Source organism: Streptomyces sp. NPDC050806 (genome assembly GCF_055586425.1).
This window is the reverse complement of the sequence record NZ_JBVJIF010000008.1, coordinates 1-56,209: the sequence shown is the minus strand read 5'-3', so window position 1 is coordinate 56,209 and position 56,209 is coordinate 1. Positions and strand designations below refer to the sequence as shown.

51 protein-coding genes and 2 pseudogenes (1 of these 53 cut by a window edge) are annotated in these 56,209 nt (G+C 68.8%); 18 read left to right on the top strand and 35 right to left on the bottom strand.

The window, feature by feature from the left end:
* On the bottom strand, positions 1 to 472 hold the 5' portion of the coding sequence (locus ACZ6WH_RS24965) for an ANTAR domain-containing protein (protein ID WP_469730789.1). It extends 257 nt beyond the left edge of the window; the window shows 472 of its 729 coding nt (coding positions 1–472); its start codon is at positions 470 to 472; its stop codon lies beyond the left edge, outside the window.
* A gap of 124 nt (positions 473 to 596) precedes the next feature.
* Positions 597 to 1,376 (bottom strand): GAF and ANTAR domain-containing protein, encoded by a 780-nt coding sequence (locus ACZ6WH_RS24960; RefSeq protein WP_469730787.1) that lies wholly within the window; start codon positions 1,374 to 1,376, stop codon positions 597 to 599.
* Positions 1,377 to 1,654: 278 nt separating this feature from the next.
* Here ACZ6WH_RS24960 and ACZ6WH_RS24955 point away from each other — a divergent pair, with 278 nt between their 5' ends.
* Both ACZ6WH_RS24955 and ACZ6WH_RS24950 read left to right on the top strand, forming a co-directional pair.
* Entirely contained in the window at positions 1,655 to 2,095 is a 441-nt protein-coding gene (locus ACZ6WH_RS24955; protein ID WP_469730785.1) for a helix-turn-helix transcriptional regulator, read from the top strand.
* A 14-nt stretch (positions 2,096 to 2,109) separates the two neighbouring features.
* Positions 2,110 to 2,520 carry a VOC family protein gene (locus tag ACZ6WH_RS24950; RefSeq protein ID WP_469730783.1) on the top strand — a complete coding sequence of 137 codons (411 nt, stop codon included), beginning with the start codon at positions 2,110 to 2,112 and terminating at the stop codon, positions 2,518 to 2,520.
* 283 nt (positions 2,521 to 2,803) lie between these two features.
* On the opposite strand, the gene ACZ6WH_RS24945 is transcribed toward ACZ6WH_RS24950, so the two are convergent.
* The 4 genes and pseudogenes from ACZ6WH_RS24945 to ACZ6WH_RS24930 all read right to left on the bottom strand — a co-directional run.
* Positions 2,804 to 3,613 carry a hypothetical protein gene (locus ACZ6WH_RS24945; RefSeq protein ID WP_469730781.1) on the bottom strand — a complete coding sequence of 270 codons (810 nt, stop codon included), beginning with the start codon at positions 3,611 to 3,613 and terminating at the stop codon, positions 2,804 to 2,806.
* Between the two features lie 208 nt (positions 3,614 to 3,821).
* Positions 3,822 to 4,715, bottom strand: a complete 894-nt coding sequence (locus ACZ6WH_RS24940) for a GAF and ANTAR domain-containing protein (RefSeq protein WP_469730779.1) — start codon at positions 4,713 to 4,715, stop codon at positions 3,822 to 3,824.
* Between the two features lie 91 nt (positions 4,716 to 4,806).
* Entirely contained in the window at positions 4,807 to 5,613 is an 807-nt protein-coding gene (locus tag ACZ6WH_RS24935; protein WP_469730777.1) for an ANTAR domain-containing protein, read from the bottom strand.
* 393 nt (positions 5,614 to 6,006) lie between these two features.
* Positions 6,007 to 6,411 (bottom strand): annotated as a pseudogene (locus ACZ6WH_RS24930) (RtcB family protein); the annotation flags it as partial.
* A 55-nt stretch (positions 6,412 to 6,466) separates the two neighbouring features.
* Between ACZ6WH_RS24930 and ACZ6WH_RS24925 the strand changes: the two are divergent.
* Positions 6,467 to 8,047: a recombinase family protein gene (locus ACZ6WH_RS24925; RefSeq protein WP_469730776.1), complete on the top strand. Its 1,581-nt coding sequence runs from the start codon at positions 6,467 to 6,469 to the stop codon at positions 8,045 to 8,047.
* Positions 8,048 to 8,203: 156 nt separating this feature from the next.
* Here the strand turns inward: ACZ6WH_RS24925 and ACZ6WH_RS24920 are convergent, their stop codons facing one another.
* From ACZ6WH_RS24920 to ACZ6WH_RS24895, 6 genes are all read right to left on the bottom strand, one after another.
* Positions 8,204 to 9,592, bottom strand: a complete 1,389-nt coding sequence (locus ACZ6WH_RS24920) for a hypothetical protein (protein WP_469730774.1) — start codon at positions 9,590 to 9,592, stop codon at positions 8,204 to 8,206.
* An 8-nt stretch (positions 9,593 to 9,600) separates the two neighbouring features.
* The gene (locus ACZ6WH_RS24915; RefSeq protein WP_469730772.1) at positions 9,601 to 11,619 is read right to left on the bottom strand and encodes an HNH endonuclease; all 2,019 of its coding nucleotides are present in this window, start codon (positions 11,617 to 11,619) and stop codon (positions 9,601 to 9,603) included.
* A 346-nt stretch (positions 11,620 to 11,965) separates the two neighbouring features.
* Positions 11,966 to 13,444, bottom strand: coding sequence for a replication initiator (locus ACZ6WH_RS24910; protein ID WP_469730770.1), 1,479 nt, complete (start codon positions 13,442 to 13,444; stop codon positions 11,966 to 11,968).
* Positions 13,445 to 13,572: 128 nt separating this feature from the next.
* Positions 13,573 to 14,367, bottom strand: a complete 795-nt coding sequence (locus tag ACZ6WH_RS24905) for a DUF2637 domain-containing protein (RefSeq protein ID WP_469730768.1) — start codon at positions 14,365 to 14,367, stop codon at positions 13,573 to 13,575.
* A gap of 51 nt (positions 14,368 to 14,418) precedes the next feature.
* Positions 14,419 to 15,828, bottom strand: a complete 1,410-nt coding sequence (locus ACZ6WH_RS24900) for an FtsK/SpoIIIE domain-containing protein (RefSeq protein ID WP_469730766.1) — start codon at positions 15,826 to 15,828, stop codon at positions 14,419 to 14,421.
* 63 nt (positions 15,829 to 15,891) lie between these two features.
* Positions 15,892 to 16,269, bottom strand: coding sequence for an SCO3933 family regulatory protein (locus ACZ6WH_RS24895; RefSeq protein ID WP_469730764.1), 378 nt, complete (start codon positions 16,267 to 16,269; stop codon positions 15,892 to 15,894).
* Between the two features lie 247 nt (positions 16,270 to 16,516).
* Between ACZ6WH_RS24895 and ACZ6WH_RS24890 the strand changes: the two genes are divergently transcribed.
* Complete coding sequence (locus tag ACZ6WH_RS24890; RefSeq protein WP_469730762.1) at positions 16,517 to 17,005, top strand: SCO5717 family growth-regulating ATPase; 489 nt, start codon at positions 16,517 to 16,519, stop codon at positions 17,003 to 17,005.
* Between the two features lie 1,574 nt (positions 17,006 to 18,579).
* Here the strand turns inward: ACZ6WH_RS24890 and ACZ6WH_RS24885 are convergent.
* Both ACZ6WH_RS24885 and ACZ6WH_RS24880 read right to left on the bottom strand, forming a co-directional pair.
* Positions 18,580 to 18,822 (bottom strand): hypothetical protein, encoded by a 243-nt coding sequence (locus ACZ6WH_RS24885; RefSeq protein ID WP_469730760.1) that lies wholly within the window; start codon positions 18,820 to 18,822, stop codon positions 18,580 to 18,582.
* Positions 18,823 to 19,280: 458 nt separating this feature from the next.
* On the bottom strand, positions 19,281 to 19,532 hold the full coding sequence (locus ACZ6WH_RS24880) for a hypothetical protein (protein WP_469730758.1): 252 nt from the start codon (positions 19,530 to 19,532) through the stop codon (positions 19,281 to 19,283).
* 182 nt (positions 19,533 to 19,714) lie between these two features.
* On the opposite strand from ACZ6WH_RS24880, the gene ACZ6WH_RS24875 reads away from it, so the two are divergent.
* Together ACZ6WH_RS24875 and ACZ6WH_RS24870 are read left to right on the top strand one after the other, a co-directional pair.
* Positions 19,715 to 20,971, top strand: a complete 1,257-nt coding sequence (locus ACZ6WH_RS24875) for a helix-turn-helix transcriptional regulator (RefSeq protein WP_469731371.1) — start codon at positions 19,715 to 19,717, stop codon at positions 20,969 to 20,971.
* A gap of 14 nt (positions 20,972 to 20,985) precedes the next feature.
* Positions 20,986 to 21,351, top strand: coding sequence for a hypothetical protein (locus tag ACZ6WH_RS24870; protein WP_469730756.1), 366 nt, complete (start codon positions 20,986 to 20,988; stop codon positions 21,349 to 21,351).
* A gap of 247 nt (positions 21,352 to 21,598) precedes the next feature.
* On the opposite strand, the gene ACZ6WH_RS24865 is transcribed toward ACZ6WH_RS24870, so the two are convergent.
* From ACZ6WH_RS24865 to ACZ6WH_RS24855, 3 genes and pseudogenes are all read right to left on the bottom strand, one after another.
* A complete protein-coding gene (locus ACZ6WH_RS24865) occupies positions 21,599 to 22,771 on the bottom strand; it encodes a hypothetical protein (protein ID WP_469730754.1) in 1,173 nt (390 codons plus the stop codon).
* A gap of 44 nt (positions 22,772 to 22,815) precedes the next feature.
* A pseudogene (locus ACZ6WH_RS24860) lies at positions 22,816 to 23,216 on the bottom strand (RtcB family protein); the annotation flags it as partial.
* A gap of 115 nt (positions 23,217 to 23,331) precedes the next feature.
* Positions 23,332 to 23,982, bottom strand: coding sequence for a hypothetical protein (locus ACZ6WH_RS24855; RefSeq protein WP_469730752.1), 651 nt, complete (start codon positions 23,980 to 23,982; stop codon positions 23,332 to 23,334).
* Between the two features lie 531 nt (positions 23,983 to 24,513).
* Here ACZ6WH_RS24855 and ACZ6WH_RS24850 point away from each other — a divergent pair.
* Entirely contained in the window at positions 24,514 to 25,539 is a 1,026-nt protein-coding gene (locus ACZ6WH_RS24850; protein WP_469730750.1) for a Shedu anti-phage system protein SduA domain-containing protein, read from the top strand.
* A 142-nt stretch (positions 25,540 to 25,681) separates the two neighbouring features.
* Here ACZ6WH_RS24850 and ACZ6WH_RS24845 read toward each other — a convergent pair whose 3' ends face one another.
* Positions 25,682 to 26,938: an RtcB family protein gene (locus ACZ6WH_RS24845; protein WP_469730748.1), complete on the bottom strand. Its 1,257-nt coding sequence runs from the start codon at positions 26,936 to 26,938 to the stop codon at positions 25,682 to 25,684.
* Positions 26,939 to 27,117: 179 nt separating this feature from the next.
* Here ACZ6WH_RS24845 and ACZ6WH_RS24840 point away from each other — a divergent pair, with 179 nt between their 5' ends.
* The 3 genes from ACZ6WH_RS24840 to ACZ6WH_RS24830 all read left to right on the top strand — a co-directional run bounded on the left by ACZ6WH_RS24840 (position 27,118) and on the right by ACZ6WH_RS24830 (position 30,561).
* Positions 27,118 to 28,185 carry a hypothetical protein gene (locus ACZ6WH_RS24840; RefSeq protein ID WP_469730746.1) on the top strand — a complete coding sequence of 356 codons (1,068 nt, stop codon included), beginning with the start codon at positions 27,118 to 27,120 and terminating at the stop codon, positions 28,183 to 28,185.
* Between the two features lie 149 nt (positions 28,186 to 28,334).
* Positions 28,335 to 29,042, top strand: coding sequence for a DUF3558 family protein (locus tag ACZ6WH_RS24835; protein WP_432856335.1), 708 nt, complete (start codon positions 28,335 to 28,337; stop codon positions 29,040 to 29,042).
* A 145-nt stretch (positions 29,043 to 29,187) separates the two neighbouring features.
* On the top strand, positions 29,188 to 30,561 hold the full coding sequence (locus tag ACZ6WH_RS24830; RefSeq protein WP_469731370.1) for a DUF2637 domain-containing protein: 1,374 nt from the start codon (positions 29,188 to 29,190) through the stop codon (positions 30,559 to 30,561).
* Positions 30,562 to 30,570: 9 nt separating this feature from the next.
* On the opposite strand, the gene ACZ6WH_RS24825 is transcribed toward ACZ6WH_RS24830, so the two are convergent.
* Positions 30,571 to 30,798: a hypothetical protein gene (locus tag ACZ6WH_RS24825; protein ID WP_469730744.1), complete on the bottom strand. Its 228-nt coding sequence runs from the start codon at positions 30,796 to 30,798 to the stop codon at positions 30,571 to 30,573.
* Positions 30,799 to 30,939: 141 nt separating this feature from the next.
* Positions 30,940 to 32,667 (bottom strand): lysine--tRNA ligase, encoded by a 1,728-nt coding sequence (gene lysS, locus ACZ6WH_RS24820; protein ID WP_469730742.1) that lies wholly within the window; start codon positions 32,665 to 32,667, stop codon positions 30,940 to 30,942.
* A 314-nt stretch (positions 32,668 to 32,981) separates the two neighbouring features.
* On the opposite strand from lysS, the gene argS reads away from it, so the two are divergent.
* Positions 32,982 to 34,736, top strand: coding sequence for an arginine--tRNA ligase (gene argS, locus ACZ6WH_RS24815; protein WP_469730740.1), 1,755 nt, complete (start codon positions 32,982 to 32,984; stop codon positions 34,734 to 34,736).
* Positions 34,737 to 34,758: 22 nt separating this feature from the next.
* Here the strand turns inward: argS and ACZ6WH_RS24810 are convergent, their stop codons facing one another.
* Positions 34,759 to 35,181 (bottom strand): ATP-binding protein, encoded by a 423-nt coding sequence (locus tag ACZ6WH_RS24810; RefSeq protein WP_469730738.1) that lies wholly within the window; start codon positions 35,179 to 35,181, stop codon positions 34,759 to 34,761.
* Positions 35,182 to 35,283: 102 nt separating this feature from the next.
* Here ACZ6WH_RS24810 and ACZ6WH_RS24805 point away from each other — a divergent pair, with 102 nt between their 5' ends.
* The 3 genes from ACZ6WH_RS24805 (at position 35,284) to ACZ6WH_RS24795 (ending at position 37,060) form a co-directional block, all read left to right on the top strand.
* Positions 35,284 to 36,096 (top strand): helix-turn-helix domain-containing protein, encoded by an 813-nt coding sequence (locus ACZ6WH_RS24805; protein ID WP_469730736.1) that lies wholly within the window; start codon positions 35,284 to 35,286, stop codon positions 36,094 to 36,096.
* The gene (locus ACZ6WH_RS24800; RefSeq protein WP_469730734.1) at positions 36,093 to 36,287 is read left to right on the top strand and encodes a DUF397 domain-containing protein; all 195 of its coding nucleotides are present in this window, start codon (positions 36,093 to 36,095) and stop codon (positions 36,285 to 36,287) included. The genes ACZ6WH_RS24805 and ACZ6WH_RS24800 overlap by 4 nt, the downstream gene beginning before the upstream one ends.
* A 68-nt stretch (positions 36,288 to 36,355) precedes the next feature.
* Positions 36,356 to 37,060: a DUF6882 domain-containing protein gene (locus tag ACZ6WH_RS24795; RefSeq protein ID WP_432856359.1), complete on the top strand. Its 705-nt coding sequence runs from the start codon at positions 36,356 to 36,358 to the stop codon at positions 37,058 to 37,060.
* A 95-nt stretch (positions 37,061 to 37,155) separates the two neighbouring features.
* Here the strand turns inward: ACZ6WH_RS24795 and hemB are convergent, their stop codons facing one another.
* From hemB to ACZ6WH_RS24770, 5 genes are read right to left on the bottom strand one after another with little or no spacing between them, the layout of a single operon-like run.
* Positions 37,156 to 38,148, bottom strand: coding sequence for a porphobilinogen synthase (hemB, locus tag ACZ6WH_RS24790; protein WP_361557830.1), 993 nt, complete (start codon positions 38,146 to 38,148; stop codon positions 37,156 to 37,158).
* Positions 38,145 to 39,794, bottom strand: a complete 1,650-nt coding sequence (locus ACZ6WH_RS24785; protein WP_469730732.1) for a bifunctional uroporphyrinogen-III C-methyltransferase/uroporphyrinogen-III synthase — start codon at positions 39,792 to 39,794, stop codon at positions 38,145 to 38,147. The genes hemB and ACZ6WH_RS24785 overlap by 4 nt, the downstream gene beginning before the upstream one ends.
* Positions 39,791 to 40,759: a hydroxymethylbilane synthase gene (hemC, locus tag ACZ6WH_RS24780; protein WP_469730730.1), complete on the bottom strand. Its 969-nt coding sequence runs from the start codon at positions 40,757 to 40,759 to the stop codon at positions 39,791 to 39,793. Before hemC ends, ACZ6WH_RS24785 begins: the two co-directional genes overlap by 4 nt.
* Positions 40,756 to 42,204 carry a glutamyl-tRNA reductase gene (locus ACZ6WH_RS24775; RefSeq protein ID WP_432856367.1) on the bottom strand — a complete coding sequence of 483 codons (1,449 nt, stop codon included), beginning with the start codon at positions 42,202 to 42,204 and terminating at the stop codon, positions 40,756 to 40,758. Before ACZ6WH_RS24775 ends, hemC begins: the two co-directional genes overlap by 4 nt.
* Positions 42,201 to 42,998, bottom strand: a complete 798-nt coding sequence (locus tag ACZ6WH_RS24770; RefSeq protein ID WP_432856370.1) for a redox-sensing transcriptional repressor Rex — start codon at positions 42,996 to 42,998, stop codon at positions 42,201 to 42,203. Before ACZ6WH_RS24770 ends, ACZ6WH_RS24775 begins: the two co-directional genes overlap by 4 nt.
* A gap of 376 nt (positions 42,999 to 43,374) precedes the next feature.
* Between ACZ6WH_RS24770 and ACZ6WH_RS24765 the strand changes: the two genes are divergently transcribed.
* From ACZ6WH_RS24765 to ACZ6WH_RS24750, 4 genes are all read left to right on the top strand, one after another.
* Positions 43,375 to 43,653, top strand: a complete 279-nt coding sequence (locus ACZ6WH_RS24765; protein ID WP_432856373.1) for a glutaredoxin family protein — start codon at positions 43,375 to 43,377, stop codon at positions 43,651 to 43,653.
* 251 nt (positions 43,654 to 43,904) lie between these two features.
* The gene (locus tag ACZ6WH_RS24760) at positions 43,905 to 44,939 is read left to right on the top strand and encodes an HAD family hydrolase (protein WP_469730727.1); all 1,035 of its coding nucleotides are present in this window, start codon (positions 43,905 to 43,907) and stop codon (positions 44,937 to 44,939) included.
* A gap of 529 nt (positions 44,940 to 45,468) precedes the next feature.
* A complete protein-coding gene (locus tag ACZ6WH_RS24755) occupies positions 45,469 to 46,263 on the top strand; it encodes an ECF subfamily RNA polymerase sigma factor, BldN family (protein ID WP_399710098.1) in 795 nt (264 codons plus the stop codon).
* Between the two features lie 343 nt (positions 46,264 to 46,606).
* A complete protein-coding gene (locus ACZ6WH_RS24750) occupies positions 46,607 to 47,809 on the top strand; it encodes a DUF5667 domain-containing protein (RefSeq protein ID WP_469730724.1) in 1,203 nt (400 codons plus the stop codon).
* Positions 47,810 to 47,995: 186 nt separating this feature from the next.
* On the opposite strand, the gene ACZ6WH_RS24745 is transcribed toward ACZ6WH_RS24750, so the two are convergent.
* The 9 genes from ACZ6WH_RS24745 to ACZ6WH_RS24705 all read right to left on the bottom strand — a co-directional run bounded on the left by ACZ6WH_RS24745 (position 47,996) and on the right by ACZ6WH_RS24705 (position 56,071).
* Positions 47,996 to 48,973 (bottom strand): aldo/keto reductase, encoded by a 978-nt coding sequence (locus tag ACZ6WH_RS24745; RefSeq protein WP_469730722.1) that lies wholly within the window; start codon positions 48,971 to 48,973, stop codon positions 47,996 to 47,998.
* Positions 48,974 to 49,069: 96 nt separating this feature from the next.
* Positions 49,070 to 50,074, bottom strand: a complete 1,005-nt coding sequence (locus tag ACZ6WH_RS24740) for a lysophospholipid acyltransferase family protein (protein ID WP_469730720.1) — start codon at positions 50,072 to 50,074, stop codon at positions 49,070 to 49,072.
* A gap of 14 nt (positions 50,075 to 50,088) precedes the next feature.
* Positions 50,089 to 51,138 carry an NAD-dependent epimerase/dehydratase family protein gene (locus ACZ6WH_RS24735; RefSeq protein ID WP_432856388.1) on the bottom strand — a complete coding sequence of 350 codons (1,050 nt, stop codon included), beginning with the start codon at positions 51,136 to 51,138 and terminating at the stop codon, positions 50,089 to 50,091.
* A gap of 327 nt (positions 51,139 to 51,465) precedes the next feature.
* Positions 51,466 to 51,564: a 30S ribosomal protein bS22 gene (locus tag ACZ6WH_RS24730; protein WP_003948845.1), complete on the bottom strand. Its 99-nt coding sequence runs from the start codon at positions 51,562 to 51,564 to the stop codon at positions 51,466 to 51,468.
* A gap of 162 nt (positions 51,565 to 51,726) precedes the next feature.
* Positions 51,727 to 51,936, bottom strand: coding sequence for a helix-turn-helix domain-containing protein (locus ACZ6WH_RS24725; RefSeq protein WP_014144137.1), 210 nt, complete (start codon positions 51,934 to 51,936; stop codon positions 51,727 to 51,729).
* A gap of 128 nt (positions 51,937 to 52,064) precedes the next feature.
* Positions 52,065 to 52,880 (bottom strand): phosphatase, encoded by an 816-nt coding sequence (locus ACZ6WH_RS24720; protein ID WP_432856392.1) that lies wholly within the window; start codon positions 52,878 to 52,880, stop codon positions 52,065 to 52,067.
* 114 nt (positions 52,881 to 52,994) lie between these two features.
* The gene (locus ACZ6WH_RS24715) at positions 52,995 to 54,170 is read right to left on the bottom strand and encodes an acetoin utilization protein AcuC (protein ID WP_469730717.1); all 1,176 of its coding nucleotides are present in this window, start codon (positions 54,168 to 54,170) and stop codon (positions 52,995 to 52,997) included.
* Positions 54,121 to 55,383, bottom strand: coding sequence for an MFS transporter (locus ACZ6WH_RS24710; protein WP_469730715.1), 1,263 nt, complete (start codon positions 55,381 to 55,383; stop codon positions 54,121 to 54,123). The genes ACZ6WH_RS24715 and ACZ6WH_RS24710 overlap by 50 nt, the downstream gene beginning before the upstream one ends.
* Before the next feature lie 43 nt (positions 55,384 to 55,426).
* A complete protein-coding gene (locus ACZ6WH_RS24705) occupies positions 55,427 to 56,071 on the bottom strand; it encodes an HAD family hydrolase (RefSeq protein WP_469730713.1) in 645 nt (214 codons plus the stop codon).
* Positions 56,072 to 56,209 lie beyond the last annotated feature (138 nt).

Genomic DNA, 56,209 nt, shown 5'->3' with positions numbered 1-56,209 from the left:
CGGTGAAGGCCAGCGCGTCGCGGTACTGCTGCGGGCCGAGCGCCCCCGGACGGGTCCGGTAGCCGGCGAAGACGCCCAGCTGGATGGCGCCGATCCGAAGCGAGAACGCGAAGAAGGCACCGGCACCCACATGCAGGGCGTCGGGCAGGAAGACCGGCCAGCGGCTCTCGGGCGTGCGGGCGAGGTCCGGTTCCAGGACGGCCCGGTTGTGGTGGGCGCACTCCAGCGAGGGCCCCTCGCCCAGGGTGTACTGGAGGTCCTCCAGCGCGGCTCCGAGGGTGTCGGCCGGCGAGTACCAGATCAGCTCCAGGCTCCGGTCCCCGGTCAGCGCCGAGACGGTGACTCCGGTGAGGCCGAGCACCTCGGCGCACCGGTCCGCCGGCACATGGCCCAGGCCCGGCGCTACGGGCGCTGCCATGGCGAGCACGGCCGCCATCTCGGGGCTGACCGGGGCCTCTGGACTTGTCGGCATCGGATCTCCGCATCACCTGTGCGGAAGCGGACGGGCCCTCGGTGTGCCGGGAGCCCGGCTGTCACTCCTGTCGTTCTCTCCTCGCGTCGCGTCCACGTGGCGGGGCAGCCCCGGAAGCGCGCGCTCACGAACCGGGGGGTGGCGGGTCGGCCGGCTCACCGATTTCCGTGCGACCGTCGAGCACCGCTCGGGCGAGGTCGGTCAGCAGCAGCCGCCGGCCCCGCGCACGCCCGCGGAGGTGCTCGAAGGACTCGTCCAGGCTCAGGTCCAGGCGTTCCGCGACCACGCCCTTCGCCTGTTCGATCACGAGGCGACTGCCCAGGGCGTCCTCCAGTCGTTCGTTGATCAGGCTCTGCTCGCGGAGGGCGCGGTACTGGAGGATGCCGATGGTGGCCACATCGGCCAGGGCCTGCGCCAGCCGCAGTTCCGCACCGCTCGGGGCCTCGCGGCAGCGGCGGAAGACGTTCAGGGCGCCGACGGTCCGCTCCCGCAGCCGCAGGGGCATGCCGGCCACCCCGGCGAACCCCCGCGCCAGCGCCCAGCCGGTGAACCGCGGCCAGCGCTCCTGGGCCTCGGCGGCGTCCAGCCGCGTGTACGGGACCGCTCTGCCGGTACGGGTGCAGTCCCGGCACGGCCCTTCCTCCCACTCGATCTGCGCCAGCTCCAGCTGCCGCGTGCGCTCGTCGGAGGCGGAGGCGTCGACCAGCCGGCCACGGGCGTCGAGCAGCACGACCCCGGCGGCGTCCACCGGCAGCAGGCTCACCGACCGCTCGGTGAGGAGATGCAGGAAATCCATGATGTCGAAGTCCGCGACCAGTGTGTCGGCGAGTTCGACGAACGCGGCGGCGAGCGCTTCCTCGCGCGCGGTGCGTCCCCCGGCGTGTGCGGCGTGTTCGGTGGACATGGCCGGCTCCCTGGCGCGAGTGGTTCTCGACACGAGTGGTTCAAGAAGGGCGGGGTCCCGGCCTGGTCCTGTCGTTTGCATCAAGACAGGAACACGCTCAGGATGCCACCGCTCCGCTTGCGCGCGCCCCTCGCCTTCCGGAAATACGACAGCGGACGGAGCGCCTCGTTCCCTTTGGGGGGCGGGGTGGGCCGTCTCGGCGTACCGCCCGCTCCCCCGCACCGTCCACGCCGGACGGACGCCTGCGAACCCCGGCGGGACGTGGCACGATCGCGCACGTGACCAGCAGACCCGCGGCGGCACGGCACCTGCGCGACCTCGCACGGCTGCGCCGCGTCCGCGACCGGATCGACCGGGAGTACGCGCAGCCGCTGGACGTCGAGGCGCTCGCGCGCGGCGTGAACATGTCGGCGGGGCACCTGAGCCGCCAGTTCCGGCTGGCGTACGGCGAGTCGCCGTACAGCTATCTGATGACGCGGCGGGTCGAGCGCGCGATGGCGCTGCTGCGCCGCGGCGACCTCAGCGTCACCGAGGTCTGCTTCGCGGTCGGCTGCTCGTCGCTGGGCACCTTCAGCACCCGCTTCAGCGAACTGGTCGGCATGCCGCCCAGCGTCTACCGGCGCCGGGCCGCGGACGCGGCGGCGGAGCTCCCGGCGTGCGTGGCGAAACAGGTCACCAGACCGGTCAGGAATCGAGAAGCGCGCCCCACGGACCGGTAGCTAGCGTGACAGACATGGACATCACCATTCACACCAGCGTCCTTCCGCACGACAACCCGGACGCCTCCCTCGCCTTCTACCGCGACGTCCTCGGCTTCGAGGTCCGCAGCGACGTCGGAGCCGGCACGATGCGCTGGATCACGGTCGGCCCCGCGGGACAGCCGGGCACGTGCATCCTGCTGGCGCCGCCGGCCGCCGACCCCGGCATCACCGACGACGAACGCCGCACGATCGCCGAGATGATGGCCAAGGGCACCTACGGCTGGATCATGCTCGCCACCAAGGACCTCGACGCCACCTTCGAGCGGCTCCAGGCCGGCGACGCCGAGGTCGTCCAGGAGCCGACCGAGCAGCCGTACGGGGTCCGCGACTGCGCCTTCCGCGACCCGGCGGGCAACCAGATCCGCATCCAGGAGCTGCGCTGACGGCGCGCGGTCGACGCCCGGGGCCGTGACCGGCGGCCGGGCGCGATCGCCTCTCGTTCTGCAGCGGGCGTGGAAGAGCGTCTCGCGGGTACCTGCGGCTCAAGTCGAGGGCAGGCACCCGGGGCCGGCCCTCGGTCAGGCTTGTCCCGTCCGGAAAGGTGGCGGGACAAGCTGCACCCTCCGTGCGGCCCTGACAGCGGCCTGACAACGGCCCTGACAAGGGCAGGGTCCGAAGAGGACAGCGGCCCGAAGAGGGGCCGCCGTCGGCCGGAGCGCCGGACGGTCAGTCGCCGTCCGCGTCGCCCTCCTGGCCCACCTGGCCTTCCTGGCCCTCCGGCCCCTCCGGCTCGGCGGCGTGCAGTCCGGCCGCCGACCGCCGGGCCTGATCGGCACGGAGCCGGTACTCCGCCGCCTGCTGCGGCTGCGGCTGCTCATGGGCGAGTCGCTCGTATTCCTCGGCCAGCGCGTCCCGGGCGGCGCCCAGCGAGGACGCCGCCTCCGCGAGCCGCTCCACCATGCGGCGCTCCCTGGCCTCCAGGGCGTCCCGCATGGCGCCCCCCTCGTCGGCCTGGCGCGCGCGGGAGTCGGCCGACTCCTTGTCGACGGCGCGCTGCTCCCGGTGGTCGCGCGCATCCGCGCGCCGCAGCGCCGCTTCACTGCGGTCCAGCCGGTCCCTGCTGGCCTCCACCAGCCCGCGGGCCCGGCTGATCGCCTCGTACGAGCGCTGCCGGCGGCTGGGCGGCACCTCTCCCGCCGCGCGGACCCGCTCGTCCACCCTGCTCTCCCGCGCAGCGAGCTCCTCCTGCCACGCCTGGGCCGCGGCATCCCGCTCGTCGGCCACGCGCTCCCGGTCATCGGCCGTGCGCTCCCGCGCGTCGGCCACACGCTCCCGCTCCTCAGCGACAGCATCCCGCTCGTCAGCCATGCGATCCCGCTCGTCAGCCATGCGATCCCGCTCGTCAGCCATGCGATCCCGCTCGTCAGCCATGCGATCCCGCTCGTGAGCGGCGGCCTCCGGCCGCCGCGTGAACTCACCGTCCAGATGCGCGGCGTCGGACGAACCGCTCTCCTCGTCCGGCAGCTCCAGCCTCATGTCGGCATTATGCCCGGAACCGAGCGTACGACTTCTGGCATCGGCCGCTCCCCCCACGGATGACCGGAACGTCATGCACCCGTGGCGCTCCTCGCCGACGTGGCCGTGCCGGCACCGGTCCGCCGCCCGACGGCGGGCACGTTCCTGCGGTGCCCGCGGCCCGGTGTCCTCACGGCCGTGCGCCACGACGGGTACCCCGCGGGACCCGTCAGAACACGCCGGGCGGCCAGAGATCGGGATCGTCGAGATCCAGTTCGCCTCGCAGCACGGCCCGTGCCGTGCCCAGCAGGGTACGGCTGCGGCGAAAGGCATGGGCCCGCAGGCGCAGCAGGGCCAACTCGGGCGAGACCTCCAGCCGTTCGGTGAGCCTGCCGACCGCCTGATGGACATGGCCGAACGGAAGGTCTTCGAGCGCGAAGAGCCAGTCGCTGGACCGCGTGGCGGTCAGCGCGACGGTATCCGCCAGCGTGACGGCGTTGCCCAGCTGGTCGGCATCCATGATCCCCGGAGTTCTGCGATGGCCGACGAGCGCACCGATCGAGAGCTCGCCGAGGAAAAGGGGAAAGGCGAACACGGCACGCACGCCGAGTGCCTCCATGGAGCAGGACATACCGGGCCAGTGGGACGAGGCCGGGCCGCTCACGTCGGGTACCAGCACCACGTGCCCGTTCCGCGCGGCGTCCCGGCTGGGGCCCTGTCCCTGTACCCACTGGAGGTCCTCCAGCGCGCGGGCGAGGACGCTGGAGCAGTGCACCACCTCCGGGGAGCCGGACTTCGGGCCCACCAGGAGCGCCAGTCCGTCCAGGCCGAGACCGTGGGCGCACGCCTTGAGCGGCGGGGAACACAGGTCGAACCCCTCCAGCACGGCAGGGAAGCCGGGGGGACCGCTCGCCGCCCACTCCCGCAGGTCGCGCCGGCGCAGCTGCCGCATCTCCCGTATCTGCGCCCGGGCGTTCCGGGCCTCCTCCCGCATCCGGCGGGACCGCTCGCGCATCTGGCGGGACTTCGTCAGCGCATCGCGCGTGGCGACGGACAACGCGAGATAGCGCTCGGATGCTGCCTTCCCCGGCGTACGGACGTCGGTACTGACTCTCCCGGCCATCGGCTTCCTGACCTCCGATGCGGCTAGTGGTGAGGCGGCAGGTCCGGGCTGTTCCCACCCGGACCCACCGGCTGCGGGACACCGGACACCCTCACTCGCCGGTCGTCCGGCACAGTGGGGAACGGTGGAAAGGAGGCTCGGTCAACGTGCCGTTCATGACGTTCCGGGCCACTTCACCGAGCGGGAGCCGGTGCTCACGGGCGTAGGAACGCAGCAACGAGAAGGCCTCGTCAGGAGTGCAGTTCCTGCGCTCGCTGACCCGCCCCTTGGCCTGTTCGATGGGGACCCGGCTCTGGAGCGCGCCGCCCAGCTGGTCGACGGCACGCAGGGTCTCCTGGTGCTGCAGCCCCTGAGCGCACGCCGCGACCAGGAACTCCAGCCCGGCGACAAGATCTTCGGGCACGGACATGTCATCGAAGTGGTAGAGGATCAGGACGCCTCTGCTCCGGCCGGCCAGGGGCAGCAGAACCGTGGTGACTCCGCGCACGCCGACGGCCGACGCGGCGGTGCAGAACCCCGGCCAGGCGGGTTGTCCCCCGCCGTTCAGCGGCACTCCCGTGGCGGATGTCCCGCGACGCAGGGCCTCCTTCCCCGGAGTGGGCCGGTCGCCGGTCTCCCACTGCGCCAGCCCGGCGGCCACCGGCCCGCTGTGCCCCAGGCTCCGCCTGACCCGCCGTGCGGACACCTCGGTCAGGGCTGCCGCCTCCGCCACGAGGCCACCGGCCAGCAGCCGGTCACGAGCCTGCCGCGCCAGCGCTTCCAGCCGCTGGGGGACGTCCGCCGCCGTGCTCGCGTCGGACAGCCCGAGCAACATTTCGACCAGCTCGCCCGTCAGCGCGCCGCCGACGGCGACAGGTGGACGTGCACTGTCTCCGGCGGTTTCCGGATACCGGTCCATGCCGCGCTCTCCTCACTGTCGCTCGTCCTGAAGCCCGCACGGCCCCACGTACGGGAACGGAGAGCTTCCGCGATGCCGCCACCAGTGCCGAGTCCACCGGCATCCTTCGGTTTTCTGCCCCTTGAGCCGACTCCTTGAGACGACTCTGCAGGCAGTATGGCCGGAATCCCGCCCCCCCCACACGGATTTGCCTTCCACTCACCACCGAAATACGCACAGCGACGTCCAGGGAGCGCAGGCGGCCGCGGCTCGCGACCCCGGAAGCCGGACCCACGGGCAACACCCGGCGCCGGCACCCGTTCCCCGGTCGACCACACGCCAGAGGCCCCGGACGCGTACGCACGTCCGGGGCCCCCGACCGCTCCTCAGCCCTTCACACAGACGACCCGGCGATCAGCCCTTCACGCAGACGACCTGCTTGAGCTTGGCGACGACCTGCACCAGGTCGCGCTGCTGGTCGATGACCCGCTCGATGGGCTTGTACGCACCGGGGATCTCATCCACCACGCCGGAGTCCTTACGGCACTCCACACCCCGCGTCTGCTCCTCCAGATCCCGCGTGGAGAAACGCTTCTTCGCGGCGTTACGGCTCATCTTCCGCCCCGCGCCGTGCGACGCGGAGTTGAAGGACAGCTCGTTGCCGAGCCCCTTCACGATGTACGAACCGGTCCCCATCGACCCCGGAATGATCCCGAAGTCCCCACTCCCGGCCCGGATCGCCCCCTTCCGCGTCACCAGCAGATCCATCCCCTCGTACCGCTCCTCGGCCACGTAGTTGTGGTGGCAGAAGAGTTGCTGATTGCATAGGAGGCTCACGCGCTGGGCCGTACGGCTGGGGGAAGAGGAAGAGACCGTGACGCTGGCAGAAGAACAACCGAAGAAGATGACCTCCGCCGAGGTCGAACGCCTGGTCAGCGGCCTGCGCGGCATACCCGCCGGGGCTCCGAGCCTGGACGAGGCGAAGGCCATGCGGGAGGCCGGCTGGCGCCTGGTCGTGGCGTACTGCCGCATATCCGACGACGGCCACAAGCGTGATGGCCACGGCGTGGAAGACCAGACGCGGCACTGCGGCCGCATCGCAGCGCGCGACCGAATGGTGGTCATTCACCACTACATAGACAACGACAAGTCGGCGTCGAAGGCCAACGTCATCCGCGACGACTTCGACAGCATGGTTGACGCCCTCGAACACGGCACCACAGAGCACGGCTACCCAGTCGATGGCGTGGTGTGCGTAGCGGACGACCGGCTCTACAGGGGCGCGCACGCCTACGAACGGTTCGTGGACTCCTTCACGGCGCTCCCCGACCGCGTGTACGCCGACGACACCGGCCGCCATGACCTGTACGGCGACGGGGCCGAGTACCGCGGACTGCTGGGCGTCGCCGCGTCCCGCTCGGAGACCAAAAAGAAGAAGCGACGCGCCCGGTTGAACCACCTGGCCCGCGCAGAACGAGGTGAGCCGGTCGCCGGCCGCCGCCCCTTCGGCTGGAACGACGACAAGCTCACTCTGCACCCGGGCGAGTCCGCAGTCGTCCGCCAGGGCGTCATGGACCTGCTCTCCGGCAAAAGCATCACGACGGTGACGTGGAACTTCGTGGAGTCGGGCTTCACGACGACGATGGGCAACAGCTGGCAGCTTCAGACGGTGAAGCAGATTCTCCGCAACCCGCGCATCTGCGGCTACCGGAAGCTGAACGGTGAGTTGGTGGCCGACGCCGAGGGCAATCCGGTTGTCGGCAAGTGGGAGCCGATCGTGACGCCCAAGGAGTGGTACGCCGTCACGGCACTGCTGGAGAAGAATCGCAGTGCCGGCGGCTGGGACGGCATGGGAGAGGGCAAGCGCACGCCGCGCAAGTACCTGCTCACCGGCCTTCTTCGGTGCGGCAAAAAGCTGGAGGACGGCCGGACCTGCCACGCGAAGATGCACGGAGCCCCCGCCCGGAACACGCACAAGTACCGCTGCAGGTCAGTGCTGGACGGGGGCTGCGACAAGCTCAGCCGTCAGGGCCCTGCGATCGACAAGCTGATCACTCAGCTCGTACTGGCCAAGCTGGAGAAGCGCAACGCGGAGCGAGAGCCGGTCGAAGAGACGTGGACCGAGGAGCAGCAGTTGGAGGCCGCACAGCGGCGCAAAAGTGCGCTGGAGGAGCAGTGGCACGCGGAGGAGATCAGTGACTCCACGTTCTTCTCCCTGCTGAAGAAGGTTGAAGCGGAGATCAAGCGCCTCTCCAACGAGCGGAAGGCGTGGGCCGCGCGCCAGGAGACCCGGAAGCACGAGGTCACTGACGTACGGGCCCAGTGGAAGGACATGGACCTACAGCAGAGGCGCACGATCATCTTCAGTGCCCTTGAGGCTGTGATCGTCCTCCCCGGCGTGAAGGGCTCTCACAAGTTCGACCCCGACACGATCATTCCGGTGTGGAAGGACTAGCCACTGTGGAAGGCACCGCTGACCTCGACCTAAATGCTCACGCCCCACTTTGAGAAGACAGGAGAGGTCAGCGTACGGTCGGAACGCATACCTGAAGACGGCACGGCGATGCCCCCGCCGGCAGCTCACGGTGGGGGCATCCCTCGGAGGCGAGGATCAAACCGCCTTGGTGTCGATAACCCTCAAGCGACCGCCTTCCCTAGGCGTAAGCAAGGCGACAAGCGCGTTTACCGACTTCTGAAGCTCAGTAACCTCTTGGACCAGCTCCTCGTCAGCGATGGCCGCCAGTGGAGCCTCAGCCACGGCGGCAATGCTCTTGGCTGTGCTTGTAAGCACCTTGTGAACGCGGGCCCGATGCTCAGCGGCCTGGGCCTCCGGGTTCGCCTCGATTGTCTCGACAATGAGCTGCTGGACGGCCTCATACGCCTCGGCGACTGACTCGGCCGGGTCCGAGTCCTCCATGTGCTCGATCGCGGCTAGGTGTCGTTCGGCCTCGGACTTGACCTTCTCCGGAGCTTCGATGAGCTGTCCAGCGGGCGTTTTCAGCTTGCCGTCCTCAGCTACTCGGCGAACGTAGGCGAGTTGATCGGTCCTCCGGGCCTCCGTCGCCACGGCCTTCTTCAGCTCCGGCGCTTCAGCGACCGTCCTAGCCATTGCGGCTTGGAGGTCGGTGTCATCTTCCATGCGGTCCACGAGCGCCTTCCGGGCCGCTTCAGCAGTTTTCGGATCGCCGAGGATTGCTGTCCGCAGGGCAGCAGGGTTCTTGGCGACCTTCATCGCCTCGGTGTAGCTCGTGCCCGCAGCCTCAGCCTGCTCAGCAATGCTTTCACGTCGGTCAGTGCTCTGCTCGTACTTGGTGAAGTATTCACCCCACAGCTCCGCGGGGGGCAGTTCCACGGTCTGACCAGGGACGAGGTCATCGAAACCCGGTACAACGCCAGCGACGGCAGCGCGTTCCCATGCGCGGTAGAACCGCATCACTCGCGGCCCAGTGGTGCCAGCCATAGTTGCGAAGCGCTTCGCAGACACTTTTCGCATCTCGTGACGATCGCTACGAGGCAAGACCTCAGACTCATCGCCATGCCCAGTACCAGGCTGGACGCTACGTGCCACCATGAGGCCGAAGATCCAGCCACCAGACTTCGCGTAAGCACCGAAATCCTCAGCGTCACGGACAATCGGATCTTCATCAGGGGCAGGCCCGAGAAGCTCAGCCATCTTGGCACGCATGAGGTCCATCTCCTCGCGGACGTGTGCCACGCCCTCATGCGGGTGAGGCAACCGGAGGAGCACGCGGACATGCTCCACACTGCTGCCGAGTCCGAACGGCGGGTTCGCCTCGATGAACGACGCGAAGTCGGTGAACGGCTCCTCCTGGTTGACGCCGGAAGGGATCTTGCGCCACGCATCATCCCGAAGGACGGCCGCAAGGAGCCCGAGGAAGCCAACAGGGGTACCACCGTTCCGCTCCAGGGACTCCCGGAGTTGGTATACCTGCTGTTGTTCCTCCGTTAGGTAACTGTTCGAGTCGACGTGAACGCTCATGATCTCTCCTACTTGAGGGCCAAGGCGACACGGAGCCGCTTGTTGGCCTTGTCTACGGTATTGGCCTGCGACGCGTTGTATCCCGCCGACTCGTTCACCCTCGCCGTCGCCTTCGTTACCGCATCCGCGTAGCCCGCAGAGTCGGGCTTCACATTGCACCGATACAGGTAGCTCCTCACGGCATCCATGACCCTGGCGTTGATGTCGGCGATCTGCTGCCTCTCCGTCTTCGGCGTCTCGTGGAGAGGCTCCTCGGCACGCTGCGGCGGAACTGTCGGCGGCTGCTGCACCATGACGCCGGCCATCTCAAGGATCTTCTTGATCTTGGAAGCATCCTCGCCGGAGTCCGCCATGACCTTGTAGCCCTCGATCAGGAGAAGCTCGTCGGCCTCGACATCGACCTCGTTGCTGGCGGCCTTGGTCGTCGTAGCGATGGCCGACTCGACGAACGAAAGTGCTTGCTGGACGGGCTCGGCTGGTTCCGTCGGCTCGGTGGGGTCGCGCTCCTCAATCAGCCGGAGGCCCTGCTCTTCCTCCTCACGCAGCAGGGCCAGAAATCCCTCCATTTTGGGGTCGTTCGGGGCGACGATCACGCAGGACTGCTTCCTGGCAGGCATGTCCTTCCACACCCGAAGACCGCGACCGACGAGCTGCATCAGGTGGCCGCCGTCACGGTAGTGGGTCAAGATGCCCACGACGGTGATCTGCGGGCAGTCGTAACCAATGAAGGCCATTCGGACGGTTACGAGAATGTCCATCGGCTTGACCTTGAAGTCAGCCAACGCCTGCGGCGCATCGGAGTCGGCCGAAACAGCGATCCCGACCCGCAGGTCCGGATACTCCTGCTGGAGGTACTTCTGGACCTTCTTGGCGTCTGCCTGCTGCATACAGGAGATCAGGCCCCGGTAATACTTGCTGAACTTCTGCTTGTCCCGAACCTTCGTCACGACGCGGTCCACGAGCGGCTTCCAGACCTTCTCATCCCGCAGCACAGGGACCAGGTCATCACCATCATCGGACAGGTTGTACTCAAGGAGAGTGTCGCCACTCCCGGAGTCCGGGTCGCCGAGAGTGCGCTTAGAGACGCGAGCGTCGGTCCGGTGAAGCTCGAACGTCCGCAAGTAGCCTTCCGCGACTCCGTCCGAGTACCGCGCCTCGGCATGGCACACCAGGTTCATCTTGCGGGGGTCAGACAGATCCGGCTCATAATCAGCGAGGATCAGCCTCTGGTTGTCGGCCCGGTACGGAGTTCCAGTCAGCAGTAGCGTGTGCAGCGCGTACTCGTTCATCTTTTCGACCAGGGCACCGGCCTTGGTCCCGCCATCTTCCCGGTCGCCCGCAGCGCCGCAGAACTGCGCCTCATCGGCGACGAGCAGAAAGCGTCCCTCGTTGCGTCTGGCCCAGTTCAGGAAAATGCTTTCGTTAGTTACCAGCGCACTGTACGTCGCGACGTAGCCGCTACCTCGTTCGTTCGGGAGGGTCAGGGGTACCTCACTGACCCGGTGCCGGACACGGCCCAGTCTCTTGACGGGATCGAAGAGATGACACAGACCGTGCACGTTCTTATCCGCGTCGAGCACCATCCAGCCCGTCTCGCACTGCTCGGCGAGCGCAGTCCGAGGCACGAACACGGCCACGTAGTCGATCAGGTCAGCTCGGATGAGTTCCGTTGCCAGCGCCTGGTAGGTGAGGGTCTTCCCTGATCCGGGCGCCGCCAGGACCACGGTGTGCTGCTGTCGCTCGCGGATACGCTCCACCACCTGAAACAGCACTTCACGCTGGAAGGGGCGCGGGTCAAACTGGTCCGAGTACTGCATGTCAGTCCCTTTTTTGTTGTTACAGGCGTCACACAGCGCCTGACCATTTTCGATCGCAGTTGGGCCGCCGGCGGCCCAGGGAATCTTGTGGTCCGCGTGCCATCCGCCGGTCAGCTCCACGCTGCACCGCTGGCAACGGCCCTCCGCGAGTTCGTACAGGACGTTTCGCTGGCCACGATCGAAGTACCGATGTGGGTCACGCTCAACCACGCCGCCCGACCTCCCCTGTGAGGCAACGAACTTGACGCTCCGAAGGGTAACGGCGGGGTCTGACAATGGGTCCCTACACGAGGTATGTGACTACTGCGACCGTTCATTCGCCCTTGGGCGCCGCCTGCACCGGGCGACTTGACGTGCCCGGCGGTCGCCCGACAGGACGCGAGGACTCACCAGGTGAATCGAACGCCGAGCACGTGGCCCATGCGGTTCCATCGCTCGGAGTCCCACTCGGGCGACTTCTCGATCCACTTTGCTATCCATGCTCGCTCCTCACGGCTCAACTCGCCGGCGAACGCCTTGCGTCCCTGTGAGGTGTCCGCTGCCTCAGATGCGGCATTCACCGCCAGATCTCTCCTTCCGTCTTGACGCATGCGGCCTGGTTGCGGGCTTCGGTGATCTCGTGACGGACTTGAGCAGCCAGGAGTTCTTCGCCGGGGCGGTAGCCAGATGCGAGGTACTGCCAGTGGGAGAAGACGAGGGTGGTCTCTTCGTCGGTCTCGGTGGTGGGGGCGGCGGTGCCCTCGGGGGCGGAAGCTTCCTGCTGCTTGCGCCAGTTGCGGCGTATGTCGCGGAGAGCGCCGAGGGTGGTGGAGTAGCGTCGGGACTTGCTGGAGAAGTGGCCGCGGAAACCGAGCATGTGGGCCCACTTCCAGAGTTTGAGGTCGGCGAATTCCGGTAGGTGGCCGAGGTTCCACGCGGTACGGATCATCTGCCGGACGTGAGCGGCAACACGCAGGTCCTTGATGGGCTCGGCCTGGCCGGTGCCCTCACAGGAGGTGCACAGTGCAGGGACACGGCCGGTGCCGGCCTGGTGTCCGCGTCCGTCGCAGGCCGGGCATGCCAAGGCGCGGTCGATGGTGCCGGAGTCCTCGGCCCCTTTGGTGGCGTACTTGGCGACGTAGGCGGCCACCTTCTGATCGGTCCATTCGCCCTCGTCGGGGGCGGTGATCTCGCGGGCGTCGAATTCGCTGCCCCACGTGATGACGCGCTCCCCCGTGGCGTCGGAGACCACGGTGAGGGCCACGTTCCTGACGGTCTCGCCGAGGGCGTGGGTGAGTGCGTCGGCGGTCGCCCAGGCGGGCGGCTCCGTGGTGTGACCGTCGGGGCCGTCGAGGCGGACCACGGCGTGGAAGTGCACCAGGCCGCGCTTTTGGTACTCGGCGACCTTGGCGAAGGACAGACGCACGGCCGCGTTCAATGCCTTCTGCGTCATGCCCAGGTGGGCGGCCAGGTTGCGGCGCAGGTAGGTGGTGAAGCGGGCCCACAGAGCTCCGGCGTGCGCGTTCCACAGCACGGCGCCGGTGTAGTCGTAGGTTTCCGGGTCCAGCGGGGTACCGAGTTCGGGGGCGTCCTCGGCGTGGCGGGTGCCGCAGCGGCAGCGCTGCACGGTGCCCGCCTTGGTGGTACGGCGGTTGTGGACGGGGCCGAAGGAGGGGGCGGTGAGGGTGACGAAGAGTCGGGGGTGGGCGCGGATGGTGTCGGGGACGGTCTTGCCGCCGGTCAGCCCGGCCTTGATCAGGTGGTAGGTGTCGCCCGCGTACAGGCGGGAGCAGGAGGGGCAGCGGGAGGCGCGGCGGTTCCCGCAGGCGATCAGCAGGCGGCCGGTGGGTTCGTCAGCAGTGGTGTACGAACGCAGGATTTCGTTCGTGGCACGGTCAACGGTGGCGGTCTGGCCGACGAGGTTGACGGGGCGGGTGCAGCCGCGAACGGCGCGGACCTGCTCGGTCACGCGGTCGAAGTCGGACAGGTGGGCCAGCTCGATCAGGTCACGCAGGGCCGGGCTTTTCACATGGCGCAAGTCCAGGGGCGCCTTCATGGCGGGTGGCTCCTTTCCGTGAGTGAGGAGCCCCGGGCAGCGCTGAGCGCAGGAGGGCAGGCAGCAGCTGCCCGGGGCAGGGTGAAGCCCGGTGAGGGCGGGGAGGATGCCGGGAGGCCGGCGGGGGCTCAGGCCGTGAGCTGGGCGTGGGCAGCGGTGGCCAGCGGCAGCGCGACGCCGAGGCGGGTCTTGAGCTGGGCGGGCGTGATCGGTTCGCCGTGTTGGGCCTGGTGGGAGGCGGCGATGGAGCGGGCCGCGTCCATCAGCGGCTCAGGCACCGGCATGCGGGACGTGGGGCGCACAGGCGCGAGTCTCGCCGGTTCGGGCGCCGAGGCCGGGGCAGGCTCGGCAGTAGCCGGAGGCGCAGCCGGAACCGGGGCCGGGACGGGTTCAGCCTTCGCAGAGACTGGCGCGCCCGGAGCTGGGTCTTCGGGTACAGAGGCCGGGGGTTCCTCGGTGGGCGCCGGAGTGCCCTCGGTTTCGACGGGGGCCGGGTGCGGTTCGTCGGCCACGGCCGGGTGGGCCACGGTGTGGAAGTGGCGCAGGAGCTGTGGGCCAACGGCTCCCCAGCCCAGGAGCAAGAGCGGGGCGACCGCGTCCACGGCGGCGCGGCCGTAGTGTCCGGCGATGAGGGGTTCGGCGATGTTGAGGGCCAGGGTCAGCAGGCCGGAGACGTGCATCAGGCGGGTGGCCGCCTTCATCTGTTCGGCGTGGACGCCGCGCAGGGAGAGATAGCGCAGGGCCACCAGGAGGCCGACCACGGACAGGTCGACCATGGGCGCGATCAGCGGCGCGACGGGCCGGGGCACACCCAGGCGCAGCGCGAGGGACCAGACGTTGCCGAAGGAGAAGACGAAGGCCAGGGCGGCGATGATGGCCATGACCACGGTGACGGTGCGCTGAGTGATCCGGTCCTCAGTCATAAGGGTTCACCTCCTTTCAGGTGTCGTGACGGAACGGGAGGCCGGCAGCGGTCAGGCTGCCTTGGAGAGCCAGTCCTCGCCCCAGACGCCCGGGCCCATGATTTCTTCGAGCAGTTCGGACGGGTCGCGCGTGAGGTGAACCGTTTCCGCGGCAATGCGGGCGGCGTCCTCATCGGCCACGTACGGGGTGCGGATGCGGGTGAAGCCGGTCTGGTTCTTGCTCCGCATGACAGCGACGCCGACGTACGCCGGGTCCCGCAGCTCGGTGGGGTGGGCGTCGGGCCAGTCGCGGATGTCATCGCCCAGGGCGGCCACGGCCGCTTCCATGGTCCGCTGGGCGAAGGACAGGCCGACCGGGCACACGTCCCGGATGAAGGTGGGGATGGCATCCCCGGTGGTCTTCTGCGTGGTGAGGATGACCAGCATGCCGACGCTGCGGCCCTTCTTCACCAAGTCCTCCACCAGCCGGGCGTTCTCCGCCGCCAGGGCGGCGAGTTCCTTGGACTTCTTGTCCGGGCCCTTGTAGTCGCGGAAGTAAGTGTGCGCCTCGTCGATGATCAGGACGGTCAGCGGCCACTGCTCGCTCAGGCCGATGTCCCAGATGTTCTTCGCATGGGGCTTGCCCTGAAGCCTGCCCCAGGTGCGTAGGGAGGCGTGACGGGCCCGTCGCAGGCGCACCATGCGATGGAACAGCGCGTTCGCGTCCCGCAGGTCATCGCCCACGAAGTCGAACAGTCGCCCCTCCAGGTCGGCATAGTCGCCCTCCTGCCTGCCGGAGACCTTGCCGTCAGCCACGGCGAACTGAATCAGAAGAGAGGGGGCGGTGTCGCAGATGAAGCCGTTGATCAGGGAGGTCTTGCCGTAGCCGGGCAGGCCGCCCACGATCACGCCGGGCACGTTGGACAGGGTCACCACCATCGCCATGGCGTACTCGTCCATGCCCAGGCGCCACAGAGCCAGTTCCTCGGGCGGCTTCCCGGTGGGCTTGTGCGTGGTCGGGGTGAGCAACGGGTCCACCCGCACACCCCGGATGAGGACCTGTCCGGGGCCATCGGGGTGCACCGAGACCCGCGCACAGCGCCAGGCGTCTGCCAGGTAGGGCGCGGCTTTCTGGAACTCCTTCAAGCTCACCTTGGGCAGGCAGTTCGCGTGCACCATCACCCCGTACTGGTCGGCCTTGACCTTGATGGCCGGGGTCAGGACTCGGGGCTTGGGCGGCTTGCCGTCGGCGGTGGACAGCGAGGCCAGCGCGGTGGGCGTCCGGTCGGTGACCGACAGCCCCGCCATCGGGGCCAGGCGCTTCCAGCGTCGCCGGATACGTACCGCCTGCCGCAGGCTGGCCCGGGTCATCCGATCAGCCAGCGCATAGCGGGTCGCCCACACGATCGCCCAGATGGCGATGAGGGCGAGGGCCGCCCCGACCAGGATCGGGGCGTACCCAAACACCTCCAGGGGTGTCACGAGGTCTCCTTCGTTTCGTAGAGGTGGCCTAACAGGGCCGATTCGTCTTGCGGCCTACGGCTGTTACGCGGCCATCTCGTCCGGGGCGTGGCCACCGGCAGTGTGGGAGACCGGCTTCAGAGCGGCGGCCCGGTAGGCGACGCCGTCGGAGACCTGGCCGTTGAAAAGGCGGGCCCACGGGGTGGCGAACAGCTCCACCGGCTCTACCTGCATGCCCGGCGCCAGGTCCTCGGGGACGCCGCCCTGCGGAACGGTGATCTTCAGCATCTCCGCGCGGCCTTCCTCGGTCAGGAAGAGCGTCACCGTGTACAGCGTCTTGCCCGTCTCCCGGTCGGTGGCGATCTCGCCCGTCTCCGGGTCCTTGACCTTCGGCATCGGCGCGATACCCACCATGAAGCGGGAGTCAGCGGCGAAACCGACGCGAATACGGGTCATAGCCATGGTTGACACATTCCTCTCGTTGCTGCGCCGCTCGATGCTGCGGTGCGTGTGACCACAGTTGTACCCGAACGCTCCAGATCAGTGCAAGGCGATCCGGATCGATCCAGATCAGATTGCTTACAGTTCCCCCGGCAAGACGGTCCGACTTGGCCCGAAATAGCCCCTGGCGCCCTCTCGTGCTCCAGGCCGTTCGCCCTAAACGGGCGTTCGCTGTTCAGGCTGGTCTAGAGCGGGCTACCCTCGGGGTATGGACATGCCGACTGACCACCCGCTGCCGCCGTACCAGCTGGCGGCCGGCAAGCTGCGCAAGCAGATCCTGGAGGGCAAGCTGAAGCCGGGCGACCGGCTCCCCTCGTCGCGGGAGCTGCGCGAGCAACTCGGCATCGCGAACGCCACCGTCCACAGCGCCCTCCGTGTACTCCGGGAAGAAGGACTGGTCTACTCCGTCCCCAACCGAGGCACCTACGTCAAGGACCCCGCAACGTGGTCAGAGGTGGACGCCGACCCCGAAATGACGGGGGAATTCACAATCGACTACACGCCGCCCGCCTGGTACACCCAAAGCACCAAGAGTGCCGCCCCCGGCCGTAGAGCGGCTCCCTCTTCCGTGACTCAGGCCCTGACGCAAACGCTGGAGCAGCTGCGCGAAATGGCCGCTGAACTGAAGGCCCTCAAGCAGCACGTCGAGACTCTTGAGAACAAGGTCCATCAGCTAGAGCAGAAAGACGCTCGCTGATCTGTCCCGCCCGCTCCCGCACCTCTGCCATATCCCGAGCCAGCTGGCCCGTCTCCTCTACGATCGCGGCCAGCAGCTTCAGGTCACTCTCATTCACCGTGCATATCCCCGTTCTCTGAGTCGTTCGCTTCCATCCCAATGAGCCCCTGAGCCCTCACCACGTCGCTCACCACATCGGCGCATCGGAGTAACGAGCCAGGCACGATCGCCGTGGTAAGCCGCCACCGGGCGCGGTAAGTACGGGCCGGCCCCCACTGCGCAATCCCGCAGGCTCCTCGCAGGGAACGACACTCTCTCCTCCGCCTTCTCCCGCACAAAGCCTCTCGGTCGACCTCACAGCAAAACCCCGCCTCCCACTCGCTTCCGCCTCTCTACGAACAGCACATCACTGTTGTCGGACACCTCGGTCAAGGCGATCCATGCTCCGGAAAATCGCCGGTTGGGCGAACCGGGACTTCCGTGATAGACGCACCCAGGCATCCGACCACACACAGCCTGTGGATAGATTCTTTCGGCGCCAGCACCGGTCCCCGCCACAGCGGACAGCAATGGCTTCGTAGTGCCTCACCAAGAACAAGGGCTGGGGCAGCGCCAGATGTGACAGCAGATGCTGAATTCATGCGCAGAGTCATGCAGGAGGGAGGCCCCGGCCGCTCTCGCCACCAAGGAGTCGCGCCCCCTCCACTTAATAGGCAGCCTGCGAAGTCATCCTGACGGTGAACCAAGTCCTACTTCGTGCAGACGTAAGCCGTGTAGCGCGCATATCGGCTGCCGCACTGGGAGGATCGCAGTACGGGCAACTCCCTGCCGTGCCGGAGCTGTTAAGAGTTTCTGTACTGGATCAAGGCGGCCCGCTGTCGCGGGCCGCGCGGCGCGGCGGCCGTGCCGCCGCTTCGTTCCTGTCTCCCGCCCCACTTCGCCGCTGCCCCGCCGCTCGCGCCGCATGGGCAGAGCAGCGAGCCTGCCTGCTCCCGACAGAACTCGAACGTTCCAGCAGGGCAGGCGCAGCCCGCGCCGCGAACAGCCGAGCGCAGCAGCCGACCACGGCCTACGCCTCCGATGCCGAAGAGGCCGGCCAGGTCCCAGGCAACTCCCCCGGCGTCGGCCCATCGGAAGGCCCGGTGGACAGTCCCCGCCGTGACGTTTTCAAAATCAGATGGCGTGGCTGATGAAAGTGGGTGGTGCAGGGAAGCACACGCGCGCCTGGACGTTCGGCGCCCCCACCGTCGTGGCTGACTTTCCGTGGCGCGCGTCCAAACCGCCTGACGCACCTCAACCTGCTGTTGGCGCCCCATCGTTGCCCTTCCCTCGTGGCTGGTTCTCCTCACGGCCGACCGTCACGAGGGCACGCCAAAGGCCCCGGTACCATCGGCACCGAGGTCCTGATCAGGGACTTCGCGCCGGACCACCCCGGAAGCTGCCAGGCGAGGGGTGGTCCGGTCTCGCGTATGTGGTTATGTGCGACCCTGACCCGAATCGGTCGCCATGGGTGATGCTCAAGGCCGGCACCAACCGGCTACTTGAAATCCCGCCCCGACGTCCGGCTGTCCGTCACGGAGGCCGGGGCGGGAATCTCAAGTGGTGAAGCGTTCGACAGGCTCCTGCCGCGCTGCCTGCACGGCCCGCCTGGCGGTCAATGGCCTATCGGGGCGGAGTGTCAGCGCTCCGCCATCGGTGAAGATCAGACGCTTGCGCTGACCCGACAACGCGCGCATGTCCTGCACCTGCCGCTGTACGCCGAGCACCGTCACCAAGTCACCGATGCGCACGCTGTGTGCATAGACAACCGTCTTCTCCAGCACCTCTGCTCTGTCCACTTCACTGCTCCTTGCACTCACAGGTAGATCTGCTGCCGACAGCAACCGCAGTACTTCTTGCCGTCGATCACCACGACGTCGCCCGGGTGTTCACACGGCGGAGGTTCACCGGAATCAGACATGGCTCTCCCCATGACTGGAAGTCGAGAGGCGTCAGACAGCGCCCCGAAGAGGGACACGCAGCGTGTCCGAAGAGACGGCCGTCTGCCGTCGGTCCTTGCGCAGGAGTGAGGTGCGAACCATGTGCGCAAGCTCAGCCGCACACATGGCACAGGCGTAGAGGTCTCCGTCCGCACCGGGCACCTTCACCGGCCCGAGCCAGACAACCCGTACTTCGTCACGGCGGCAGTAGAGCCAGCACCGACCCGTGACCCACTCGTTTGCGTCGTCCGTCTGCGCTGTAGGCGGCCACGACGTGTCCGATGGGACCGCGACACCAGGCATCGCAGGGGAAGGACTCACGATTCCCTCTCGCCCAGAACGGTCACATCAGCAGGACTCGTGGTCCACTCCAGTCCGCCGCCCACAGGGCGGATGAATGCCACCAGCTCACGAGGGGCCGATGGGTCAGGGTCCATTTCCACATCCCGCAGTTCACCGACATGACCAGTCGCCTCGTCGCGCACCAGTTTTCCCACCTCTATGCGGAGCGTCGCGCCCGTGTTGGCGAGCGGCCTGGATGTGGACGCTTCACGCGGTACGTCTGCCATGTCAGTCCCCTTCGGCCTGGATCTAGGCCCGTTCCTGTTGGTGACAGCAACAAGGGAACCGCGCTGGGGTGGAATGCTCCACGGCACCTTTGTGGCATCCATGCGGCACTCTTGATGCACGCACGATGCGCGCAAGGTGCCGCCTAGGTAGAAGAGGCAGCATGAGCACGAAGGGGGCCGGCATGGGACTGGCTGAGCGGCGGAAAGCCCTGGGTTACAGTCAGGAACAGTTCGCCCATGAACTCGGCGTGGACCGCACAACGGTCGGTCGCTGGGAGCGTGGGGAGACCGTGCCTCAGCCGCCGTTACGGCCAAAGCTGGCCGAGGTGCTGCAAGTCGACCTTGCCGAACTCAACGCCCTGATGACGCCGGCCCAAGATGCCCTCCAGGAGTCCACAGGGGCGCCGCCCAGCGACCGTCACGGCCCGGGGGAACTCGACGACATGATCCGACGTGAATTTCTGCGCGCAATCGCCGTCACCGGCGCCCTTGCCGCACTGCCCGTCGACGATGCCGCAGCCCTGGCGGATGGGGTGCAACGAGGCTCCTCAGCCGACTTCCGGCGAATGAACGAGCACCTGTGGCAGGTGTACCAACTCGCCCGGACCAAGGGCACCGTGTACCCAATCGTCCGCGACCAGCTCACAGCGCTGAACAAGCACCTCAGTGGCCGGTCGAACGCAGAGGCGCGGGAACTGTGCAGCGCCGCGGGCGACCTCTTCCAGCTCGCGGGAGAACTCGCCTTCGACGGTAACCGCTACACGGACGCTGCAGCGTCGTACACGCTCGCCGCGTCCGCGAGCAAGGACGCAGAATCCTTCGACCTCTGGGCCTGTGCGCTCGTGCGGCACGCGTACGTAGACGTGTATGAGCGCCGGTACAAAGCAGCCGCCGACGTGCTCTCAGCCGCCGAGCAGATCGCCAAGCGGGGAGACAGCTCGCTCTCCACTCGCCACTGGGTCGCCTCCGTGCAAGCCGAGGCGTACGCCGGCATCGGCGACCTCACGGCCTGTGAGCGCGCACTCGACGAGGCCGAACGGGTCCAGGACCTCGGCGCACCGGGCCACAACGGCGGGTGGCTGCGTTTCGACGGCTCACGCCTGGCCGAGGAGCGCGGTGCCCGGTACGTACAACTCGGGCGTCTCGACCTTGCCGAGAAGGCGCTGAAGGCCGCTCTGACCCAGGGGGCCCTTGCAGAGGGACAGTCGTTCCGCCGTCGCGGAGCCGTGCTGACCGACCTCGCCGCCATCGGAGCCAAGCGTCGCGACCCGGACCAGCTGATCACCTTCGGCCACCAGGCGCTGCAACTCGCTCGGGAATCTTCCTCGGGGTACGTCGCCCGTAGACTTCAGGGCCTACGAGCCGAGTTCGGCCCCTTGGCCCGCGACGGCCGTGTGGCCAGCCTGGGAGCGGAGATCGGCGCACTGAGCACGATGTGACGAGAGGGGTAAGCATGTCGCAGACCGAGGGCGCCCGACTGTTCCGGGAGACGTGGATCGCAGGCGTGCGGGAACACTTCCCCGGCGAACCGAAGGCCGGCTACGTGACCCCGTGGGATGAGACCCCTGAGTGGGAGCGCCAGGCCGCGGGAGCCGTTTACGAGCAGGTTCGCCAGTTCCTCGAAACGAGCGGCGGCCATGCCTCACGCCTGTCCCGCGAGCAGAAGAGCCGCTTCGTTGCGACGTGCTGGACGGCCCAGATGTACAAGCACTTCGAGGACCCCAAGCCGGGTTACGTCGCCGACTGGTCCGACCTCCCCGCGTGGCAGCAGGAGACGGACGCCGACATCTTCGAAGCGATCGAGAAGTCCCTGAACTGACGCGATACCCAGCCCAGAGGGAGCAGGCAGGCACACCCCCCATTGCCTGCCGCACACGCACCAGTAAGCCCCGGACCGCTGTAGTCCGGGGCTTACTCGGGCACGTGTAGTGCTGGGCCCCGCCTTTCAAGCAGTTGACCTGCTTGAGCTTGGCGACGACTGGAGGAGGTCGCGCTGCTACTCGATCACCTTGCCGATCGGCTTGCACGCGACGGGGAAAGCAGCCCCCAGTGAATACGACAGGGGGCTACCACTCCATGTTCTGGGCTCGATCCAGCATTTCTTCTTGATAGTCAACAAATTGAGCGAACTTATCGCCGTCTCGCGCAGCGTGCCTGAATTCTGCAAGGCGCGCCTCGTCGAAGGACACGCTCAGACCTCGATCTACCCATACCATCCCTCTCTCGACCGGCCCTGACCGGAGAAAAGCATCCACTTCATCGAAAATCCGGCAGGTCTCATCAAGCGAGGTCTCACGCCCCGGAAAGAGAGAGAAAGTCGGATGGCTTCTAATATCTGAAAGAATTACGGGCGAGAACCCAATCCCACCTAGATCGAAGTAGAGCGCCCCACCCCCTTTGTCAAAACCACCATGACTGTACGGGTTTCTCCACGTCTCAGCAACCTCCCAGAGCTTATGCCTGAGCCTCGAAGAGTCATCTCCAACTTGGAACACTCGATCGTATTTTTCGAACAGACGAGACCCAATAAAGTCTGTCAATGATTCGCCGCGTGGGTCGAAGTCCGTATCCGGAAGGACCAGCACCAACAGGTGCTCTAGCAGGCTGAAGTACGAATTCACCATGGCTACAGAGAAGTAGAAACCCTCTTGGCGGGGCCTAATGAGAGCTTCGATCTCCGCCTTGATGGCTACTGCCACACCCTGATCGTCGCGAGCACTCCGCGGCCGTGGTTCGTATGCCTCATGAGCGAGTTTCCGAAAATGTTCGTACATGGAACGAAGTTTTGGCGCCTGATTAACGACGGAAACGCTACCCGCCTGAACCGCTTCTCTAGCCAGCCCTCTCAGCAACGACTTCTCCAGCATTCGAGCGGCAGCAGAAAGTTTACCAACAGCCTCAAATGCCAGGCCCTCCGCTTCAGCGGCGGTGAGCCGGGAAGAGTCGAAGTAGACCCTAATACCAAACTTTTCATGGGTGATACTGGCCTGGTTTCCACGAAACAGGAACGGAAATTCCCACTCCAACTTTTCTGCTCTACCAAGGTTCTGAGCCCTGACGAGGAGGATCATAACCGCAGCCGCAATCACGGGAACTGGAAGCAACTCGGGCTTTACAGAGACTCTGTGCGCCCCGCGACCCGAGCGGGCAAACCCGCCGCCATCTTCCGGCCAAGGATCAAAATCACGAAGCGGCGCCCGGCAAATTTCCAGTGTCGCATCAAGATCCCCTTGCGCCATCGTCCTACTCCATCCCGTTGTCCCGATTGGCTGTACGCACCGCGTCAACCCTTGACGCAGATGACCGGCTTGAGCTTGGCGACGGCCTGGACCAGGTTCCTCTGCTGCTCGATCACCTTGCCGATCGGCTTGTACGCACCCGGGATCTCATCCACCACGCCCGAGTCCTTACGGCACTCCACACCCGCCGTCTGCTGCTCCAAGTCCTTCGTCGAGAACCACTGCTTCGCGGCGTCCGGCTCATCTTGCGGCCGGCGCCATGGGAAGCGGAGTTGAAGGACTTCTCGTTGCCCAGACCGCGGACGATGTAGGAATCCGTCCCCATCAAGCCGGGAATGATGCCCCACTCACCACCGCGGGCGCTGATCGCTCCCTTACGGGTGACCAGCAGATCCATCCCCTCGTAGCGCTCTTCGCTGACATAGTTGTGGTGGCAGCTGATCATGCCAGGGCGGTACTCGACGGTCCTCAGCCGACCTTCGGCATCCTCCTGCTGGAAGCGATGCAAGGGCTCGTTCTCAGAGGTGGAAGCAACGCTGACGCCGAGCTGCAGCTTGGCGTCAGTGAGCGGACTCGGCAAGGGAACGACGTGCAGCGGCAACGAACTTCGAACGAGCCTCATAGAAGCGCTCATACAACGGGTCGCGGACCCATCCACCGATCATGTCACTCCAACCCGCAGTCTTATTCGCCACATTGAGCACCTGACCTACGCTCTCATCGGAAAGAGATCGACTTTCCTTTAAACAAAACTCCAAAAAGTCGAGGCCATCCCACCGCTCCTCGTCCTCCATGCGCCCCCAATCAATCAACAGTTCCCATGCAGAATAAGCGAAGCCGTGATGGGGATTTTCGCAAAATTCGGCATTCTTTGGGCACCAGCCGTCTTCCAAGGAACTCAGTGCCGCCCTCAGTACCGCCCTCCGTAGAGCTAACCGCTCCAGATGGCGGCAACGCAACCAGACCTTCTCCGCTTGCGCAGTCACGGACACTTGCCCGGCCACCTGAATTCGCGCGCATGCTTCGTCCATAGCCATGGCCGCCTGCGAAAGCATCTCTTCACGCTTCTCATGACCGACTTTCGGTAGCCTATTCACCGTTCGAGCCAGCGCATCGGAAGCACGCAAGAATTCTGTATAAGAATCTCGACGCAGGTTGTGCGCCGATTGCTCCCGTTCATTGCACCCTTGCCGATGAACCGCCTCGACCACGGCCTCAGATTGACTGCGGCCTGCGATAGAGGTCGCCTCGGCGCCCCTATAGGCCCCACGCATTCCCCACCTGGCGGCAAGGAAGGCAACAAGAGTAGTAAGTAAGGATGCGATAGCTCCGGTTACTGCCACAATCCCCTCTAAGTTCATACGCTTCATACTGCCACCAAAGGGGCATTACTGCAGGGAAAGGGTACAAATCAAGGCGCTGCACCCGCAGCAGCCACCCCCCAGCGACCCACGCCTACGACTCAAATCGGCCAGAGGTCAGAGAGAAGAGGCACCCGCGCCGTTGCCAGCACACAGGGACTTGAGCTTGGCGACGACCTGGACCAGGTTGCGCTGCCTTACAGGACAAGGGGACGCCCCCGTCCTGCGGCATTGGCTCACGGATACCGCGGCCGGCCAGCCGCCCGAAAGGCCCAGACGCCAGCCAGCCCATGGGCGCGACACACCGCTGCCGGATCGCAGGTATGTTCCATTTTCATCAACTTGCTCGCATGCAGTAAGGGTTTGGCTCAAGATGCGCTCATGGATCAGGACGAACCCGTCTTCTTCGACCGCCGCCCTGCGGCTTCGGGCGCCGTCTCGTACGGTGACCGATTGATCATCAGAGACACGACTCATGTGCGGATCGAGGCACTGCCCTACTTCATCCCGCACAACAACTCCGCTTCCGAGCTGTCCATGAAGCTCATACGCACGGACAAGCGGAACGGCGAGCACTGCGACATCACTCTGAGCTCGGCCGACCTGACGATACTCAAACGGCACATTGCCCAGTCGCTAGCCGTGGCTGAGCAGGAGGAAGACGGCCAGTACCTGATCCTTCGGGCCGACGAACTGCGCTCACAAACGGACATCTCCGATGATGCCGTGAGGGCGATTGGTGGGGCCCTCGAAGGTCGACGGTTTGCCAGCAGGGTGGCCCGGCACGTCGACCCTGTGACACTCGCGAAGGCGTTCTCCGCTGTCGTGAGGATCGGCGAGCTCCGCGAAGCGGTGACAGAGCTACAAGAAAACCTTCGGGAAGGCCGGAACAAGGAGGACGTCTACCAGAGCTGGTGTGAGCGCCACTCCTGGGCCTTTGGAAACGCGTACGTGGCACGCGATGATCAGAGGGTTATCGGCATCGGCGACTCGGTTGACCTGCTCATGGAGTCGACAGCAAGCGGCCTGCGGGACATCTTCGAACTGAAGCGCCCAGACATGGATGTCATCCTCTACGACAACACCCATCGCAACTGGTACTGGTCCGCGCACACTGCCAAGGCCATCGGCCAATGTCACCGATACCTTGACACCCTGCATCGAGCAGCTCAGCACGGCTTGCCCGACCGGCCGGAAATCACCGCCTACCACCCACGGGCCGTGGTCGTAATCGGCCGATCCCAGGATTGGGACAAGCCCAAGCTGCATGCGCTGCATGGGCTCAACAGCAGGATGCACGGCATCACAGTGATGACCTACGACCAGCTACTGGCCCAATGCGCCTCCCTCCTAGATCAGGTCTCCTCCCATGAGATTGGAGAGGCGGCAGAAGACCTGTCGGCCTGACCAGACTCACCACACTGGCCTATGGGCTTGGTCTCCTGCGGGATGCCCCGGCTCACGCTTTGCCGACCACAACTCTGGATGCGGCAGACGCCCCCGCGCCGTTGTCGGCGCGAGGGCTGTCGGTCACGTGCAGTCCTAAACTTCAGCCCTTCACGCAGATGACCTGCTTGAGCTTGGCGACGACTTGGACCAGGTCGCGCTGCTGCTCGATCACCTTGCCGATCGGCTTGTACGCGCCAGGGATCTCGTCCACCACGCCGGAGTCCTTGCGGCACTCCACGCCGGCCGTCTGCTCGGCCAGGTCCTTCGTGGAGAACCGCTTCTTCGCGGCGTTCCGGCTCATCTTGCGGCCGGCGCCGTGGGAGGCGGAGTTGAAGGACTTCTCGTTGCCCAGGCCGCGGACGATGTAGGACTCGGTCCCCATCGAGCCGGGGATGATGCCCCACTCACCGCCCCGGGCGCTGATGGCTCCCTTGCGGGTGACGAGGAGATCCATGCCCTCGTAGCGCTCTTCGCTGACATAGTTGTGATGGCAGCTGATCACGCCAGGGCGGTACTCGACGGTCCTCATCTGACCTTCGGCATCCTCCTGCTGGCAGGAGATGACCGGGTCGAAGGTCGGGCGGGCCTTCTTGAACTCCTTGCGGACGACGTCCTGGAAGAGCGCCATCATGATCGCGCGGTTGTGCTTGGCGTACTCCTGGGCCCAGAACAGGTCGTTGCGGTACGCCGCCATCTGCGGGGTGTCCGCGATGAAGACGGCGAGGTCGCGGTCGACCAGGCCCTGGTTGTGCGGCAGCTTCTGGGCCTCGCCGATGTGGAAGTCGGCGAGCTCCTTGCCGATGTTCCGGCTGCCGGAGTGCAGCATCAGCCAGACGGAGTCGTTCTCGTCCAGGCAGAACTCGATGAAGTGGTTGCCCGAACCGAGCGTCCCCATCTGCTTCGTCGCCCGGTCCTGGCGGAACTTGACCGCGTCGGCGATGCCGTCGAAGCGCGTCCAGAAGTCGTCCCAGCCGGCCGTGGCGTGGCCGTGCAGGCGGGACGGGTCCACCGGGTCGTCGTGCATCCCGCGCCCCACCGGGATGGCCTGCTCGATCTTCGAGCGGAGCCGGGAGAGGTCGCCGGGCAGGTCGTTCGCCGTGAGGGAGGTCTTGACCGCGGACATACCGCAGCCGATGTCGACGCCGACCGCCGCCGGGCAGACCGCGCCGTGCATCGCGATGACCGAGCCGACCGTGGCGCCCTTGCCGTAGTGCACGTCGGGCATCACGGCGAGGCCCTTGATCCACGGCAGGGTCGCGACGTTGCGCAGCTGCTGGAGCGCGACGCCCTCGACCGTGGCCGGATCCGTCCACATGCGGATGGGTACCTGCGCACCCGGCACTTCCACGTACGACATGACTTCCCCATTCCCCCGGAACAATAGAAAACGCACAAAAGCGCGGAAACGCAAAACGCGGACAAAGCACCCGATCAACGACGGCGGACCGGCATGCGCGGCGATGCGTGCGGTAGACATTGTGTCCATCAGCCGCTGCTGGGCGGCAACCGGATTTCGTACGGAAGGAGCCGGTGACGGTGCAGCGAAGGTCGTCCGTACGAGGGGCCGCGGTGGCGGCGGCCGTGGCGCTGGCCACCCTCCTCACCAGCTGCTCCGGCGGCTCCGACGCCGACGCGGGGGCCGACGACTCCAAGGGCGGCGACAGCACGTCCTCGGCGCCGGTCGCGGAGCCCGGCCAGTTCGACTCGCTGCCCGAGCCCTGCGGACTGCCCGCCCGGAGCACGCTGCGCAGCCTGCTGCCCACCGGCGGCGCCTCGGAGACCCCCGCCGAGGCCGACAAGGTCTACCGCGGCCAGGCCGACATCACCTTCGACACCGACCGCCGGGTCGGCTGCCGCTGGAAGCGCGAGACGTCCGAGGGCAGCCGCCACCTCACCGTCGACCTGCAGCGCGTCGTGTCGTACGACGGAGCCGCCAGCGACGACGACAAGGCCCAGGAGCTGTACGCGAAGAAGGAGCTGGCGGCCCACATCCCCAGCGACGCGGCGAAGACCCCGCCGGTGCGGACGCCGTCCCCGACCGGGAGCGAGAAGGGGTCGAACGGCAAGCAGGACGAGAAGCAGGGCGGCACGCAGGACGGGGAGACCGGGAAGGGCGAGCAGTCGTCCGGGACCGGGGCCGCGGACGAACGCGGCGACCGTCCCGCCGGCGGCAAGGGCGCCGCCGCCGACCCGTCGGGCAGCCCGTCGGCGCACCGCAAGGGCGACGACGAGACCGCCGGCCGGACCCCCGGCAAGGGCTCCGGCGACGCCACGCAGCCGTCCGGCACCCGGACGGGCGAAAGCGACCCGACCGGTTCCTCCGATTCCCCCGGCTCCTCCGACGAGTCCCCCGACGCGGCGGCGAGCCTCGCGCCGCGCCCGCTCGTCGACCTGGGCGACGCCGCCTTCCTGGACGACGCACTGGTCACGGCGGATTCCGGCGTACACCGCGACATCACGGTCGTTTTCCGGTCGTCGAATGTGATCGTCACCATTGAGTACGACCAGTGGTCCACCGACACCTCGGTCCTTCCCGACCGTCGTGAGCTGCAGGAAAAGGCCCAGAAGCTGGCAGCGGAGCTCGCCGCGCACTGGACCGGATGAGCGGTACCGGTCCCCGTGACCGGTTACCGTCGGCGAGTAACGACGTGAATCGGCCACCGGCGCCCGGCCGCCGCGTACCGTGCGACCCAGGGGCCACCTGGGCCCTGCGCGCGGAACGGCCGCTCGCACGACGATGAAGCGAAGGAACCATGCACCGTTCAGCCAAGCGACTCGCCAGCTACCTCGCCTGCGCAGCCGTACCGGTGATGCTTGTCGCCGGCTGCTCCGACGACTCCGGCAAGGACTCGGGCGAAGCCTCGAAGTCCGCGGCCCCGAGCTCCTCGCCGAAGGTGGCACCGGGCAAGTACAAGAAGCTCCCCGACCCCTGCAAGGCCATCACCAAGGACCGCGTCAAGAAGATGCTGCCCGCCGTGAAGGACGAGAGCGGCGAGGAGGGCAAGAGCAGCGACACCTCCGCACACGGCACCTGCACCTGGAGCAGTGAGGAGCGGAAGGGCAAGGGCGGCATCGACGGCACCCAGTTCCGCTGGCTCGCGGTCAACCTGCAGCGCTACGACTCCGACCCCGCCCTGGGCTCCGGCGACAAGCGCGCGGGCGGCTTCTTCAACAAGCAGGTCGACGCGGCCAAGACCACCAAGGGCGCCAAGAACGTCAAGAGCGAGAACGCCAAGGACATCGGCGACCAGGCGACCATGGTCACGTACGACCTGAAGAAGGACGGCAACGACTTCAAGAACCAGACGCTCGTCGCCCGCACCGCCAACGCCGTGGTCACCATCAACTTCAACGGCGCGGGCCTGGCCGGCGCCAAGGCGCCGGACGGCGACGAGATGGTGAAGGACTCGGAGGAGGCCGCGAAGCAGGCCGTCAACGCGATCGCCCAGGCGAACAAGTAGGACATACCCGCCCCATGGGCCCCGGCTCCGCCGTACCACTCGGGTAACGCCTGAGGCCCTCCCCGCTCCCGGCCGTTGAGGTGTGCCAGGCTAGGCGCGCCAGTCAGCCGAGTGCGGGGAGGGATCGCGGGTGGCCGCGATGCGGATGAGCCGGACGCACCGAATACTCATCGGTGTCGTCGTCGCGGGCGCGCTCGTGATCGCCGCGATCGGCTTCGCCGGTTCGTACGCGGCGGTCCGCGCACTGGCCGAACAGAAGGGCTTCGGCGCCTTCTCCTACGTCTTCCCCATCGGCATCGACGCGGGGATCGTCGTTCTCCTCGCCCTCGACCTGCTGCTGACCTGGATCCGCATCCCGTTCCCGCTGCTGCGGCAGACCGCCTGGCTGCTGACGGCCGCGACGATCGCCTTCAACGGCGCGGCGGCCTGGCCCGACCCGCTCGGCGTCGGGATGCACGCGGTGATCCCCGTGCTCTTCGTCGTCGCGGTCGAGGCGGCCCGGCACGCGGTCGGGCGGATCGCCGACCTCACCGCCGACAAGCACATGGAGGGCGTCCGGCTCTCCCGCTGGCTGCTGGCGCCCGCCTCGACGTTCCGGCTGTGGCGCCGGATGAAGCTCTGGGAGCTGCGCTCCTACGAGCAGGTGATCAAGCTGGAGCAGGACCGGCTGGTGTACCAGGCGCGGCTGCGGTCCCGGTACGGGCGCGCGTGGCGGCGCAAGGCACCGGTGGAGGCGATGATGCCGCTGCGGCTGGCCCGGTACGGGGTGCCGCTGGCCGAGACGGTCCCGGCGGGGCTCGCGGCGGCGGGACTCGAACCGGCGCGCGACCCGCAGAGCCCGGTACGCCGCGCCGAACTCGACCCGGCGGGGCACGATGCGGCGTTGCGCGACACGGCGTTGCGCGACACGGCGGGACACGATGCGGCGGCACTCGACCCGGCGGGGCTCGACACCGCGCCCCGGGAGCACCCGACGCCGGTCGAGCCGGGCCGGCAAGCCGGGCAGGTCCGGCAAGCGGAGGCGGTCCGGCAAGCCGAGGCGCCCGCTCCCGTGCCCGCGCCCGCCCCCGCTGCGGGCGAGCCCGCCCCCGCCCACCAGGAGCCCCTCCCCGCCCCCGACGGGACCGCCGACCGGCTCACCGTCCCCGTCGGTCCCGGCCGCAGCCGGCCGCTCGGCAACGCGGGCGCGCCGGTCCCGGCCCCCGGGCAGCGGGCGGCAGCCGGACCCGAGCCGGAGTTCGAGCCGGGCTTCGAGCCGGAGTACGTCCCCGAGCCACCCGTGGAAACGCTGCCCGACGGCCTCTCCCGCGATGAGCAGTTCTACGTGGCGTACCGCTCGTACGTGGCCGAGAAGAACGACTTCCCCGACCCGCACCAGTTCTCCCGGTACCTGCTCAACAACTACGGCGTCACCGGCAGGGACGGCGTCGGACCGCTCAGCGAGAACTACCTGCGGACGTACGTGCGCGACTTCCGCGGACGCTTCCGCCAGGAGATGGAGACCGAGCACATCGCCTGACCGGACGGCTCAGGTCTTCGCCGCGCTCGCCTTCTTGCGGTCCGCCTCGCTCCACCACACGACCGCGCCGCCCACGACGAGCATCGCCGCGTACGCCCACAGCGGGGGCGTGTCGACCCAGCGGTGCAGCAGGCCCCACTCGGAGTCGGTGAAGAACCGCCCGCCGAGACCCATCACGCCCTGGATGAGGGCGAGCCAGCCGACGAGCCCGAGGAAAGCCTTCGGATAACCCTTCATGTGTCCACGGTCACGGAAACGGCCCCGGGAAACATCGTTCCCGGGGCCGAGCCCGTCGTGCGCGGCATCCGTCGTAAGTCGCAGCCGCACGCCCTCCCCGAGGGCGGACGCGTGACGGCTACGAGGGCGGACGCGTGACGGCTACCCGCCGAGCAGCGTGCGCACCCGGCCCGCGCCCACGGCGAGAAGCAGCGTGGGCAGCCGCGGGCCGGTCTCACGGCTGACCAGCAGGCGGTACAGCAGCGCGAAGAACGTCCGCTGGGCGGTCTTGATCTCCGGCGGCAGTTCCTTCGCGGTGGCGTCGGCGGAGAAGCCCGCCTGGACCTTCGGCACGCCGTAGACCAGGTGCGTCAGCCCGTCGAGCGACCAGTGCGTGTCCAGGCCGTCCAGCAGCAGCCGCAGCGAGTCCTTCGCCCGGTCGTCCAGCGAGCCCAGCAGTTCGGTGTCCGGCTCCTCGCGGACGATGGTCCGCTGGTCGGCCGGGACCTGGCTGGTGATCCACTGCTCGGCGCGGTCCAGCCGGGGCCGGACATCGTCCAGCGAGCCGACCGGGTTCTCCGGGTCCAGCTCGCTGAGGATGCGCAGGGTCTGCTCGTCGTGCCCGGCCGTGATGTCGGCGACCGAGGCGAGCGTGCGGTACGGGAGCGGGCGCGGCGTCTTCGCCAGCTCGCCCGCCGCCGTCCCGACGGCACGGGCGTACGCCGCCGCGTCGGCCGGCAGCACGGAGCCGTCGGCGACCTTGGCGTCCAGCCGGTCCCACTCGTCGTACAGCCGCTGGATCTCCTGGTCGAAGGCGATCTTGAACGACTGGTTCGGGCGGCGCCGCGCGTACAGCCAGCGCAGCAGCTGCGGCTCCATGATCTCCAGGGCGTCGGCCGGGGTGGGCACGCCGCCCTTGGACGACGACATCTTGGCCATCCCCGAGATCCCCACGAACGCGTACATGGGGCCGATCGGCTGCTCGCCGTCGAAGATGCCCACGATCTGGCCGCCGACCTGGAAGGACGAGCCGGGCGATGAGTGGTCCACACCCGACGGCTCGAAGATCACGCCCTCGTAGGCCCAGCGCATGGGCCAGTCGACCTTCCAGACCAGCTTGCCGCCGTTGAACTCGCTCAGCAGCACCGTCTCGCCGTGCCCGCAGGTGCAGGTGTAGGTGAGGGCGGTCGTGGCGTCGTCGTACGCGGTGACGGTGGTGAAGTCCTTGCCGCAGACCGTGCAGTACGGCTTGTACGGGAAGTAGCCCGCGTCGCCGCCGCTGCCGTCGTCCTCGCCCGCCGCGCCGGAGCCCTCGGCGGCCTCCAGCTCGGCCTCGTCGACCGGCTTCTGCGACTTCTTCGCCGGCGCCTTCTTCGTGCGGTACTGGGCGAGGATCGCGTCGATGTCACCGCGGTGCTTCATCGCGTGCAGGACCTGCTCGCGGTACGTACCGGCGGTGTACTGCGCGGTCTGGCTGATGCCGTCGTACTCGACGCCCAGCTGCGCGAGCGCGTCGACCATGGCGGCCTTGAAGTGCTCCGCCCAGTTCGGGTACGCGGAGCCCTTGGGGGCCGGAACGCTGGTCAGCGGCTTGCCGATGTGCTCGGCCCAGGAGTCGTCCACGCCCTCGACGCCGAACGGGACCTTGCGGTACCGGTCGTAGTCGTCCCAGGACAGCACGTGGCGGACCTCGTGCCCGCGGCGGCGGACCTCGTCCGCGACCAGGTGCGGGGTCATGACCTCACGCAGGTTGCCCAGGTGGATCGGGCCGGAGGGGGACAGGCCGGAAGCGACGACGACCGGTTTGCCAGGCGCGCGACGCTCCGACTCGGTGATGACCTCATCCGCGTAACGGGAGACCCAGTCGGTTGTCTCGGTGCTCTGAGCCACGGTCGGCCCTTCCTTTTCTGCTTCGCGCGTTCGCTCGACCACATGGTCGATCACGTGGTCGCTTACGGTCGTGAGCCCGGCCCGGCGCCCCGGCGGTCGTGCCGCGCCCGGTGCGTGATCCGGAGCGGGCCCGCCCAGGCCGCAAGCCTGGCCGTTCCATTGTCCCAGACGCGCCCGTGATCGATTTCCCCGCCGCCCGGCCCCGGCGCCCGGCCCCGGCGGCGGCAAAAACCCGGAAGGGCTCCCGACCCCGCCGTGAAATACTGGCGGCAAACCCCGACCACCTCTCCCCTCCGACGGAACGGCAGCATTCCATGGCTTCGGTCCCTTCTCTCGCCGCTACGGTCAACCAGCGCGTCTCCGACGCCCTCTCGGCAGCCCTGCCGGAGGCCGGCGCCGCCGACCCGCTGCTGCGACGTAGCGACCGGGCCGATTTCCAGGCCAACGGCATGCTGGCCCTCGCGAAGAAGCTCAAGGGCAACCCCCGCGAGCTGGCGTCCAAGGTCGTGGAGGGCATCGAGGCCCCCGCCCTCATCAAGGACATCGAGGTCTCAGGCCCCGGCTTCCTCAACATCACGATCACCGACGAGGCGATCGTGCGGACGCTGGCGGCCCGCGCCGCCGACGACCGCCTGGGCGTCCCGTACGCGGAGCACCCCGGCACGACGGTGATCGACTACGCCCAGCCGAACGTCGCCAAGGAGATGCACGTCGGCCACCTCCGGTCCGCCGTGATCGGCGACGCCCTGCGCCACATGCTGGACTTCACGGGCGAGAAGACGATCGGCCGCCACCACATCGGCGACTGGGGCACCCAGTTCGGCATGCTCATCCAGTACCTGATCGAGAACCCCGACCAGCTGGCCCCGGCCGAGGACGTCGACGGCGAGCAGGCCATGTCGAACCTGAACCGGGTCTACAAGGCCTCGCGCGCGGTCTTCGACGCGGACGAGGACTTCAAGGAGCGGGCCCGGAAGCGGGTCGTGGCCCTCCAGTCCGGCGACAAGGAGACCCTGGACCTCTGGCAGCGGTTCGTGGACGAGTCGAAGGTCTACTTCTACTCGGTCTTCGAGAAGCTGGACATGGAGATCCGGGACGACGAGATCGTCGGCGAGTCCGCGTACAACGACATGATGGCCGAGACGGCCCGGCTGCTGGAGGAGTCCGGCGTCGCGGTCCGCTCCGAGGGCGCGCTCGTCGTCTTCTTCGACGACATCAAGGGCAAGGACGACCAGCCGGTCCCGCTCATCGTGCAGAAGGCGGACGGCGGCTTCGGGTACGCGGCCTCCGACCTCTCCGCGATCCGCGACCGCGTCTTCGGCCTGAAGGCGACGACCCTGCTGTACGTCGTGGACGTGCGCCAGTCGCTGCACTTCAAGATGGTCTTCGAGACGGCCCGCCGGATGGGCTGGCTGAACGACGAGGTCACGGCCCACAACATGGGCTACGGCACGGTGCTCGGCGCGGACGGCAAGCCGTTCAAGACGCGTGAAGGCGAGACCGTCCGCCTGGAGGACCTGCTCGACGAGGCGGCGCAGCGCGCCGCCGAGGTGGTGCGCGAGAAGGCGCGCGACCTCACCGAGGAGGAGATCCAGGAGCGCGGCGCCCAGGTCGGCATCGGGGCGGTGAAGTACGCGGACCTCTCCACGTCCGCGAACCGTGACTACAAGTTCGACCTGGACCAGATGGTCTCCCTGAACGGCGACACCTCGGTCTACATCCAGTACGCCCACGCCCGCATCAAGTCCATCCTCCGCAAGGCGGGCGAGACCGGCCCCGCGCCCCACCCGGAGCTCGAACTCGCCCCGGCGGAGCGGGCGCTGGGCCTCCACCTGGACGCGTTCGGCGACCTGGTCACGGAGGCGGCCAAGGAGTACGCCCCGCACAAGCTGACGGCGTACCTCTACCAGCTCGCCTCCCTCTACACGACCTTCTACGACCAGTGCCCGGTCCTGAAGGCCGACACCACCGAGCAGACCGAGAACCGCCTCTTCCTCTGCGACATCACCGCCCGCACCCTCCACCGCGGCATGTCCCTCCTGGGCATCCGGACGCCTGAGCGGCTCTGACCCTCTCGGGGAACGGTCGGCGTCACGCGGCGCCGGCCGCGAACTCGCACCACACCACCTTGCCGGGGTTCCGCTCGCCGACGCCCCACTTGTCGGCGAGCGCCCCGACGAGCAGCAGCCCCCGGCCGTGCTCCGCATCCGCGTCGGAGGGCGGTGACGGGGTACGCGGCCATCCCGGCCCGGAGTCGTGCACCTCGATCCGTACCGTGCCGCTGTCGTCGCCGTACTGGTACAGCCGGAGCCGGAAGGCCCGTCCCGGGGGTACGCCGTGCCGAAGCGCGTTGGTCGCCAACTCGCTCACGCACAGCAACGCGTCGTCCGTACGGGGCCCGAGCCCCCAGTCCGCGAAGGCGCGCGCGGCAAACGCGCGCGCCTCCGGCACGGATCTGCGCGCCCGCGCGTAGCACCGCTCCCGCAACCATTCGTGTTCGATCACAGCACGCATGGTGCCGGGCATGACTGGGCCGAGGCAGTCGGTCCACCCGTACAGATTCGCTGTACGGGTGCCGTGCGGGTAGGACGCGGAAAATGGTGGGAGTGGGTCACCATGCAGCCCCGGAAGAACGCGTCCTCACAACGCCTCGTCGGCGCCCAACTGGCCCTGTTCCGCCGCCTTGCTGGGTATACCCAGCGGGAGTTGGGCGAGCGGCTGAACGTGGGCGAGGAGACGATCGCCTCGATCGAGCAGGGCAGGCGCCCGTTGAAGCCGAATCTCGCCGACCGCATCGATTTGGAGCTCGGCACGCGGGGTGTCCTCGCGGTGGCCGTCGAATACTTGCCGCAGATCGATAAGTACCCGGTGTGGGCGGCGGAGTTCATCGACTACGAACACGAGGCGATCGCACACTATTCGTACGAGAACCAGGTCTTCCCCGGACTGCTCCAGACCGAGGAATACGCCCGTGCGGTGTTCCGGAACGAGGTCCCGGTCCTCTCCGCGGAGGAGATCGGTGAGCGTGTCGCCGCACGCACAGCGCGACAGGGCATCCTCTGCCGCAAGGACCCGGTCACGGTCAGTTTCGTCATCGCGGAGAACGTGCTGATGCAGCGCCTGGGAGGCGAACCCGTACGCGCGGAGCAACTGCGCCGCGTACGGGAATGCGCCGACCTACCAGGAGTCAGCGTCCAGGTGATGCCTCTCAGCAGCGAGACGCACCCCGGCCTCTCCGGCCCCTGTGTCCTGCTGGAGACCCCCGACCATCTTCGTGTCGCCTACGTCGAGACCCAGTGCGGCGGTCAGCTGGTGAGCGATCCGCAGCAGGTCAGTCTCATGGCCCTCAAGTATGCGATGCTGCGGACGGAGGCTCTCAACCCGGAAGAGTCCAAGGGCCTGTTGGACCGGCTGATCGGAGAGCAATGAGCGCCGCACTGCACTGGTGCAAGTCCAGCTACAGCACGGAACAAGGCGGCAACTGCGTCGAGATCGCGGAGTCCCCCGCTTTCATCCACATCCGGGACTCCAAGACCCCCGACGACCCCCACCTCTCCGTCGCTCCCGCCGCCTGGGCGGATTTCACCGCATTCGCCGCGACATACGAATACCCGGCCTAGCCGCGCAAACGACCCGCACCGTCGCCCCGGATCTCCCGTCGCGCCGGCGGCCTTCGTAGGGTCGGGGGATGAACAGCTCTGCATTCAGTGAGGCTTTTGTCCGGACGGTTCAGCCTTATGCCGCTTGGGGCGCGGAACAGCTCGAAACGTTCAACGCATTTCTGCCCGAAGGGGACTGGAGCGCTGATCTCGATCAGTGTTCCTATCGCCAGGGACAGCAGGAACTGCGGATATCCGTGCTCGGGACGTGGGACGTCAGAGACGGATCGTGGCTGTGGGGGTGGGCGAATCCGGGGTTCGGGAACAAGCCCGTCGCCGGGGCTGCGCACGCCGTACGGCGGTTCGGGCACGAGCAGCAGATTCCCGAGTTCACGAGCGATCTCGTGAATCTGTCCGGCGCGCCGGACCCCCGGATGGCGGCGGAGACGCTGGCGTTCGGCGCGATGAGCGTGCTCGGCGCGCCGGGGTACATCGGCGCGCAGGCCAGCCCGGAGGCCCGCGTGTACTTCGTACCGAACGATCCGCAGGTTCCGCGGGCCTCGCCCGACCCGGTCAAACTGCCCCGCATGCTGATGACGGGCGCGGGCATCTTCGGGGGCGCGGAGAGTCAGGTGGTCACCGGGTACTTCGGCCGCCACGGGGTGGAGCTCCAGCGGACGGAGGACGGGTTCTCCGTCGTCCTGCCCGACGGCACGCCGGTCAGCATCCGCTTCGACGGGCAGGGGCGGATCTCGTCGATCGACGCGCACTTCGCCACCGCGGCGGGCCGGTGAGACGTACCCGTACGGAAACGCCCCGGGCCCCCGCCGCCCGTACGTGAATACGGCGGCAGGGGCCCGGAAAGCACGGGACACAGACGGCGGAGCCGTCAGAGGCGGCGCGCCACCTCCGTCGCCCAGTACGTCAGGATGTTCTGCGCACCGGCCCGCTTGATGCCGGTCAGGGCCTCCAGGATCGCCGCGTCGCGGTCGATCCAGCCCTTCTCGGCGGCGGCCTCGATCATCGCGTACTCGCCGGAGATCTGGTACGCGGCGACCGGGACGTCGACGGACTCCGCGACGTCGCGGAGGATGTCGAGGTACGGCATGGCCGGCTTGACCATGACCATGTCGGCGCCCTCTTCGAGGTCGAGGGCCAGCTCGCGCAGCGCCTCGCGGGCGTTCGCGCCGTCCTGCTGGTAGGTCTTGCGGTCGCCCTTGAGGGACGAGCCGACCGCCTCGCGGAACGGGCCGTAGAACGCGGAGGCGTACTTCGCGGTGTAGGCCAGGATCGAGACGTCCTGGTGGCCGATGCCGTCCAGCGCCTCACGGATCACCCGGACCTGGCCGTCCATCATGCCGCTGGGCGCGACCGTGTGGGCGCCCGCCTCGGCCTGGACCCGGGCCATCTCCGCGTACCGCTCCAGCGTGGCGTCGTTGTCGACCCGGCCGTCCGGCGTGAGGACCCCGCAGTGGCCGTGGTCGGTGAACTCGTCCAGGCAGAGGTCGGACATGATGACGAGGTCGTCGCCGACCTCCTCCCGCACGTCGCGGAGGGCGACCTGGAGGATGCCGTCCGGGTCCGTGCCGACGGTGCCGTTCGCGTCCTTCTTGGACTCCTCGGGGACGCCGAAGAGCATGATCCCCGAGACCCCGGCGGAGACGGCGTCCACCGCGGCCTTCCGCAGGGTGTCACGGGTGTGCTGGACGACTCCCGGCATCGAGCCGATCGGCACCGGCTCGGAGATCCCCTCGCGGACGAACGCGGGGAGGATCAGGTCCGCCGGGTGCAGCCGGGTCTCGGCGACCATCCGCCGCATCGCGGGGGTGGTGCGCAGCCGCCGCGGCCGTGCTCCCGGGAACCTTCCGTACGTGGTGCTCAACTCCGTGCCCTCCTACGCGATCCGGGCCGGCGCTCGCTGGGACGGGTGACCGGGTCACCGTTCTCGACCGCGGCAGCACGCCGCGCCGCGCCGAAGTCCGCGAGCGCTTCGGCCAACTTGTGCACCGAGGGCTCGGGCGACATCACGTCCACGCGCAGCCCGTGCTCCTCGGCGGTCTTGGCGGTGGCCGGGCCGATGCAGGCGATCACGGTCACGTTGTGCGGCTTACCGGCGATGCCGACGAGGTTCCGCACCGTCGAAGACGAGGTGAAAAGTACCGCGTCGAAGCCGCCGCCCTTGATGGCCTCGCGGGTGGTGGCCGGCGGCGGAGAGGCCCGCACGGTCCGGTAGGCGGTGACGTCGTCGACCTCCCAGCCCAGCTCGATCAGCCCGGCGACCAGGGTCTCCGTGGCGATGTCGGCGCGCGGCAGGAAGACGCGGTCGATCGGGTCGAAGACCGGGTCGTAGGGCGGCCAGTCCTCCAGGAGACCGGCTGCCGACTGCTCGCCGGACGGGACCAGGTCGGGCTTCACGCCGAAGGCGACCAGCGCCTTGGCGGTCTGCTCGCCGACGGCCGCGACCTTGATGCCCGCGAAGGCGCGCGCGTCCAGGCCGTACTCCTCGAACTTCTCGCGTACGGCCTTCACGGCGTTGACGGAGGTGAAGGCGATCCACTCGTACCGGCCCGTGACCAGGCCCTTGACCGCGCGCTCCATCTGCTGCGGGGTACGCGGCGGCTCGACGGCGATCGTCGGCACCTCGTGGGGTACGGCACCGTACGAGACGAGCTGGTCGGAGAGCGAGGCGGCCTGCTCCTTGGTCCGCGGTACGAGCACCTTCCAGCCGAACAGCGGCTTGGACTCGAACCAGGAGAGCTGGTCCCGCCGCGCGGCGGAGCTGCGCTCGCCGACCACGGCTATGACCGGCTGGCCGCCGTCCGGCGAAGGCAGCACCTTGGCGGCCTTGAGCGTCTGCGCGATGGTGCCGAGGGTGGCGGTCCAGGTGCGCTGGCGGGTGGTCGTACCGGCGATGGTGACGGTCAGCGGCGTGTCGGGCTTCCGGCCCGCCGAGACCAGCTCGCCGGCGGCCGCGGCCACCGAGTCCAGGGTGGTGGAGACGACCACGGTCGCGTCGCTCGCGCCGACCTCGGACCAGCAGCGGTCGTCGGCGGTACGGGCGTCCACGAAGCGGACGTCGGTGCCCTGCGCGTCACGCAGCGGCACGCCGGCGTACGCGGGCACGCCGACCGCGGCGGCGACGCCCGGCACGACCTCGAAGCCGATGCCTTCGGAGGCGCAGGCCAGCATCTCCTCGGCCACATCGGCGTCCAGACCGGGGTCTCCGGACACGGCACGCACGACCCGCTTGCCGGTGCGCGCGGCCCCCATGACAAGATTGGTCGTGTCCCGAAGCGTGGGGACGTCGGCGGGGATTGACGCCTCGTCAGCTGAGGCCTGCATCGGTGTGTCCACGTTCGCCCGGGCATGCGTGCGGACGACGTCGAGCACCTGCGGGTCCGCAATCAGCACGTCCGCGTGGGACAGCGCCTCCACGGCGCGCAGCGTGAGCAGACCGGGATCTCCCGGCCCGGCACCGAGGAAGGTGACCTGGCCGGCGGCGGGGTGGTTCGGGGCGGTGGGGTTCAAAGTGCTCGCTCCCCCATAAGACCGGCAGCACCCTTGGCGAGCATCTCGGCGGCGAGCTCACGGCCCATGGTCGCCGGTACGGAAACGTCGTCGCGGGAGGTGGGTACGTGTCCGGTGGTGGACAGTTGCACCAGCGCGCTGCCGTCGGTCGTGCCGACGACACCACGCAGGCGCAATTCGGTGACAGCCCGGTCGCCGTCCTGGAGATCGGCCAGCGCACCCACAGGTGCGGAGCAGCCGGCCTCCAGAGCGGCGAGCAGGGAACGCTCGGCGGTCACGGCGGCCCGGGTCACCGGGTCGTCGAGCTCTGCGAGCCGGGCGGCGAGGTGCTCATTGGTCGCAGCACACTCCACCGCAAGCGCCCCCTGACCGGGGGCAGGCAAAACTACGTCCGGCGAGAGGAGCTCCGTCGCCTCGCCGATGCGGCCGATCCGGTTGAGCCCGGCGGCGGCCAGTACGACCGCGTCGAGCTCTCCCTTCTCGACGTAACCGATACGGGTGTCGATGTTCCCGCGGATCGGTACGGTCTCGATGCGCCGGCCCAGCGACCGGGCCCAGGCGTTCAGCTGCGCCATGCGGCGCGGCGAGCCGGTACCGACCCGCGCCCCGTCGGGCAGCTCCTCGAACGTCAGGCCGTCGCTGGCGATCAGCGCGTCCCGGGGGTCCTCGCGGACCGGTATCGCAGCCAGGGTCAGCTCCGCGGGCTGCGCGGTCGGCAGGTCCTTGAGCGAGTGGACGGCGAAGTCGATCTCGCCGCTGAGCAGCGCGTCGCGCAGGGCCGAGACGAAGACGCCGGTACCGCCGATCTGCGCCAACTGCTCGCGGGAGACATCGCCGTACGTGGTGATCTCCACCAGCTCGACGGGGCGCCCGGTGACCTGGCGCACCGCCTCGGCGACGTGTCCGGACTGGGCCATGGCGAGCTTGCTGCGCCGTGTCCCGAGTCGCAATGCCTGGTCGTTCATGAGCGCTGCTCCCGTGCTGTGTCGTGCCTGTCCGCGCGCGTGTCGGCCCGGCTGACGGCGGCGACCGTCTGGGGGTCGAGGTCGAAGAGCTTGCTCAGCGCGTCGGCGTACCCGGCGCCGCCGGGCTCGCTGGCGAGTTGCTTGACCCGCACGGTGGGCGCGTGCAGAAGCTTGTCGACGACCCGGCGGACGGTCTGGGTGATCTCCGCGCGCTGCTTGTCGTCCAGGTCGGGCAGGCGGCCGTCCAGCCGTGCGATCTCGGCGGCGACCACGTCGGCGGCCATGGTGCGCAGGGCGACCACGGTCGGGGTGATCGTCGCGGCGCGCTGGGCCGCGCCGAAGGCCGCGACCTCCTCCGAGACGATGCCGCGCACCTGGTCCACATCGGACGCCATGGGAGCGTCGGCGGACGCGTCGGCCAGCGATTCGATGTCGACGAGGTGCACGCCCTCGATCCGGTGGGCCGCGCCGTCGATGTCGCGCGGCATCGCCAGGTCGAGCAGGGCCAGTTCCCGGTCCTCGCGGCCCTCGGCGGCCGCCGCGACCGCCTCGCCGGTGAGGACGAGTCCGGTCGCCCCCGTACACGAGATCGCGATGTCCGCCCCGGCCAGCTCGGCCTGCACCTCGGACATCGGGACGGCGCGCGCGACGAGGCCGCTCGCCCGGCCGGGGCTGCCCGGCTCGGTGAGGATCTCCGTCAGGCGGACCGCCCGGTCCAGGGTGCGGTTGGCGACGGCCAGTTCGGTGACGCCGGCCCGGGCGAGGGTGGCGGCCGCGAGCGAGGACATCGAACCCGCACCGATGACCAGGGCCCGCTTGCCGCGGGCCCAGGCGTCCACGCCCGGAGTGCCGAGCGGGGCCGTGGCGTCGGGCACGGCGTCGTCGACCAGGATGCAGTGCGCTTCGTGACCGCCGGCCGCGCCCGCGAGCTGCTCCAGGCCGAAGGTGACCAGGGACTGGCCGGCCTTGTCGATGCCGGTCTCGCTGTGCGCGCGCTTGCCCACCCGCAGCGCCTGCTGGAACAGGTCGTTCAGCAGCCGCCCGGCGGTGTGCTGGTCCTGCGCGAGGGCCAGCGCGTCCTTGATCTGGCCGAGGATCTGGCCCTCGCCGACGACCATGGAGTCCAGGCCGCAGGCCACGGACAGCAGGTGGTGGACGGCGCGGTCCTCGTAGTGGACGTAGAGGTACGGCGTGAGCTCGTCGAGGCTGACGCCGCTGTGCTGGGCGAGCAGCGTGGACAGCTCGGCGACACCGGCGTGGAACTTGTCCACGTCGGCGTAGAGCTCGATGCGGTTGCAGGTGGAGAGCACGGCCGATTCGGCGGCCGGCTCGGCCGACACGACGTCCTGCAGCAGCTTGCCGCGGGAGTCGGGCGCGAGCGCGGCCCGCTCCAGGATGCTGACCGGCGCACTGCGGTGCGAAAGGCCGACAACAAGGAGGCTCATGCCGGCATCACGGCGGGTACGTCCCCGTCGGGTCCCTTGCGGTCGGAGTCGTCGTGGCCGTTCTCGCCGGCGGCCGGCGCCGGGCGCACCGCTGTCGTGGCGGGCTGCGCGGCGTCCTGGCTGCTGGCCTCCTCGCCGGCCTTGCGCTGCTCGTGGAAGGCGAGGATCTGCAGCTCTATGGAGAGGTCGACCTTCCGCACGTCGACCCCTTCGGGGACGGACAGCACGGTCGGCGCGAAGTTCAGGATGGACGTGACGCCGTAGGACACGAGGCGGTCGCAGACCTGCTGGGCGGCGCCCGCGGGGGTCGCGATCACGCCGATCGAGACGCCGTTGTCATTGATGATCTTTTCGAGCTCGTCCGTGTGCTGGACGGCGATGCCCGCGACGGGCTTGCCGGCCATGGCCGGGTCGGCGTCGATCAGGGCCGCGACACGGAAGCCGCGGGAGGCGAAGCCGCCGTAGTTGGCGAGCGCGGCGCCGAGATTACCGATACCGACGATCACAACCGGCCAGTCCTGCGTGAGACCGAGCTCCCGGGAGATCTGGTAGACGAGGTACTCCACGTCGTAGCCCACACCACGCGTGCCGTACGAGCCCAGGTACGAGAAGTCCTTCCGCAGCTTGGCGGAATTGACCCCCGCCGCGGCTGCCAGCTCCTCGGAGGAGACCGTGGGGACCGAACGCTCCGAGAGCGCGGTCAGTGCACGCAGATACAGCGGAAGCCGGGCGACGGTGGCCTCGGGGATCCCTCGGCTTCGGGTCGCCGGTCGGTGAGTTCGGCCAGTTGCCACGGTGCTCCTGCGGGTAGAGCGGGGCTTTGGACGGCCAAATGTCTCAAGACCGCCCTGTCGATAGCAGGCTATGTCTTTGTGAACGCGTGCACAAAGATGGTGTCCGCTTTGTCCCGTCAACGTGACCGGTGTCACGCACTTATTGCGGCAATTCGCGGAACCACATCCTGCGCCACTCCGTTCACACTCTTCGCGTGGATAACGCAGGACCGTGAACGGGAACACGCCGCGCCTCTCCTTGCTGTTTTACCCCCGTACACCTACAAATCGACCATCGATGGTACGGGAAACCAACGCGCTGCCCGAAGGCTCGTGACGGCCGTCATACCGCCGCCGGAGACCGGCGCGGACCGCACTGCCCAGGCACAATGAGCACATGGCCCCGCTTCTCCGCCGCGCCCAGCGCAAGAATCCCGCCGACCGGACGGTCACGCTCATCGGCAAGCCCGGCTGCCACCTCTGCGACGACGCCCAGCAAGTGATCGAGGCGATCTGCGCGGAGACCGGCGCCGCCTGGGAGAAGAAGGACATCACGGAGGACGAGGAGCTGTACCGCAAATACTGGGAGCAGATTCCGGTCATCCTCGTCGACGGCGCACAGCACGACTTCTGGCGCGTGGACCCGCAGCGGCTGCGCAAGGCGCTGGGCGCCTGAAGCCGGGCGGCCGGGCCGGGCGGCCGGGCCCGGCGCCTGAAGGGCGTACGTGCGGGGCGTACGGAAGCGCGGGGCGTGGTGTACGGGCGTACGCGCGCGGCGCGCGGGGGCACGAGCAGCGCGGAGACATATTCACGCGCGCCCCCTCAGTGAATACACGGCGTGGCCGTAACGCGACCGTCGGCCGCCCCGCGCCTGCCTGACATGCGTGCGTAACCAGGGGCACCGAACAAACTGGCTATGCTCGCGGTATGGCCCACCCGTCGCCCGAGCACCGCCCCGGCAGGAGCCCCATCAGCGCGTCCCTCGTCACGGGCGTTCCGTCCCTCGTCACGGGATGGTTCACCCGCCACCGACGCCCCGCCACCGCACGCAGTGTGCTGGCCGGCGAGGCGGCGGCCGAGGCCGCCCGCAAGAGTTCCCTGGAGGCCGAGGCACAGGCCGCGGCAGAAGCCGCCGCGGCGACCGCCGACAGCGAAGCCGAGGACGCCGAGCCGGACTTCCCGGTCGTCGGCGACGACAAGGCCGCCGCCTTCTTCGACCTGGACAACACCGTCATGCAGGGCGCCGCGATCTACCACTTCGGCCGCGGCCTCTACAAACGGCACTTCTTCCACAAGCGCGACCTCGCCCGCTTCGTGTGGCAGCAGGCCTACTTCCGGCTGGCCGGCTCGGAGAACCCCGAGCACATGGAGGACGTGCGCAACAGCGCGCTCTCCATCGTCCAGGGCCACCGCGTCTCCGAGCTGATGACCATAGGCGAGGAGATCTACGACGAGTACATGGCCGAGCGGGTCTGGCCCGGCACCCGGGCGCTCGCCCAGGCGCATCTGGACGCGGGCCAGAAGGTGTGGCTGGTCACCGCCGCCCCCGTGGAGACCGCCACGATCATCGCCCGGCGGCTCGGTCTGACCGGCGCGCTCGGCACGGTCGCCGAGTCGGTCGGCGGGGTCTACACCGGCAAGCTCGTCGGCGAGCCGCTGCACGGCCCCGCCAAGGCCGAAGCAGTGCGGGCGCTCGCCATGGCCGAGGGCCTGGACCTCCAGCGCTGCGCCGCGTACAGCGACTCCGCCAACGACATCCCGATGCTCTCGCTCGTCGGCCACCCGTACGCGATCAACCCCGACACCCGGCTGCGCAAGCACGCGCGCGAGCAGGGCTGGCGGCTGCGCGACTACCGCACCGGCCGCAAGGCCGCCAAGATCGGCATTCCGGCGGCGGCCGGCGTGGGCGCGGTGGCGGGCGGCGCGGCGGCCGCGGTGGCCCTGCAGCGCCGGCGCCGGTAGCTCCCGCGCTCCGGGCGGGCTCGGCAACCGGAGCCCTATAACCGGAAGCCCGCCCAACTTCCAGCGCGGGGATGGACGTTACACAACGTCACCGAAACGCCCGGGGATACCTAGCCCGCCGATGATCAGATGGACGGCGCGTGTCACTTTTTTCGCGCTGGCCTTCGCCGCGCCACCCCTGAGGGTGCCTCCACGCGCCCCGTACGAACACGCGTACCGCTGTGTGCAGGGCAAACCTTCTTCATACCCCACCGGTCCGCACGCACCCGCGCGACGCTCGGGGCGCCACAACACGCCCTCCAACCAGCCAGATCACGACACTTTCTGATCAATTTCTGTTCAGCATCCGATACTTGAACGAACAGAAATACGTAACAGACCAGACTGAATCGACGATTTGAGCAACTGGGTGTAGCGCTGCCTGTACGAAGCGTTATTCTCCTCAGACGCAAACCGGAACCCATAAGCCCCTACCGCGGGTGAACGGTCCCGCACTGCACGTGATGGAAGCTCTGCCTCTGGGAGTCCCGTGTACCCACACGTCGGGGTTGACGCCTCGGGCCTGGCTACGCTGCGTACGACGCTCGTCGACCACCTGCGCAGTTTTGTCCCCACCGCGTACGCCGTCCCCGCCCTCGCCACACCAGCCCCTGCCGCCGGACCCGCCAGCGCCTGCTACGCCCTGGCGGACGCCAGGACCGCCGTCGGCGCCAGGTCCGCAAGCAGCCGTACCCGCCGCGGCGGCACGACCACCGCCCGGCGCCCCGCCGACAGCGACAGCCGTCGCATGATGGACCTCGTCGAGCGCGCCCAGGCGGGCGAGGCCGACGCGTTCGGCCGGCTCTACGACCAGTACGCCGACACGGTTTACCGCTACATCTACTACCGCGTCGGCGGCCGGGCGACCGCCGAGGACCTGACCAGCGAGACGTTCCTGCGCGCCCTGCGCCGAATCGGCACCTTCACCTGGCAGGGCCGCGACTTCGGAGCCTGGCTGGTGACCATCGCGCGCAACCTCGTCGCCGACCATTTCAAGTCCTCGCGCTTCCGCCTGGAGGTGACCACGGGCGAGATGCTCGACGCCAACGAGGTCGAGCGCAGTCCCGAGGACTCGGTCCTCGAATCCCTGTCCAATGCCGCCCTCCTCGAAGCCGTCCGCAAACTCAACCCCCAACAGCAGGAATGCGTCACGCTTCGGTTCCTCCAGGGACTGTCGGTCGCCGAGACCGCCCGCGTCATGGGCAAGAACGAAGGAGCGATCAAGACCCTCCAGTACCGCGCGGTCCGGACGCTCGCGCGCCTGCTGCCGGACGACGCCCGCTGAGCGTCCCCCACCCCTCCGTGTCCCCGTTCGTCCCGCTCACCCCCGAACGGCCGCCCCCCGGCCCGAACATCCGTCCCGCACGGCACTCCCATTGTGCCGCCAAGCCTTGACCAGGCCATCACTTTCAGCCATCGCGCGGTACCGGTCCGTCACATCATCGTGAGGGCGTAACCCGAGTACCTCGCCGCTCGTTGTGCGGAATGCAGGCTCCCTGCGGACACGCCATGCCCGCAGCCGCTCACTCGATCGAGTGGTTGCGTGCAGGGTGTGCAGCCTTCCGGCCCTGCTGGATCGTCAAGCCAGTCCGGGGAGTCGAGCGGGATGATGAGAGGAGGTGCCGCCCGTGATCGCGAACGTATCGGCGCACCGGCGGGCTAACGCCTTCGCCCAGGCTCTGGAGGATCAGGACCTCCAGGGCGCGGCCGATGAGCAGATCGCCACACCGGGGCCGGAGCCGGCTGAGCCCGAGACGGCACGGCTGCTGGCAGTCGCCGGCGGCCTGGGGGAACTCCCCAAGCCGACCATGGACCCCGAAGCGCGCACGATCCAGCGCGCACAGCTCATCGCCGCGATGGAGGCTGCCTTCGCCGAAGGCGGCGCACCCTCCGACGGCGCGAAGGTGCCCCAGCAGCGCGGCGTGCGAGGCGCGCACCGCGCCGCCAAGTCACTCGGGCGGCTGCGCCCACGGTCCCGGCTGTCCCGGAGGCTCGCCGCCGGCGGGCTGACGGTCGGCGTGGCGGCCGGCGCGTTCAGCGGAGTGGCCGCCGCAAGTTCCGACGCGCTGCCGGGCGATTCGCTGTACGGCCTCAAACGCGGCATGGAGGATCTCAAGCTCGGCATGGCCGAGGACGACTCCGCCCGCGGCCGGCTCTACCTCGACCAGGCGTCCAGCCGGATGCACGAGGCCCGGCGGCTGGTGGAGCGCCTGAAGTCCGGTCCGCTGGAGCACGAGACGCTTTACGAGGTACGCAGGTCCCTCTCGGGCGTCACCCAGGACGCGGGCACGGCCCACCGGCTGCTGCACGGCGCGTACGAGCGGGACGGCTCGCTCGGTGCCATCCAGGCGCTGGACTCCTTCACCTCCTCGCACCGCGAGGGCTGGGTGCAGCTGCGCGACCGGCTCCCGGTCCAGCTCGCCGACGTCTCCCACGAGGTCAGCTCGGTCTTCGACGCCATAGACGAGGAGGTCGGGCCGCTGCGCCCGCTCCTGCCGAAGAAGGCCGACGAGGGCGCCGGGCGTGGCGCCCCGTCCGCGGGCGCCACGGACCAGGACCAGTCGACGAAGCCGTCGCGCTCCGACAGCCCCTCGGCGGGCGGCGAGAAGCACGACTCGCCCTCGCCCGAGCCGTCCTCGTCGTCCTCCTCGAAGGACGACGGTCTGCTCGGCGGCAATACCGGCGGCCTGCTCGACCCGCCGGAGCAGGACAGCCCGTCCCCCTCGAAGGGCGAGCGCGAGAGCGACGAGCCCGCCGAGCCGGATGTCACGATCCCGCCGCTGCTTCCGGACCTGCTCCCGGACCTCGGCGTCGACGGCCGGGGCGAGTAGCGGCGCGCAGCGAGCGCAGCGCGCCGCCCGCGGCCCGGCGGCGCCGGGTGTTCTTCCGGTCCTTCCCTCCAGAAGAACGTCCGGCGCCGTCGCATGCGCAGGGACGTGGCTCCCGGCCACGGCGTACGGACCGGATGCAGGGGGCGCTCGTACATCCCGCGCCCGCCTGCCCCCGCGCGGTCCTTCTCAGTGGCCGCTGACCGGCCGTGCCGTGTACGGCCCTTCGAGCCGCCCGATCTCGTCGGCGGTGAGCTTCAGCTCCAGCGCGGCCAGCGCGTCGTCGAGGTGCCCCGCCTTCGACGCGCCCACGATCGGCGCGGTCACCGGCTCCTGGTGCAGCAGCCAGGCGAGCGCCACCTGCGCCCGCGGCACGCGGCGCTCCGCGGCGATGGCACCGACCGCCTCGACGATCTTCCGGTCACCCTCCTGGTACAGCGTCTTGCCGAACTCATCGGTCTGCGCGCGGTTGCTGGTGGTGTCCCAGTCCCGGGTCAGCCGGCCGCGGGCCAGCGGGCTCCAGGGCAGGACGCCCACGCCCTGGTCCGTGCAGAGCGGCAGCATCTCGCGCTCCTCCTCGCGGTAGAGGAGGTTGTAGTGGTTCTGCATGGTGGCGAAGCGGGGCCAGCCGTTCCGCTCGGCGGTGTACTGGGCCTTGGCGAACTGCCATGCGTACATCGAGCTGGCCCCGATGTAGCGGGCCTTGCCGGCCTTCACCACATCGTGCAGGGCCTCCATCGTCTCCTCGATCGGAGTGCGGGGGTCCCAGCGGTGGATCTGGTAGAGGTCGACGTAGTCCGTGCCGAGCCGGCGCAGGCTGTTGTCGATCTCGGTCATGATCGCCTTACGGGACAGCCCGGCGCCGTTGGGGCCCGGCCGCATCCGGCCGTTGACCTTCGTGGCCAGCACGATGTCGTCGCGCCGGGCGAAGTCGGCGAGCGCCCTGCCGACGATCTCCTCGCTGGTGCCGTCGGAGTAGACGTTCGCGGTGTCGAAGAAGTTGATCCCGGCCTCGACGGCCTGCCGGACGAGCGGGCGGGACTGCTCCTCGTCGAGAGTCCAGGGGTGGGCGCCGCGGTCGGGCACGCCGTAGGTCATGCAGCCGAGGCAGAGGCGGGAGACGTCCAGGCCGGTGGATCCGAGCTTCACGTACTGGGTGTTGGACATGATCCAAGTCTGTCCCGGGGGTACCCGGCCGGAACACGGGGCACCCCCGGCACATACGTCACAGCCCCGGGCGGGAGCGTCACGGCCCGGGCAGCGTCAGAAGAACACCGAACGCCGTTGCACCAGCAGCTTGTAGAGGGTGTGCTGAATCGTTTCGCGAACCTGGTCCGTGAGGTTGAACATCAGCATCGGGTCGTCCGCCGCCTCGGCCGGATAGCCGTCCGTCGGGATCGGCTCGCCGAACTGGATGGTCCACTTCGTCGGCAGCGGTACCGCGCCCAGCGGCCCCAGCCACGGGAACGTCGGCGTGATCGGGAAGTACGGGAAGCCCAGCAGCCGGGCCAGCGTCCGGGCGTTCCCGATCATCGGATAGATCTCCTCCGCGCCCACGATGGAGCACGGCACGATCGGCACCCCGGACTTCAGCGCCGTCGACACGAAGCCGCCGCGCCCGAAGCGCTGCAGGCGGTACCGGTCGGAGAAGGGCTTGCCGACCCCTTTGAAACCCTCCGGCATCACACCGACCACCTCGCCGCGCTCCAGCAGCCGCTCGGCGTCCTCGGTGCAGGCCAGGGTGTGGCCGGCCTTCCGCGCCAGCTCGTTGACCACCGGCAGCATGAACACCAGGTCGGCCGCCAGCAGCCGCAGGTGGCGCCCCGCCGGGTGCTGGTCGTGCACCGCGACCTGGAGCATCAGGCCGTCCAGCGGCAGCGTCCCGGAGTGGTTGGCGACGATCAGCGCCCCGCCCTTGTCGGGGATGTTCTCGATGCCCTTCACCTCGACCCGGAAGTACTTGTCGTACAGGGGCCGCAGCACGGACATCATGACCTGGTCGGTGAGTTCCTCGTCGTACCCGAAGTCGTCGACCTCGTACTCACCGGTGAGCCGTCTGCGCAGGAAGCTGAGACCGCCGGCGATCCGCTGCTCCCAGGACGCGCCCCGCTCCTCGGGGGCGTCCTGCGGGGCCGCGGCCTCCGGGTCCTCCTGGCGCGGCGGCGGTACGGGCGCCAGCGCGCCGTTACGCGCCGCGCTCCCCGACCGCTTGGTCCTTCTCCGCGAGCGCGGCTCGTCCCCGAACGGAATGACCTTGGCGTCCGCCATCGTGGGTGAACTCCTCACTGGGTCTGGGCACTGGCTGCGGGCAGCAGCGCGGCGAGCCGGTCGACGGTACGGGAGACGGTCTCGGGCGGCAGCAGGCCGGGCCCGCGGCTGCGGACGAACTCCGCGAAGGTCTCGGCCGTGGTGTGCGCCGGGTCGAACCCCAGTGTCTCGCGCATCTGGGTCGTCCTGACGACCCGGCCGTGCGTGAGCATCCGGATCTGCTCCGGCGAGAAGTCGGTGATGCCGAGCGAGCGCAGCATCGAGCCCGCCCAGGTGACCGTCGGCAGCAGCAGCGGCAGCGTGGGCCGGCCCAGCCGCCGCGAGCACTGCGAGAGCAACAGCACGCCGTCGCCCGCGATGTTGAACGTGCCGCTGTTGAGCGTGCCCCTGCGGGGCTCGGCGGTCGCGAGGCGCAGCGCCTCGATCGCGTCCTCCTCGTGCACGAACTGCAGCCGCGGGTCGTATCCGAGAACGGTGGGCAGCACGGGCAGCGAGAAGTACTCGGCGAGCGGGGAGTCCGCGCACGGCCCGAGGATGTTGGCGAACCGCAGCACGCAGACCGCGACGTCGGGGCGCCTGCGGGCGAAGCCGCGTACGTACCCCTCCACCTCCATGACGTCCTTCGCGAAGCCGCCGCTGGGCAGCGACTTGGCGCCGGTGGTCTCGGTGAAGACCGCGGGGTCGCGGGGCGCGGAGCCGTACACGCTGGTGGAGGACTTCACGACCAGCCGCTTGACGTGCGGTGCCTTCTGGCAGGCGCCGAGCAGCTGCATCGTGCCGATGACGTTGGTCTCCTTGACCGACGAGCGGCTGCCGCGGGAACCGAGCGGGGTCCCGTGGATGTCCATGTGCACGACGGTGTCCACGCCGGTCTCGGCGAGGACTTTGGCGATGGCCGGATGTCTGATGTCGGCTTTGAGGAACTCCGCGCCGCCGAGGTGGTGCTCGGGCGGCACGGCATCCACGCCGATCACCCGGTCGACGTCGGGATCACGCTGGAGCCGGCGGACGTAGCGGCCGCCCAGCTGACGTGCGACTCCCGTGACGAGCACGACCTTGCCCAAGATCAGCCCTTCCTTCCCACCATCGTCCCCCGCCCGCCCCCGCACGTGCCGAGATGTGGCGGCCCACGCTATCCGGTCGGTGTTGCGCTGTGATGACCTGTGGACAACCCCGAGCGACTTTCGGCCTGGTCCGGTCCTGTGCACAAGTCCGTCACCCGGGCCCCGCCAAGTCCTCCACCCGGCCGCCCCCGTCGCCGGCTGCCGCTCACGTGCACGGGCCGGGTACCCCGCTTCCGGGCGGCCGTGCCCCCCAAACGCACCGGCCCCCGAACGCACCGCAGCCCCCCACCGTGCGGTGGGGGGCTGCGGAGTCGCGATCAGCTTCGCTTACTTCTTGTTGCGACGCTGAACACGCGTGCGCTTGAGCAGCTTGCGGTGCTTCTTCTTGGCCATCCGCTTGCGCCGCTTCTTGATAACAGAGCCCACGACTACCCTCGCTCACTTCGAATCACTCGGTGCGGGGCGTCCGAGCCCACACTACCTACATCGGGCCAGCCTACCTGGCGCCGAGCGTACGGCGTAATCCGAGGGCATCCGTGACCTCCGTACGGCCTCACCGGGCCCCGAAAGGGCCTGTCAGGCCCCCCGTCAGGCCGATTCCACCCCCACGTAGGACTCGCGGAGGTAGTCGTGGACCGCCTGCTCCGGCACCCGGAACGACCTCCCCACTCGGATCGCGGGCAGATGACCGCTGTGCACCAAGCGGTACACGGTCATCTTCGACACTCGCATCACTGTGGCAACTTCCGCCACAGTAAGGAACACGACCTCATTCAGAGGCCTCTGGTCTGCAGCCATGACACACCTGGTCCTTCCGCACATGACGGGCACCGGCTTCCCCTCCGGTGACTCTTCGTCGCTATGCGCTCACTCCCCAGGTTAGGGGCGGGTGATGCGAGTGGGGAAGAGGAGTAGCCATCGGCCGCCTACTGTGACAGACACGCTCGATTGAGTACATAGCGAGTAAGCGGTCGGTAGTAATCAGACCGCACAGCGTCATCAAGCGGAACTACGACGGACACCCGCCCCTCCGCCTGCCCGACGAACAGTGCCGGATCGTCCGTATCCGCCAGGCCGATGGCCTCAAAGCCCAGCTGACCTGCTCCGCAGACCCATCCGTGGTCCCCGATCACGAGCTCGGGAAGGGGTCCGGCGGCGTCTGCGGCGGCACCAAGGGCCCTACGAACCGGGAGGGGGGAGTGCGTGTGGACTCCCGACTCCCCGAGGTCCTCCCGCACGCCCGGTTCGCGCATCCGCGCGACTCCTCGTACGTAGGCAAGGTTGTACGTGCGTACCCCAAAGCGGGTCATTATGTCGATACTTGTGCCGTACGCAGGGGTGAGGACGGGGCATCCAGCCGCCGACAAAGCGTCTGCGAGACCGCTGTAGAAGCCGGTGAGACGCCCCGGATGGCCGGTGCCGATCAGTACCGGCGAGCGGCTGCCGGCCGCTTCTCCGAGCCGGTCGGCGAATGCGTCGAGCGCCGCCACGGTCCGGTCCGGGTCGATGACATCTGTGCCAGAAATATGCGCAGGATCGGCCGAAACCCCGCATCGCGCTTCCATGAGCCCGAGCAGATCATCGACGGACCACTTCCCTTCGGGCTCCAGCCCGATCAGCGCTCGCGGGTCCCCCGCCGCAAAGAGGCGGTAGCGGTTCAGACTCTTCTCCCGCGAGGTCGCGATCAGCCCCGCGAGCCGTGCTCCGACCAGATGCGCCCGCAGCGCGCCAGTGCTCGACACGCCGCCCATGCTGGCCGCCGGACTCCCACCCCATGCCCTGACTGATGGGTAATCACACGTTCGAGGGGGATGAGCGGCGTGAAGCGTACGTAAGTGGGCCGGCCCGCTCCGCCTCTAGGGCAGCAGTCCGTGCGCCGGGAAGACCGCCCGGCGCGTGGCCAGGATCGCCTGGTCCAGCCGGTCCGCCGGGTCGTACCCGCTGTCCGCGAACTCCCGGAACACCGGGTCCTGCCCGTCCGTCATCCGCCGCGGCCCCGGCTGCCGCGTCAGCCGGTACACCTCGTGCCGCCACTCCTCCGGGATGTCGGTCCTCGGCTCCAGCGGCTGCCCGGCGGCGATCGCGACCAGGTGCGTCCACGTACGCGGCACCACGTCGACCACCGCGTAACCACCGCCCCCGAGCGCGACCCAGCGCCCATCGCAGTGCTCGTGCGCGAGCCGGTGACAGGTCTCGGCCACCGCGCGCTGCGCGTCCACGCTCACCGCCAGGTGCGCCAGCGGGTCCTCGAAGTGCGTGTCCGCGCCGTGCTGCGTGACGATCACGTCCGGCCGGAAACCGGCCACCAGCTCCGGCACCACGGCGTGGAAGGCGCGCAGCCACCCCTCGTCACCCGTACCGGCCGGCAGCGCCACGTTCGCCGCGCTGCCCTCGGCGCCCTCGGCACCGGTCTCCTCCGGCCAGCCGGTCTGCGGGAAGAGGGTGCGCGGGTGCTCGTGCAGCGAGATCGTCAGGACCCGGGAGTCCTCCCAGAACGCGGCCTGCACACCGTCCCCGTGATGCACGTCCACATCCACGTACACCACCCGGCGCGCGCCCAGCTCCAGCAGCCGCGCGATCGCCAGCGCCGCGTCGTTGTAGATGCAGAAACCGGCCGCGCCGCCGGGCATCGCGTGGTGCAGCCCGCCGGCGAAGTTCACCGCGTGCAGCGCGTCCCCGCGCCACACCGCCTCCGCCGCGCCCACCGACTGCCCCGCGATCAGCGCCGAGGCCTCGTGCATACCGGCGAACGCCGGGTCGTCCTCGGTACCGAGCCCGTACGCCGAGTCGGCGGCCCTGGGGTCGGCCGACGCCCGCTGTACGGCCTCGATGTAGTCCTGGCGGTGCACCAGCCGCAGCGTGGACAGGCCCGCCGCCTTCGCGGCCGCCACCTGCACCGGAGCGCGATGGAGGCCGTACGCCTCCACCAGCCGCATCGTCAGTGCGAGCCGTACCGGGTCCATCGGATGGCCGGGCCCGAAGTCATAGCCCGTTACTGCCTCGTCCCACATCAGCTGTGCGCGGCCGCTCATGTCCGCCACCGTATCGGGCCCCTCCGCCGCCGAACGAAGGGGCGTACACCAGCGTCACCAGCACGAGCACCATCGGGATCAGCATCGCGCCGCGGTAGCTCCAGGCGTCCCCCACCGCGCCCACCAGCGGCGAACCGATCAGAAAGCCCACATAGTTGAAGATATTGAGTCGTGCGACGGCCGCGTCCGACGCTTCCGGACCGTGCTCCGCCCCATGCGCCTCGTACGCCTGGCGCCCGGCCGCCGCGAACGTCTGCGGCACGATCACGCACAGCCCGAACCCCAGCAGTGTGAAGCCCGCCATGCCCGGCCACGCGCCGGGTGCCACCGCCACGACCGCGAACCCGGCGGCGGCCACCACCGCGCCCGCACGCACGACCGCCACCGGCCCGTACCTCCGCACCCCCAGATCCCCCACGCTCCGCCCCAGCAGCGTGGTGACCATGTACACGTTGTACGGGACCGTCGCCAGCTGCTCCGAGCTGCCCAGGACGTCCTGCAGGTACTTCGCGCTCCAGTTGGAGACCGTCGAGTCCCCGATGTACGCGAACGCCATGACGAGGCAGAGGGGAAGAAGGAACCGCAGCGAGAGGGAGGCTGGGGCGGCGCCCGCGGCGTGCGCCGGGCGCCGCTCCTGGTCCACGTACCAGCGGCCGGCGATCAGCACCGCCGGCACCGCGACCGCGGCGGCCGGCCCGTACAGCGCCGCGAGCGGCAGCTCCCAGTGCGCGCCGGCCCAGGCCAGCGAGGCACCCACGATGCCGCCGAGGCTGTACGCCGCGTGGAAGCCGAGCATGATGCTGCGCCCGTAGGCGCGCTGCAGGCTCACCCCCAGCATGTTCATCGCGGCGTCCAGCGCCCCGACCGCCAGCCCGAAGACCGCCATGGCCACGGCCACCTGGGCCAGGCCGCTGCCCGCCCCCACGGCGACGAGCGCGAGGCAGACCACCGGCTGTACGCACCGCAGGACGAGCCCCGGCCGGACCCGTTTCACCAGGTGTTCCGTGGCCACGCTGCCCACGCCGGCCAGTACCGGCACGGCGGCGAGGAAGGCGGGCAGTAGGCCGTCGGAGATGCCGTACCGGTCCTGGATCGCGGGGATCCGCGTCACGAGCAGCGCGAAGACCGCGCCCTGGGCGAAGAAGCTCAGGGCGAGCGCGGCCCGGCCGCGCCGGAGGCGGGGCTCAGGGCTGAACCCGGAAACGGCGGTCATGGCGGGTCAGCGTAGAACTCCCCGCTACCGATGGGTAGATGAATCACACAAGAAGATCCGGAAGCCCGTCCATCGCGCTGAAGAGGGCGGTGGCGTCCGACAGCCGCTCGGCCGGGGTCATGGCCGTGAAGCCGTACACGTCCATGCCGGCCGCACGCGCCGCACGCACCCCCAGCGGGCTGTCCTCGACGACCGCACAGCGCTCGGGGGCGACGCCCATCTTCTCCGCCGCGTACAGGAAGAGGTCGGGCGCCGGCTTGCCGCGGCCCACGTCCTCCGAGCTGAAGATGCGCTCGTCGGTGAACCACCGGTCGAGCCCGGTCTTCCGGTGCCCGACCCGGATCCGCTCGTGGCTGCCGGAGGACGCGACACAGTACGGGGTGCCGGCCGCGGTCAGCCCCGCCAGCAGTTCCGGTACTCCCGCGATGGGGGTCAGCTCCTGCTCGAACGCGGCGAAGACCCGCGCATGGAAGGTGCTGTCGAAATCCGCCGGCAGCCGCTGCCCGGTCCGCTCCGCGACGAGGTCGTGCACCCGGTGCATCGCGGCGCCCATGTAGTCCCGGATGGACTCCTCGTACGTCGTCGGGTGCCCGAGTTCGGTGAGGTAGCCGGCCAGGATCGTATTGGAGATCGGCTCACTGTCGACGAGCACACCGTCGTTGTCGAAGATGACCAGGTCGTATCGCATGAGCCCGACTCTAAAGGGGACCGGCCGGGGCCCGACGGGAAAGGGTCCGGAACGCAGAAAAGCCCCGCACCATACGGTGCGGGGCTTCCCCACAATGATTGTTCGGCGGCGTCCTACTCTCCCACAGGGTCCCCCCTG

Excerpts from the sequence above, each read along its gene's own strand:
- ACZ6WH_RS24960 (WP_469730787.1), bottom strand. The coding sequence starts at position 1,376 with ATGTCCACCGAACACGCCGCACACGCCGGGGGACGCACCGCGCGCGAG.
- ACZ6WH_RS24950 (WP_469730783.1), top strand. The coding sequence starts at position 2,110 with ATGGACATCACCATTCACACCAGCGTCCTTCCGCACGACAACCCGGAC.
- ACZ6WH_RS24945 (WP_469730781.1), bottom strand. The coding sequence starts at position 3,613 with ATGAGGCTGGAGCTGCCGGACGAGGAGAGCGGTTCGTCCGACGCCGCG.
- ACZ6WH_RS24940 (WP_469730779.1), bottom strand. The coding sequence starts at position 4,715 with ATGGCCGGGAGAGTCAGTACCGACGTCCGTACGCCGGGGAAGGCAGCA.
- ACZ6WH_RS24935 (WP_469730777.1), bottom strand. The coding sequence starts at position 5,613 with ATGGACCGGTATCCGGAAACCGCCGGAGACAGTGCACGTCCACCTGTC.
- ACZ6WH_RS24920 (WP_469730774.1), bottom strand. The coding sequence starts at position 9,592 with ATGAGCGTTCACGTCGACTCGAACAGTTACCTAACGGAGGAACAACAG.
- ACZ6WH_RS24910 (WP_469730770.1), bottom strand. The coding sequence starts at position 13,444 with ATGAAGGCGCCCCTGGACTTGCGCCATGTGAAAAGCCCGGCCCTGCGT.
- ACZ6WH_RS24905 (WP_469730768.1), bottom strand. The coding sequence starts at position 14,367 with ATGACTGAGGACCGGATCACTCAGCGCACCGTCACCGTGGTCATGGCC.
- ACZ6WH_RS24895 (WP_469730764.1), bottom strand. The coding sequence starts at position 16,269 with ATGGCTATGACCCGTATTCGCGTCGGTTTCGCCGCTGACTCCCGCTTC.
- ACZ6WH_RS24890 (WP_469730762.1), top strand. The coding sequence starts at position 16,517 with ATGGACATGCCGACTGACCACCCGCTGCCGCCGTACCAGCTGGCGGCC.
- ACZ6WH_RS24880 (WP_469730758.1), bottom strand. The coding sequence starts at position 19,532 with ATGGCAGACGTACCGCGTGAAGCGTCCACATCCAGGCCGCTCGCCAAC.
- ACZ6WH_RS24875 (WP_469731371.1), top strand. The coding sequence starts at position 19,715 with ATGGGACTGGCTGAGCGGCGGAAAGCCCTGGGTTACAGTCAGGAACAG.
- ACZ6WH_RS24870 (WP_469730756.1), top strand. The coding sequence starts at position 20,986 with ATGTCGCAGACCGAGGGCGCCCGACTGTTCCGGGAGACGTGGATCGCA.
- ACZ6WH_RS24865 (WP_469730754.1), bottom strand. The coding sequence starts at position 22,771 with ATGGCGCAAGGGGATCTTGATGCGACACTGGAAATTTGCCGGGCGCCG.
- ACZ6WH_RS24850 (WP_469730750.1), top strand. The coding sequence starts at position 24,514 with ATGGATCAGGACGAACCCGTCTTCTTCGACCGCCGCCCTGCGGCTTCG.
- ACZ6WH_RS24845 (WP_469730748.1), bottom strand. The coding sequence starts at position 26,938 with ATGTCGTACGTGGAAGTGCCGGGTGCGCAGGTACCCATCCGCATGTGG.
- ACZ6WH_RS24835 (WP_432856335.1), top strand. The coding sequence starts at position 28,335 with ATGCACCGTTCAGCCAAGCGACTCGCCAGCTACCTCGCCTGCGCAGCC.
- ACZ6WH_RS24830 (WP_469731370.1), top strand. The coding sequence starts at position 29,188 with ATGAGCCGGACGCACCGAATACTCATCGGTGTCGTCGTCGCGGGCGCG.
- ACZ6WH_RS24825 (WP_469730744.1), bottom strand. The coding sequence starts at position 30,798 with ATGAAGGGTTATCCGAAGGCTTTCCTCGGGCTCGTCGGCTGGCTCGCC.
- argS (WP_469730740.1), top strand. The coding sequence starts at position 32,982 with ATGGCTTCGGTCCCTTCTCTCGCCGCTACGGTCAACCAGCGCGTCTCC.
- ACZ6WH_RS24810 (WP_469730738.1), bottom strand. The coding sequence starts at position 35,181 with ATGCGTGCTGTGATCGAACACGAATGGTTGCGGGAGCGGTGCTACGCG.
- ACZ6WH_RS24805 (WP_469730736.1), top strand. The coding sequence starts at position 35,284 with ATGCAGCCCCGGAAGAACGCGTCCTCACAACGCCTCGTCGGCGCCCAA.
- ACZ6WH_RS24800 (WP_469730734.1), top strand. The coding sequence starts at position 36,093 with ATGAGCGCCGCACTGCACTGGTGCAAGTCCAGCTACAGCACGGAACAA.
- ACZ6WH_RS24795 (WP_432856359.1), top strand. The coding sequence starts at position 36,356 with ATGAACAGCTCTGCATTCAGTGAGGCTTTTGTCCGGACGGTTCAGCCT.
- hemC (WP_469730730.1), bottom strand. The coding sequence starts at position 40,759 with ATGAACGACCAGGCATTGCGACTCGGGACACGGCGCAGCAAGCTCGCC.
- ACZ6WH_RS24775 (WP_432856367.1), bottom strand. The coding sequence starts at position 42,204 with ATGAGCCTCCTTGTTGTCGGCCTTTCGCACCGCAGTGCGCCGGTCAGC.
- ACZ6WH_RS24765 (WP_432856373.1), top strand. The coding sequence starts at position 43,375 with ATGGCCCCGCTTCTCCGCCGCGCCCAGCGCAAGAATCCCGCCGACCGG.
- ACZ6WH_RS24760 (WP_469730727.1), top strand. The coding sequence starts at position 43,905 with ATGGCCCACCCGTCGCCCGAGCACCGCCCCGGCAGGAGCCCCATCAGC.
- ACZ6WH_RS24745 (WP_469730722.1), bottom strand. The coding sequence starts at position 48,973 with ATGTCCAACACCCAGTACGTGAAGCTCGGATCCACCGGCCTGGACGTC.
- ACZ6WH_RS24740 (WP_469730720.1), bottom strand. The coding sequence starts at position 50,074 with ATGGCGGACGCCAAGGTCATTCCGTTCGGGGACGAGCCGCGCTCGCGG.
- ACZ6WH_RS24725 (WP_014144137.1), bottom strand. The coding sequence starts at position 51,936 with ATGGCTGCAGACCAGAGGCCTCTGAATGAGGTCGTGTTCCTTACTGTG.
- ACZ6WH_RS24715 (WP_469730717.1), bottom strand. The coding sequence starts at position 54,170 with ATGAGCGGCCGCGCACAGCTGATGTGGGACGAGGCAGTAACGGGCTAT.
- ACZ6WH_RS24710 (WP_469730715.1), bottom strand. The coding sequence starts at position 55,383 with ATGACCGCCGTTTCCGGGTTCAGCCCTGAGCCCCGCCTCCGGCGCGGC.
- ACZ6WH_RS24705 (WP_469730713.1), bottom strand. The coding sequence starts at position 56,071 with ATGCGATACGACCTGGTCATCTTCGACAACGACGGTGTGCTCGTCGAC.